This is a genomic window from Vibrio sp. 9-16B-A1, from assembly GCF_056726165.1.
This window is the reverse complement of record NZ_JBSDZD010000009.1, coordinates 173,015-228,198: the sequence shown is the minus strand read 5'-3', so window position 1 is coordinate 228,198 and position 55,184 is coordinate 173,015. Positions and strand designations below refer to the sequence as shown.

At 53.6% G+C, this 55,184-nt stretch carries 56 protein-coding genes, 6 tRNA genes and 1 other RNA gene (2 of these 63 running past the window's edge); 25 read left to right on the top strand and 38 right to left on the bottom strand.

All coding sequences use genetic code 11. The features are described from left to right. The 10 genes from ACVB80_RS15910 to mutY all read right to left on the bottom strand — a co-directional run. A tRNA-Thr gene (locus tag ACVB80_RS15910) sits at position 1 on the bottom strand (it extends 75 nt beyond the left edge of the window). A gap of 51 nt (positions 2 to 52) precedes the next feature. Further along, positions 53 to 128, bottom strand: a tRNA-Phe gene (locus ACVB80_RS15905). Between the two features lie 219 nt (positions 129 to 347). Further along, positions 348 to 1,970 carry a methyl-accepting chemotaxis protein gene (locus tag ACVB80_RS15900; RefSeq protein ID WP_481082258.1) on the bottom strand — a complete coding sequence of 541 codons (1,623 nt, stop codon included), beginning with the start codon at positions 1,968 to 1,970 and terminating at the stop codon, positions 348 to 350. 388 nt (positions 1,971 to 2,358) lie between these two features. Continuing rightward, positions 2,359 to 2,434, bottom strand: a tRNA-Asn gene (locus ACVB80_RS15895). 35 nt (positions 2,435 to 2,469) lie between these two features. Beyond that, positions 2,470 to 2,545, bottom strand: a tRNA-Phe gene (locus tag ACVB80_RS15890). Between the two features lie 7 nt (positions 2,546 to 2,552). Further along, a tRNA-Thr gene (locus ACVB80_RS15885) sits at positions 2,553 to 2,628 on the bottom strand. A gap of 52 nt (positions 2,629 to 2,680) precedes the next feature. Continuing rightward, positions 2,681 to 2,756: transfer RNA gene (locus ACVB80_RS15880), tRNA-Phe, on the bottom strand. A 102-nt stretch (positions 2,757 to 2,858) separates the two neighbouring features. Continuing rightward, positions 2,859 to 3,995, bottom strand: coding sequence for a membrane-bound lytic murein transglycosylase MltC (gene mltC / locus ACVB80_RS15875; RefSeq protein ID WP_481082257.1), 1,137 nt, complete (start codon positions 3,993 to 3,995; stop codon positions 2,859 to 2,861). A gap of 97 nt (positions 3,996 to 4,092) precedes the next feature. Next, positions 4,093 to 4,365, bottom strand: a complete 273-nt coding sequence (locus ACVB80_RS15870; RefSeq protein ID WP_481082256.1) for an oxidative damage protection protein — start codon at positions 4,363 to 4,365, stop codon at positions 4,093 to 4,095. Between the two features lie 9 nt (positions 4,366 to 4,374). After that, the gene (gene mutY / locus ACVB80_RS15865; RefSeq protein WP_481082275.1) at positions 4,375 to 5,418 is read right to left on the bottom strand and encodes an A/G-specific adenine glycosylase; all 1,044 of its coding nucleotides are present in this window, start codon (positions 5,416 to 5,418) and stop codon (positions 4,375 to 4,377) included. A 153-nt stretch (positions 5,419 to 5,571) separates the two neighbouring features. On the opposite strand from mutY, the gene trmB reads away from it, so the two are divergent. The 3 genes from trmB to ACVB80_RS15850 all read left to right on the top strand — a co-directional run bounded on the left by trmB (position 5,572) and on the right by ACVB80_RS15850 (position 7,939). Then, positions 5,572 to 6,291 (top strand): tRNA (guanosine(46)-N7)-methyltransferase TrmB, encoded by a 720-nt coding sequence (gene trmB, locus ACVB80_RS15860; protein ID WP_481082255.1) that lies wholly within the window; start codon positions 5,572 to 5,574, stop codon positions 6,289 to 6,291. A 96-nt stretch (positions 6,292 to 6,387) separates the two neighbouring features. Next, a complete protein-coding gene (gene glsB / locus ACVB80_RS15855) occupies positions 6,388 to 7,308 on the top strand; it encodes a glutaminase B (protein ID WP_481082254.1) in 921 nt (306 codons plus the stop codon). Positions 7,309 to 7,327: 19 nt separating this feature from the next. Beyond that, positions 7,328 to 7,939, top strand: coding sequence for a DNA-3-methyladenine glycosylase family protein (locus ACVB80_RS15850; RefSeq protein WP_481082253.1), 612 nt, complete (start codon positions 7,328 to 7,330; stop codon positions 7,937 to 7,939). 191 nt (positions 7,940 to 8,130) lie between these two features. Here the strand turns inward: ACVB80_RS15850 and hemW are convergent, their stop codons facing one another. The 3 genes from hemW to ACVB80_RS15835 are packed head-to-tail and all read right to left on the bottom strand — an operon-like array spanning position 8,131 to position 10,376. Beyond that, positions 8,131 to 9,297, bottom strand: coding sequence for a radical SAM family heme chaperone HemW (gene hemW, locus ACVB80_RS15845; protein ID WP_481082252.1), 1,167 nt, complete (start codon positions 9,295 to 9,297; stop codon positions 8,131 to 8,133). Further along, positions 9,294 to 9,896: an XTP/dITP diphosphatase gene (locus ACVB80_RS15840; RefSeq protein WP_481082251.1), complete on the bottom strand. Its 603-nt coding sequence runs from the start codon at positions 9,894 to 9,896 to the stop codon at positions 9,294 to 9,296. The genes hemW and ACVB80_RS15840 overlap by 4 nt, the downstream gene beginning before the upstream one ends. Before the next feature lie 48 nt (positions 9,897 to 9,944). Further along, complete coding sequence (locus ACVB80_RS15835; protein ID WP_481082250.1) at positions 9,945 to 10,376, bottom strand: DUF4426 domain-containing protein; 432 nt, start codon at positions 10,374 to 10,376, stop codon at positions 9,945 to 9,947. 201 nt (positions 10,377 to 10,577) lie between these two features. On the opposite strand from ACVB80_RS15835, the gene ACVB80_RS15830 reads away from it, so the two are divergent. Then, positions 10,578 to 11,165 carry a hypothetical protein gene (locus ACVB80_RS15830; RefSeq protein WP_481082249.1) on the top strand — a complete coding sequence of 196 codons (588 nt, stop codon included), beginning with the start codon at positions 10,578 to 10,580 and terminating at the stop codon, positions 11,163 to 11,165. 28 nt (positions 11,166 to 11,193) lie between these two features. Here ACVB80_RS15830 and yggU read toward each other — a convergent pair whose 3' ends face one another. The 4 genes from yggU to ACVB80_RS15810 are packed head-to-tail and all read right to left on the bottom strand — an operon-like array spanning position 11,194 to position 13,604. After that, positions 11,194 to 11,484, bottom strand: coding sequence for a DUF167 family protein YggU (gene yggU / locus ACVB80_RS15825; protein WP_481082248.1), 291 nt, complete (start codon positions 11,482 to 11,484; stop codon positions 11,194 to 11,196). Next, positions 11,481 to 12,041 carry a YggT family protein gene (locus ACVB80_RS15820; protein WP_481082247.1) on the bottom strand — a complete coding sequence of 187 codons (561 nt, stop codon included), beginning with the start codon at positions 12,039 to 12,041 and terminating at the stop codon, positions 11,481 to 11,483. The genes yggU and ACVB80_RS15820 overlap by 4 nt, the downstream gene beginning before the upstream one ends. Before the next feature lie 18 nt (positions 12,042 to 12,059). After that, positions 12,060 to 12,878, bottom strand: coding sequence for a pyrroline-5-carboxylate reductase (gene proC, locus ACVB80_RS15815; protein ID WP_481082246.1), 819 nt, complete (start codon positions 12,876 to 12,878; stop codon positions 12,060 to 12,062). Between the two features lie 24 nt (positions 12,879 to 12,902). After that, positions 12,903 to 13,604, bottom strand: coding sequence for a YggS family pyridoxal phosphate-dependent enzyme (locus tag ACVB80_RS15810; protein ID WP_481082245.1), 702 nt, complete (start codon positions 13,602 to 13,604; stop codon positions 12,903 to 12,905). Positions 13,605 to 13,628: 24 nt separating this feature from the next. Here ACVB80_RS15810 and ACVB80_RS15805 point away from each other — a divergent pair, with 24 nt between their 5' ends. Together ACVB80_RS15805 and ACVB80_RS15800 are read left to right on the top strand one after the other, a co-directional pair. Continuing rightward, positions 13,629 to 14,666, top strand: a complete 1,038-nt coding sequence (locus ACVB80_RS15805; protein WP_481082244.1) for a type IV pilus twitching motility protein PilT — start codon at positions 13,629 to 13,631, stop codon at positions 14,664 to 14,666. A gap of 9 nt (positions 14,667 to 14,675) precedes the next feature. Continuing rightward, entirely contained in the window at positions 14,676 to 15,782 is a 1,107-nt protein-coding gene (locus ACVB80_RS15800; protein WP_481082243.1) for a PilT/PilU family type 4a pilus ATPase, read from the top strand. A 208-nt stretch (positions 15,783 to 15,990) separates the two neighbouring features. On the opposite strand, the gene ruvX is transcribed toward ACVB80_RS15800, so the two are convergent. The 7 genes from ruvX to metK form a co-directional block, all read right to left on the bottom strand. Beyond that, positions 15,991 to 16,416 (bottom strand): Holliday junction resolvase RuvX, encoded by a 426-nt coding sequence (gene ruvX, locus ACVB80_RS15795; RefSeq protein WP_481082242.1) that lies wholly within the window; start codon positions 16,414 to 16,416, stop codon positions 15,991 to 15,993. Between the two features lie 140 nt (positions 16,417 to 16,556). Next, entirely contained in the window at positions 16,557 to 17,120 is a 564-nt protein-coding gene (locus tag ACVB80_RS15790) for a YqgE/AlgH family protein (RefSeq protein WP_481082241.1), read from the bottom strand. Positions 17,121 to 17,142: 22 nt separating this feature from the next. Continuing rightward, positions 17,143 to 18,093: a glutathione synthase gene (gene gshB, locus ACVB80_RS15785; protein ID WP_481082240.1), complete on the bottom strand. Its 951-nt coding sequence runs from the start codon at positions 18,091 to 18,093 to the stop codon at positions 17,143 to 17,145. Between the two features lie 12 nt (positions 18,094 to 18,105). Beyond that, entirely contained in the window at positions 18,106 to 18,837 is a 732-nt protein-coding gene (gene rsmE, locus ACVB80_RS15780; protein ID WP_481082239.1) for a 16S rRNA (uracil(1498)-N(3))-methyltransferase, read from the bottom strand. 76 nt (positions 18,838 to 18,913) lie between these two features. Continuing rightward, positions 18,914 to 19,612, bottom strand: coding sequence for an endonuclease (locus ACVB80_RS15775; RefSeq protein ID WP_481082238.1), 699 nt, complete (start codon positions 19,610 to 19,612; stop codon positions 18,914 to 18,916). Between the two features lie 79 nt (positions 19,613 to 19,691). Next, positions 19,692 to 20,180, bottom strand: coding sequence for a SprT family zinc-dependent metalloprotease (locus tag ACVB80_RS15770; RefSeq protein ID WP_481082274.1), 489 nt, complete (start codon positions 20,178 to 20,180; stop codon positions 19,692 to 19,694). Between the two features lie 87 nt (positions 20,181 to 20,267). Beyond that, positions 20,268 to 21,422 (bottom strand): methionine adenosyltransferase, encoded by a 1,155-nt coding sequence (gene metK / locus ACVB80_RS15765; RefSeq protein ID WP_481082237.1) that lies wholly within the window; start codon positions 21,420 to 21,422, stop codon positions 20,268 to 20,270. Positions 21,423 to 21,752: 330 nt separating this feature from the next. On the opposite strand from metK, the gene tkt reads away from it, so the two are divergent. After that, positions 21,753 to 23,747: a transketolase gene (gene tkt / locus ACVB80_RS15760; protein ID WP_481082236.1), complete on the top strand. Its 1,995-nt coding sequence runs from the start codon at positions 21,753 to 21,755 to the stop codon at positions 23,745 to 23,747. 138 nt (positions 23,748 to 23,885) lie between these two features. Here the strand turns inward: tkt and ACVB80_RS15755 are convergent, their stop codons facing one another. Genes ACVB80_RS15755 through ACVB80_RS15745 form a run of 3 tightly spaced genes read right to left on the bottom strand, consistent with a single transcriptional unit; the run spans position 23,886 to position 28,119 of the window. Then, entirely contained in the window at positions 23,886 to 25,367 is a 1,482-nt protein-coding gene (locus ACVB80_RS15755; protein WP_481082235.1) for a hypothetical protein, read from the bottom strand. Beyond that, positions 25,361 to 26,329: a glycosyltransferase family 2 protein gene (locus tag ACVB80_RS15750; protein ID WP_481082234.1), complete on the bottom strand. Its 969-nt coding sequence runs from the start codon at positions 26,327 to 26,329 to the stop codon at positions 25,361 to 25,363. The genes ACVB80_RS15755 and ACVB80_RS15750 overlap by 7 nt, the downstream gene beginning before the upstream one ends. Next, positions 26,326 to 28,119, bottom strand: coding sequence for a hypothetical protein (locus ACVB80_RS15745; RefSeq protein WP_481082233.1), 1,794 nt, complete (start codon positions 28,117 to 28,119; stop codon positions 26,326 to 26,328). Before ACVB80_RS15745 ends, ACVB80_RS15750 begins: the two co-directional genes overlap by 4 nt. Positions 28,120 to 28,287: 168 nt before the next feature. On the opposite strand from ACVB80_RS15745, the gene epd reads away from it, so the two are divergent. The 5 genes from epd (at position 28,288) to mscS (ending at position 34,680) form a co-directional block, all read left to right on the top strand. Continuing rightward, positions 28,288 to 29,316 (top strand): erythrose-4-phosphate dehydrogenase, encoded by a 1,029-nt coding sequence (gene epd / locus ACVB80_RS15740; protein ID WP_481082232.1) that lies wholly within the window; start codon positions 28,288 to 28,290, stop codon positions 29,314 to 29,316. Positions 29,317 to 29,470: 154 nt separating this feature from the next. Next, complete coding sequence (locus ACVB80_RS15735; protein ID WP_481082231.1) at positions 29,471 to 30,634, top strand: phosphoglycerate kinase; 1,164 nt, start codon at positions 29,471 to 29,473, stop codon at positions 30,632 to 30,634. A 134-nt stretch (positions 30,635 to 30,768) separates the two neighbouring features. Next, positions 30,769 to 31,845, top strand: coding sequence for a class II fructose-bisphosphate aldolase (gene fbaA / locus ACVB80_RS15730; RefSeq protein WP_481082230.1), 1,077 nt, complete (start codon positions 30,769 to 30,771; stop codon positions 31,843 to 31,845). A 200-nt stretch (positions 31,846 to 32,045) separates the two neighbouring features. Continuing rightward, the gene (locus ACVB80_RS15725; RefSeq protein ID WP_481082229.1) at positions 32,046 to 33,677 is read left to right on the top strand and encodes an LTA synthase family protein; all 1,632 of its coding nucleotides are present in this window, start codon (positions 32,046 to 32,048) and stop codon (positions 33,675 to 33,677) included. A gap of 139 nt (positions 33,678 to 33,816) precedes the next feature. Beyond that, complete coding sequence (gene mscS, locus ACVB80_RS15720) at positions 33,817 to 34,680, top strand: small-conductance mechanosensitive channel MscS (protein WP_481082228.1); 864 nt, start codon at positions 33,817 to 33,819, stop codon at positions 34,678 to 34,680. A gap of 68 nt (positions 34,681 to 34,748) precedes the next feature. Here mscS and ACVB80_RS15715 read toward each other — a convergent pair whose 3' ends face one another. Continuing rightward, positions 34,749 to 35,240 (bottom strand): YbaK/EbsC family protein, encoded by a 492-nt coding sequence (locus ACVB80_RS15715; RefSeq protein WP_481082227.1) that lies wholly within the window; start codon positions 35,238 to 35,240, stop codon positions 34,749 to 34,751. After that, positions 35,237 to 35,869 (bottom strand): LysE/ArgO family amino acid transporter, encoded by a 633-nt coding sequence (locus ACVB80_RS15710; RefSeq protein ID WP_481082226.1) that lies wholly within the window; start codon positions 35,867 to 35,869, stop codon positions 35,237 to 35,239. The genes ACVB80_RS15715 and ACVB80_RS15710 overlap by 4 nt, the downstream gene beginning before the upstream one ends. Positions 35,870 to 36,122: 253 nt before the next feature. Here ACVB80_RS15710 and ACVB80_RS15705 point away from each other — a divergent pair, with 253 nt between their 5' ends. From ACVB80_RS15705 to ACVB80_RS15695, 3 genes are all read left to right on the top strand, one after another. Beyond that, positions 36,123 to 37,016, top strand: a complete 894-nt coding sequence (locus tag ACVB80_RS15705) for a LysR family transcriptional regulator ArgP (RefSeq protein WP_481082225.1) — start codon at positions 36,123 to 36,125, stop codon at positions 37,014 to 37,016. A gap of 83 nt (positions 37,017 to 37,099) precedes the next feature. Further along, positions 37,100 to 37,792, top strand: a complete 693-nt coding sequence (locus ACVB80_RS15700) for an oxidative stress defense protein (RefSeq protein WP_481082273.1) — start codon at positions 37,100 to 37,102, stop codon at positions 37,790 to 37,792. A 172-nt stretch (positions 37,793 to 37,964) separates the two neighbouring features. After that, positions 37,965 to 39,836 carry a methyl-accepting chemotaxis protein gene (locus ACVB80_RS15695; RefSeq protein WP_481082224.1) on the top strand — a complete coding sequence of 624 codons (1,872 nt, stop codon included), beginning with the start codon at positions 37,965 to 37,967 and terminating at the stop codon, positions 39,834 to 39,836. Between the two features lie 80 nt (positions 39,837 to 39,916). Here ACVB80_RS15695 and serA read toward each other — a convergent pair whose 3' ends face one another. The 5 genes from serA to zapA form a co-directional block, all read right to left on the bottom strand. After that, positions 39,917 to 41,146 (bottom strand): phosphoglycerate dehydrogenase, encoded by a 1,230-nt coding sequence (gene serA, locus ACVB80_RS15690; protein ID WP_481082223.1) that lies wholly within the window; start codon positions 41,144 to 41,146, stop codon positions 39,917 to 39,919. A gap of 305 nt (positions 41,147 to 41,451) precedes the next feature. After that, entirely contained in the window at positions 41,452 to 42,108 is a 657-nt protein-coding gene (gene rpiA / locus ACVB80_RS15685; RefSeq protein ID WP_481082222.1) for a ribose-5-phosphate isomerase RpiA, read from the bottom strand. A 41-nt stretch (positions 42,109 to 42,149) separates the two neighbouring features. Further along, the gene (locus ACVB80_RS15680; protein ID WP_481082272.1) at positions 42,150 to 42,743 is read right to left on the bottom strand and encodes a 5-formyltetrahydrofolate cyclo-ligase; all 594 of its coding nucleotides are present in this window, start codon (positions 42,741 to 42,743) and stop codon (positions 42,150 to 42,152) included. A gap of 17 nt (positions 42,744 to 42,760) precedes the next feature. Next, positions 42,761 to 42,944: non-coding RNA, 6S RNA (gene ssrS, locus ACVB80_RS15675), on the bottom strand. A 7-nt stretch (positions 42,945 to 42,951) separates the two neighbouring features. Beyond that, positions 42,952 to 43,251, bottom strand: a complete 300-nt coding sequence (gene zapA / locus ACVB80_RS15670; protein ID WP_481082221.1) for a cell division protein ZapA — start codon at positions 43,249 to 43,251, stop codon at positions 42,952 to 42,954. Between the two features lie 231 nt (positions 43,252 to 43,482). On the opposite strand from zapA, the gene ACVB80_RS15665 reads away from it, so the two are divergent. Genes ACVB80_RS15665 through ACVB80_RS15655 form a run of 3 tightly spaced genes read left to right on the top strand, consistent with a single transcriptional unit; the run spans position 43,483 to position 46,486 of the window. Then, positions 43,483 to 44,052: a YecA/YgfB family protein gene (locus ACVB80_RS15665; RefSeq protein WP_481082220.1), complete on the top strand. Its 570-nt coding sequence runs from the start codon at positions 43,483 to 43,485 to the stop codon at positions 44,050 to 44,052. Positions 44,053 to 44,088: 36 nt separating this feature from the next. Further along, the gene (gene ubiH, locus ACVB80_RS15660) at positions 44,089 to 45,261 is read left to right on the top strand and encodes a 2-octaprenyl-6-methoxyphenyl hydroxylase (protein ID WP_481082219.1); all 1,173 of its coding nucleotides are present in this window, start codon (positions 44,089 to 44,091) and stop codon (positions 45,259 to 45,261) included. Between the two features lies 1 nt (position 45,262). After that, a complete protein-coding gene (locus ACVB80_RS15655; RefSeq protein ID WP_481082218.1) occupies positions 45,263 to 46,486 on the top strand; it encodes an FAD-dependent 2-octaprenylphenol hydroxylase in 1,224 nt (407 codons plus the stop codon). A 79-nt stretch (positions 46,487 to 46,565) separates the two neighbouring features. Here ACVB80_RS15655 and ACVB80_RS15650 read toward each other — a convergent pair whose 3' ends face one another. The 3 genes from ACVB80_RS15650 to ygfZ all read right to left on the bottom strand — a co-directional run bounded on the left by ACVB80_RS15650 (position 46,566) and on the right by ygfZ (position 48,844). After that, the gene (locus ACVB80_RS15650; protein ID WP_481082217.1) at positions 46,566 to 46,775 is read right to left on the bottom strand and encodes a DUF1107 domain-containing protein; all 210 of its coding nucleotides are present in this window, start codon (positions 46,773 to 46,775) and stop codon (positions 46,566 to 46,568) included. A gap of 640 nt (positions 46,776 to 47,415) precedes the next feature. Next, complete coding sequence (locus tag ACVB80_RS15645) at positions 47,416 to 47,889, bottom strand: aminoacyl-tRNA deacylase (RefSeq protein WP_481082216.1); 474 nt, start codon at positions 47,887 to 47,889, stop codon at positions 47,416 to 47,418. Next, positions 47,882 to 48,844, bottom strand: coding sequence for a tRNA-modifying protein YgfZ (gene ygfZ, locus ACVB80_RS15640; protein ID WP_481082215.1), 963 nt, complete (start codon positions 48,842 to 48,844; stop codon positions 47,882 to 47,884). The genes ACVB80_RS15645 and ygfZ overlap by 8 nt, the downstream gene beginning before the upstream one ends. 231 nt (positions 48,845 to 49,075) lie before the next feature. Between ygfZ and ACVB80_RS15635 the strand changes: the two genes are divergently transcribed. Together ACVB80_RS15635 and ACVB80_RS15630 are read left to right on the top strand one after the other, a co-directional pair. Next, on the top strand, positions 49,076 to 49,336 hold the full coding sequence (locus ACVB80_RS15635) for an FAD assembly factor SdhE (protein ID WP_481082214.1): 261 nt from the start codon (positions 49,076 to 49,078) through the stop codon (positions 49,334 to 49,336). Positions 49,337 to 49,457: 121 nt separating this feature from the next. Further along, a complete protein-coding gene (locus ACVB80_RS15630; protein ID WP_481082213.1) occupies positions 49,458 to 49,718 on the top strand; it encodes a hypothetical protein in 261 nt (86 codons plus the stop codon). 17 nt (positions 49,719 to 49,735) lie between these two features. Here ACVB80_RS15630 and nadB read toward each other — a convergent pair whose 3' ends face one another. After that, positions 49,736 to 51,346, bottom strand: a complete 1,611-nt coding sequence (nadB, locus tag ACVB80_RS15625) for an L-aspartate oxidase (RefSeq protein WP_481082212.1) — start codon at positions 51,344 to 51,346, stop codon at positions 49,736 to 49,738. A 389-nt stretch (positions 51,347 to 51,735) separates the two neighbouring features. On the opposite strand from nadB, the gene rpoE reads away from it, so the two are divergent. The 5 genes from rpoE to lepA form a co-directional block, all read left to right on the top strand. Next, positions 51,736 to 52,314: an RNA polymerase sigma factor RpoE gene (gene rpoE / locus ACVB80_RS15620; protein ID WP_481082211.1), complete on the top strand. Its 579-nt coding sequence runs from the start codon at positions 51,736 to 51,738 to the stop codon at positions 52,312 to 52,314. A 26-nt stretch (positions 52,315 to 52,340) separates the two neighbouring features. Then, positions 52,341 to 52,940 (top strand): RseA family anti-sigma factor, encoded by a 600-nt coding sequence (locus ACVB80_RS15615; RefSeq protein WP_481082210.1) that lies wholly within the window; start codon positions 52,341 to 52,343, stop codon positions 52,938 to 52,940. Next, complete coding sequence (gene rseB / locus ACVB80_RS15610; RefSeq protein WP_481082209.1) at positions 52,937 to 53,893, top strand: sigma-E factor regulatory protein RseB; 957 nt, start codon at positions 52,937 to 52,939, stop codon at positions 53,891 to 53,893. Before ACVB80_RS15615 ends, rseB begins: the two co-directional genes overlap by 4 nt. After that, positions 53,890 to 54,393, top strand: a complete 504-nt coding sequence (locus ACVB80_RS15605) for a SoxR reducing system RseC family protein (RefSeq protein ID WP_481082208.1) — start codon at positions 53,890 to 53,892, stop codon at positions 54,391 to 54,393. The genes rseB and ACVB80_RS15605 overlap by 4 nt, the downstream gene beginning before the upstream one ends. A gap of 92 nt (positions 54,394 to 54,485) precedes the next feature. Beyond that, positions 54,486 to 55,184 carry the start of a translation elongation factor 4 gene (gene lepA / locus ACVB80_RS15600; RefSeq protein WP_481082207.1) on the top strand. The gene runs 1,095 nt beyond the window's last position, so the window shows 699 of its 1,794 coding nt (coding positions 1–699); the start codon lies at positions 54,486 to 54,488; its stop codon lies off the right edge, out of view.

Sequence of the window (55,184 nt, the reverse complement as noted above, 5' to 3'; positions counted from 1 at the left end):
CACATCTATTCTTATTGCTCGTACTTTCATTAAGCACCAACAATCTAAATTGTGGTGCCCGGAGGCGGAATCGAACCACCGACACGAGGATTTTCAATCCTCTGCTCTACCGACTGAGCTATCCGGGCGACGGGGTGTATTAAACGGTTTTTCCGGTTTTAGGTCAACAGAAAAATGCAAAAAAACTCTCGTTTGATGCTTTTCTGTACTTAGTGGGCTGTTTTTGCGCGTTGGTGATTAAAACGCATGCGAAATGCGGGGGTAAGGGGAGAGTTTTTTTATTTTAAGTTGGCGGAATCTTGCTGCGGGAGACAAAAAAAGCGCACCCGAAGGTGCGCTGAGAGTGATTACTTAACCGTAAATTTGTTTACCCAGAGCTCAAGCTCATTGGCCAGCTGGGCAAGGTGGCGGGTACTGCTGTGACTTTCTGTCACAACCTGGCTCAGCTGACTGCCGCTCTCTTCAATCATATTGATACGCTGGGAGATGTCATCGCTCACCTGGGTCTGCTCAGCAGCGGCTGTCGCAATCTGGTGGCTCATGCTGGTGATGGTCTCCAGGGCATCGACAATATGCTGCAGCGCTTCTGATGCGTTACGTGACTCTTCAACTGTGGTCTGGCTGGTATCTGCACACACTTCCATGGTCTGGATTGCGTTACGTGAGCCATCCTGAAGGTTGCCGATCATCTGTTGGATCTCTTTGGTGCTGTTCTGGGTACGGCCGGCAAGGTTGCGAACCTCATCAGCCACCACCGCAAAGCCACGGCCCTGTTCACCGGCACGGGCTGCTTCAATCGCAGCATTCAGCGCAAGCAGGTTGGTTTGCTCGGCAATATCACCAATCACATCGAGGACTTTGGCGATGTTGTTTACATCGTTATCCAGCGCGGCAACGGCATCGCTGGCAGTGCCCAGCTGCTCTGCAAGGCCTTCGATATTGCTCACTGCGCTCAGGATCAGTTGCTGGGTCACCTGGCTCTGTTTGTCGGCTTCATCTGTGTTAGAAGCGGTCTCGCTGGCCGAATCTGCAACATTGTTGGCAGAAGAGGCCATCTCGGTCATCGCGGTGGCAATCATCTCGGTAGACTGCTGCTGGGTATCGGTCAGCTGACTGATGCTGGCAGAGCGTGACTCTACGTTGCCAAGTTCTCCGCGCAGGGCGTGCATGGACTGCTCCATGTTATTAACCAGCTCTGCCAGGGAGAGGCTCATCTGCTGAACTGCCTGGAAGATGCTGCCAGGCTCTGCGTCGTATTCGAATGTTGTCTGAATCCTGCCTGCTGCTACAGCCTGCACTGCTGAGCGTACTTCCTGAGGCTCACCGCCGAGCAGGGTCAGCATGCGGCGGATAGCGACGATCAGCACTGCCAGAATCGCGCCTGCGATGAGCAGACACAGGGTCAGCTGCCAGCTTGCCGTTGACCAGAATCGCTCGTTCACTTCGTTAAAGCCGATACCGGTGCCGACATACCAGCCCCAGTGGTCGCTTTTCTCTGCGATAGACAGTTTTTCTTCCACTGTGCCATCCGGCAGTTTCAGGCTCCAGGTGTACTGGGCGATCCTGCCCGGATTCGCGGCTACAGCTTTTTGTAAAATGGCGCCGACGCTGTTGCCTTCAGAGTCGCGGAAATCGTGGAAGCTGGTGCCGTGCAACTGAGGGTCAAGCGGAGCTGCGATGAAGTTCAGGTTTTCATCTGCTACATAGACGTACTCGTTGTCTTTGTAGATGTTGTTGCGCAGTACCCTGGTCGCAATAGCTTTTGCCTGCTCTTCACTCAGGGTGCCGTCCATTGCCATTTTTTCCAGCTCACTCAGGATGCTGTAGGTGCTTTTGAACAGCTCGCCTACGCGTGCCTGGTTGTCCTGATCACTGGCAACGCGCAGGGTCCACAGGCCGGTTGCGGTCAGAGCCAGCAGCGCCACCAGGATCACCGCAGACAGCAGGTAAGATTGGGTTTTTAGTTTCATATTTACCTCGGAGTATCACTTCCGTTGTGATGGGGAGTTGTTGGTATACCTTCATGATATCGTCAGCTGTACGTTAATGATGAGCGCTTAAAGCTAACAGATGACAAAAGTATGATGCGGATTAAATTTTTAGCAAAAAATAAGTCGGAATGTGATCGGCAGGGTTGTTTGTGGGGCTGGTTGGCATGGGCGTAAGAGACGAGAGACGAGAGACGAGAGACGAGAGACGAGAGACGAGAGACGAGAGACGAGAGACGAGAGATGATATACGAAAAAAGCACGTCTTACGGCGGGGACATCTTGTCGGGGACGCCCAGTCATGGCTTTCGCGAAGTATTATCGTAGCAGATAAGAAAAAACCCCAGCCTTTCGGCTAGGGTTTCTAATGTGGCTCCCCCTGCGGGACTCGAACCTGCGACATACGGATTAACAGTCCGCCGTTCTACCAACTGAACTAAGGGGGAATTTCGTGTAACCTTTTCAGGTTAAGCACCGAAAATGGTGCCTCGAGGCGGAGTCGAACCACCGACACGCGGATTTTCAATCCGCTGCTCTACCAACTGAGCTATCGAGGCAAATAAATGGTGCCGACTACCGGAATCGAACTGGTGACCTACTGATTACAAGTCAGTTGCTCTACCTACTGAGCTAAGTCGGCACATTTTATTCTTATTGCTCGTACTTTCATTAAGCACCAACAATCTAAATTGTGGTGCCCGGAGGCGGAATCGAACCACCGACACGAGGATTTTCAATCCTCTGCTCTACCGACTGAGCTATCCGGGCGACGGAGCGCTATTAAACGGATTTTCGGCCCCGGCGTCAACAGGTATTTTTAAAAAAACTAAAAAAATGGTGTGTTTGCCGGGTTTTTGAACAAAATGGTTACTATCCGCGCCCGGAATTGAAATCTTTCTTAAATTTGGTCACTTTTTCCAGGTAGCGGCGTGACTCCGAATTCGGGTGTTTTTTGGTTAACGCCCAGTAAACCTGATTTGGCTGCAGTGAATTCAGGTCGCGCATTGCCCGTTTTCTGTCATTGCGGTTAAAAGTGTTCAGTACACCGCCGGTGCCACCGTTGTAGGCTGAGATCATGCTGTACTCCAGTGAAACGGGGTGGCGCACATCTTTCAGGTAGCGGTTTTTCAGGATATAGAAGTACGCGGTACCGGTATCTATGTTCTTCTCCGGGTCAAACAGGTACTCAGGGCTCGGCTCACCAGGTTTCTTTTTCACCAGCTTAAATACATCCCGGCCGGCAGTCTTGGGAACCACCTGCATCAGGCCATAAGCATTGGCCCAGCTGACCGCATAGGGGTTGAAACTGCTCTCGGTTTTGATGATGGCGTAGATCAGATCTTCCGGGATGTCATACTTGCGTGAAGCACGGCGGACGATATCGGCGTACTGGTAACTGCGCAGTTCGAAGTGATCCTTAACCATAGGGATCTCGACGTAATACGCTTTTTTATAGTCCACGCTGCGGGTTTTGAGCTTATTGGCGATCAGGTAGTCGGCAAAGCGGTTGGCGCGCCATGACCACTGAATGGCTTTCTGGTCCTGGTCGAGCACCTGACGGTAGAGGAACGGCCGCCCCTCCAGCTTGATGCTGGAAGAGGAGTAAAGGTCGACATGCGCCGGGTCATCCGGTGTCAGCAGAGTAGTAACGATGGCATTTTTCAGGTGCTTCTGGGGCTCGGTTGGTGCCACGGTGCCTATGGTGATCACCCCTTTTGAGAAATCGACTTCGGCGCGGCTCATGTAATTATCTATGTATTTCACATAGTTACTTTTGCCTGCCATTTTAACTTCTGACTTGCCCCAGCGTTTTTCGATGTTGCCGCTGAAGCTGTTGATCAGAGCATCCAGTGCAGCAATGTCTTTTTGAAACTGGCCCGGAAGCTCGGCGAGGTTCTTGGCAAAACGGTTGGTAGGTTCATAATCGATTTCGTAAAGTGATTCGATAAACTCCCGGCTGCAGCCAACCAGCAGTAAAGACACCAAAAAATAGACCAGTTTTTTCATTCTGCTTCCATAAAAAAATGACACCATCAGCGGACTAATGATGTCATTTTTTAAGCGAAAAGGTAATAGCTGACTTTTGTGTTATCAGCTCAGTGGATTACTCTGCTGGTGGCGTGTAGCCTTCAATGACTACATCTTTGCCTTCAAACAGGAAGCTTTCCATCTCGGTTTCCAGCAGCTTACGGTGCTCCGGATCCATCATGTTGAGCTTTTTCTCATTGATCAGCATGGTCTGCTTTGACTGCCACATCGCCCAGGCTTCTTTGGAGATATTGTCGAAAATGCGTTTACCCAGCTCACCCGGGTACAGCTGAAAATCCAGCCCTTCGGCTTCTTTTTGCAGACGTGCGCAAAATACTGTGCGGCTCATAACGGCTCCTTAATTGATTTCGAACGGCAGGCTTTCCAGCAGCTGCTTAACCGGTGCTGCCAGTCCAACCGTTTCCGGATTGTGTAAGTTATACCAGAGAGCCTGTCCGGCTTCCATGGTGATATTGGGGGCGCTCTCCGGCTCTATCAGCACCGGGGTAATATCCAGGTGATAGTGGCTGAATGTATGGCGGAAGCTTATCAGGGTTTTCTGGCTGGCCCGGGTGATGCCCATTTTATCCAGCAGAGGTTCAAGATCATCGCTGTCAGACTGAGGGAAACAGTACAGTCCGCCCCAGATCCCGCTTTGTGGCCTCTGCTCCAGCCAGACTTCATCCTGATGACAGATGATGGCAAACCAGGTCTCTTTGACCGGTTTTTCTTTTTTGGGCTTTTTATGCGGGAAGTCCAGCTGGCGGCCCTGTTTATTGGCTTCACAGAAGCTTTCAACCGGGCAGAGCTGGCATTTCGGCTTTGAGCGGGTGCAGACCATGGCGCCCATATCCATCATTGCCTGGTTATAGTGGTCAACATCGCTTTGCGGGGTATGCTGTTCGGCCAGCTCCCACAGCCGGTTTTCAACCTTCTTCTGACCCGGCCAGCCTTCTACCGCAAAGCAGCGCGACAGGGTGCGCTTGACGTTACCGTCCAGAATCGCGTGTGGCAGCTGGTGGACTGATGACAGTACAGCAGCAGCTGTCGAGCGGCCTACGCCCGGCAGAGCGTTCATCTGTTCAAGATTGCGGGGAAACTCACCGCTGTGTTCAGACATTACAACTTGTGCAGCTTTATGCAGGTTGCGTGCACGCGCGTAGTAACCAAGGCCGGTCCACAGGTGCAGCACTTCATCCTGAGAAGCCTCAGCCAGCGCCTGTACGGTCGGGAAGCGTTCTACAAAGCGCTGGTAATAGGGGATCACGGTTGCCACCTGGGTTTGCTGCAGCATGATCTCTGAGAGCCATACCGTATAAGCGGTTTTATCCTGCTGCCAGGGAAGGGACTTGCGGCCATACTGGTGATACCAGTCCAAAATGGCCTCGGCAAATGGGGTCACTGTCTGTACTCTTACAATCGAAAAACTGATGCCGATTGCACCATACTTACCCTGCGGTGTAAAACCGATAAAGTGTGGGGTTATAATTAACACTTGCACCAGAGACGATTCTTTGGATAATCCCCGCTTTGACCAATTATCAGGCAGAAATCAATGAGTGAAGTGACCACCAACGAATACACTGAAGATGGCAAACTGATCCGCAAAGTACGCAGCTTTGTGCGTCGCGAAGGCCGTCTGACCAAAGGCCAGGAAGCCGCCATGAACGAATGCTGGCCAACCATGGGCATCGACTACAAAGAAGAGTTGCTCAACTGGCAGGAAGTATTTGGTAACGACAACCCGGTAGTACTGGAGATCGGCTTTGGTATGGGCGCGTCACTGGTTGAAATGGCGAAGAACGCACCGGAGAAAAACTACATCGGTATCGAAGTTCACAGCCCGGGTGTGGGTGCCTGTCTGGCTTCTGCCCGTGAAGCGGGTGTCACTAACCTGCGTGTAATGTGTCACGATGCGGTAGAAGTGTTTGCCAACATGATCCCTGATGGCAGCCTGAGCACGCTGCAGCTGTTCTTCCCTGACCCGTGGCACAAGAAGCGTCACCATAAGCGCCGTATTGTACAGCTGGACTTCGCTGAGATGGTGCGCCAGAAGCTTATCCCTGATGCGGGTATCTTCCACATGGCGACAGACTGGGAAAACTACGCAGAGCACATGATTGAAATCATGGAGCAGGCACCAGGTTACCAGAACATTGCTGAAGAGGGTCACTATGTTCCGCGTCCGGAAGAGCGTCCTCTGACCAAGTTTGAAGCGCGCGGTCACCGTTTGGGACACGGCGTTTGGGACATTAAGTACAAGCGTGTAAAGTAAGCACCAAAGCTTAACCGCCCCAAGATATTAAAAAGCCAGCATTTCGTTGGCTTTTTTGCCCTAAGAGCATAACTAAACCATTAAACAGGGTGCGCAATGAAACCGACCAACCAGATTTTGCAGGACATTTTGCACGAGGTTCGCCCTCTGCTCGGCCAGGGAAAAGTGGCTGACTATATCCCCGCATTGGCAAAGGTACCCAGCTATAAGCTGGCTATTGCTGTGTATACCAATGAAGGTGAGGTGTTTAAAGCCGGTGATGCTGATGAAGGATTCTCTGTTCAGTCGATTTCAAAGGCGCTCAGCCTGACCCTGGCGATGGTGCTCTATGAGCCGGAAGAGATCTGGCAACGGGTGGGCAAGGAGCCTTCCGGTCAGGCATTTAACTCCATGATCCAGCTTGAGGTCGAAAAAGGCATTCCGCGAAACCCCTTTATCAATGCTGGTGCCATTGTTGTAGCCGATATGCTCCACAGCCGGTTGTCTGCCCCAAGGCAGCGCCTGCTGGAGTTTGTCCGTCAGCTTTCCGGTGATACTCATATCACTTATGACAAGGTTGTGGCGGCGTCTGAGATGATGCACAGCGATCGTAACGCGGCGATTGCTTACCTGATGCGCTCGTTTGGCAACTTTGACAACGAGGTCATTCCGGTGCTGAACAACTATTTTCATGCGTGCGCGCTGAAGATGAGCTGCGTGGACCTGGCGAAGACTTTCAGCTACCTGGCAAATAAGGGCGTATCGGTTCAGACTGGTAAACAGGTGATCACCCCAACCCAGACCAAGCAGCTGAACGCGCTGCTGGCGACCTGTGGCCTGTATGACGGCGCCGGGGAGTTCGCGTACCGGGTTGGTATGCCGGGTAAATCCGGTGTCGGCGGCGGTATTGTCGCTGTGGTTCCGGGAGAAATGAGTATCGCGGTCTGGTCACCGGAACTGGATCCGTCCGGCAACTCGCTGGCGGGTACCCGGGCGCTGGAGCTGCTCTCTGAGCGGATAGGACGCTCTATCTTTTAAACCCATAAGGCGGACAAGGATGTCGAAACAAGCCCACAACTATCTTCTCAACGCCACCACAGCGCTGCCAGGCCTGAATCAGGCTATTGCCGCCAACGGTGAGCTCTCGTTGAAACCTCAGCCTGAGCAGCAGTTCTTCCCCTATCTGGCCCGCTCCATCGCTGGTCAGCAGCTCTCAAATGCTGCCGCTTCGACAATCTGGAAGCGGGTAGAGCAGGCAGCAGGCCCTGACCTGACCGGCTTTTGCTGTCAGGATAACTATCAGCGGCTCAGGGACTGCGGTCTGTCCAACTCCAAAGTTAAAACCCTTATCGGCCTGCGTGATGCGGTAGTTAACCAGACGCTCGACCCGGCGCTTTATCATTCCCGCGACCGGGTGTTCATCACCCATGAACTGACCAAACTGTGGGGAATAGGCCAGTGGACGGCAGATATGGCGGCGATCTTCTTTTTTGCCCTGCCTGATGTGTGGGCGTATGGCGACGTTGCGCTGATGCGTGGCCTGGAACACTTTGCGGCTCTTGAGGGCACTGAGCCTGGCATGATCCTGGAGCTGACAGAGCCGTATCACTCTTATCTGGCGCTGCATATCTGGGAGTGCTGGGATACGGATTTGCTTACCAGGCTTTAGGTGCTAGGTACTAGGTACTAGGTACTGGGACTGGGACTGGTGGCGGTGGCGGGTGCGCGGGGGAGCTTTGGGTTACCCATGATCCTGAAGCCTGGTTAACTGAACAATGGCCTGATTTTGCTGGTGGCGGGCAGAAAAAAGGGCTTTTGGATCATCATGATCCAAAAGCCCTGAGTGCTGTACAAACGCGGTTATTCTTCTTCGTCCGGCATAAAGGCGGCCAGCAGATCGTTTAAGAACAGTTTGCCCTTTTCGGTGATCTGCCAGTGAGTCTCTGTCTCACTCAGGTAACCCTGATCCAGTGCCCATGTCAGGGTTGGCCGGATGGTTTCCGGATCAAGACCGGTGGTTTCACTGAAGTCCTGTTTAGGGCAGGGTTCGAGCAGGCGGAAGCGGTTCATAAAGAACTCGAAAGGGCGGTCTTCGGCCGGTACTTCCTGTTCACTGTCGAGATACGGCTTTAACAGGTTCAGGTAGCCGCGCGGGTGTTTGACCTTGGTGGTACGCACGATGCGGCCGTCAGCAAAGCTCAGCTTTCCGTGTGCCCCGCAGCCAATGCCCAGGTAATCCCCGAAGCGCCAGTAGTTAAGATTGTGACGGCACTGGAAGCCCGGTTTGCTGTAGCCGGAGGTTTCGTACTGCACGTAGCCGGCCTCCGTCAGCTTCTGATGGCCAAGCTCAAAAATATCCCACAGCTCATCGTCATCCGGCAGGGTTGGCGGACGCGAGTAAAACAGCGTATTGGGCTCGATGGTGAGCTGATACCAGGAGAGATGCGGCGGATCGAGTTCGATCGCCTGGTCAAGATCTGCCAGCGCCTGTGCCTGGCTCTGATCCGGCAGGCCGTGCATCAGATCCAGGTTGAAACTGTTAAGGCCGATCTGATGAGCCAGCCTGGCCGCGTTTATCGCTTCTGCTTTGCCATGGATCCGGCCAAGCCTCTCCAGCTTTTGCTGCTCAAAGCTCTGCACCCCGATGGAGATCCGGGTAACACCGGCTTCCCGGTATGCGGCAAAGCGCTCTGCTTCTATCGTGCCCGGGTTGGCTTCCATGGTGATCTCAATATTGCCGGTAAACGCCAGCCTTGCGTGGATCCCGTCAAGCAGGTGTTTGATCAGCTCAGGCTCGATAAGGCTCGGCGTACCCCCACCGATAAAGATCGAATGCAGCGGACGCGGCGCATCGCTCAGCCGGTAGCGTTCGATATCCTGATCAAGGTCTTCGAGCAGGGCATCGATATATTCGCGCTGAGGGATCTCACCTTTTTGGGCGTGAGAGTTAAAATCGCAGTAAGGGCATTTTTGCACGCACCACGGGATATGGACGTACAGGCTCAGCGCCGGGGGCGTTATCTTCATGCCAGCTTCTGCTGTTTCAGGGTTTCAAACAGCTGCTTAAGCGCTTTGCCACGGTGTGACAGCTGCTTTTTCTGTGCTGGCTCCAGCTCTGCTGACGCGCAGTCCATTTCCGGTACGTAGAATACAGGGTCGTAACCAAAGCCATTGCTGCCGCTGGCCTGCTCCAGAATCCGGCCTTCCCAGCTGCCGTGACAGATGACTGGGGTAGGGTCGTCTGCGTGACGCATCAGTACCAGTACACAGTGGAAGCGGGCTGTACGCTGCTCAGCAGGAACGCCCTGCATGGCTTCCAGCAGCTTGTTCAGGTTTTGCTGGTCACTGGCGCCTTCACCGGCGTAGCGGGCAGAGTAGATGCCAGGCGCACCTTTGAGAAAATCCACTTCCAGTCCTGAATCATCAGCGATGGCCGCAAGGCCGGTCTCTTTGGCGGCGTGGCGCGCTTTGATGATCGCGTTCTCAATGAAAGTGGTGCCGGTTTCAGCGACGTCAGAGACGTTAAACTCGCTCTGGGCCAGCACTTCAAAACCAAACTCAGCCAGCAGATCAGCCATCTCTTTGACTTTACCCTGATTGCCGGTGGCAAGAACTAATTTGGACATAGTGAACTCTTTTCTTTTGCTGCGGTTAATGGCAGCAAGAATAGCAGATCACTGCCCGACATAGAATTTCTGATTAAAGCGCAGTTTGCCTTTGCCGCTCAGCCCGGCATCCACGTCCAGTTCAAAGGTCAGGGTCTCTTCATCGCTGACCGGGAACTCGGCCAGATAGTAGATGGCACTGGCTTCTTTCACTTCGCGGAACTCCAGTGTACGGGTCTGGCCCAGCAGGTTCTGGCTCTTGCCGGTAATGCTGGCCTGGGTGGCCGGTTTGCCTGCTTTGGAAGTATCGAGCACCGAAATGTTGAGTACCGCGTTGTAATCGTTACGTTTGATTTTGTACTGGCGGGCGATCTCAGCGGTCAGAAAAGTGGAGTTAAACGCCGAGTAGTGGACCTCGACGTCTTTAATGGTTTTGAACTGGCCTGCGAATATGGCCGGGGATAGCAGAAAAAAAACAGTCGTAAGCAGTATCCTTTTCATCGTTCATTTCCTTATGTTTGGTGGTCTGCGTAAGGTTTGATTGTTGTTCCGGTCTGAAGTCAGCCTGGCACAAGTGCCTTAGTTGGTCTGATTAGTCTGCTGATTAATTGAGTTCACTCACACTTACAGTTTGCATCTATTTGTTTGATTTATGTTTTCTGGATAATTAAAGCTGATGTTTAATTGTTAGTTGAGCCAGAAATGAAAATAGAACAAAAAAAAGGGAAAAATCATCACACGTTTACCCTTGAAGATGATTACTTTAACTATGAGTACAAGGACTCTTCCAACAGGGGAGATGTTGACCTGTACTATGCTGACTTGCCTGTGAAAACAATGGAAAACACCGAGCTGAACGAATGGTTGAGGAATGTTGGTTTTCTCTGGGTATTTATTAGTGTCGCTCAAAGTGTGTATTCCAGCTACTCAACAGGAAAGTTGCATCTTGATTTGATGTGGATGGTACTTGGCGTTGCCTGCGTTGCCTGGGCATATCTCACTAAAGTCACATACACGGTGTATCAATCTGAGAAAGCAAATGTTTTTATAATCAAGGATAAACATCATGACTCTTTGATCGCTGAGCTTATGAAGCGCAGGAAGGCTCAGTTGTATGCCTGGTATGCGGACATTAACCTGGAAAATGATTTGGAAAATGAACTAAACAAGTTTGACTGGCTTCAGAAACAAGAAGTGCTGAGCCCGGAAGAGGTGAGGCAAAAAAAGGAAGAACTGAAGTATTACCACGAAAACAGTGCTGAACTAACAGAAGCCCGGGTTCTGAATTAACTTTTTGGAAATTGATTGATTAAAGCTCTCAGATGAGAGCTTTAACTATATCGGGGATTTGAGCCGGGTCCTGGATTCGCAGCTGTTTATGCCGCCCGAGTTCACCTTTTTCAATTTTGACCAGACCTTTGGCGACTTTGAACTGTTTGGCCAGAAATTTGGTCAGGTGGGCGTTGGCTTTGCCATCGACCGGCGGAGCTGTGATGGCGACTTTCAGCTCTTCACCGTGCAGGCCGACGATTTGATCCCGGCTGGCTTTGGGCTGGATATACAGTTTAAGCACCAGGTCGTCGCCCTGCTTCTGTACCGCATTGCTCATTTTATACTGAGCCACAACACGCCGAATATCTCGCCCATCAGGGAGTCAGCAAACTGAAGGCCGATAAGCAGTACCAGTACACTCAGGTCAAAACCGCCCATCGGAGGCAGGAAGCGGCGTACCGGTGCCAGCATTGGCTCGGTCAGCTGGTGGAACACGTATTCTACCGGGCTGCGGCCCTGGCTTACCCAGCTCAGGATAGCGCGCAGCAGCAGTACCCAGAACACCAGTCCGCCTGCGGCTTTAACCAGTGCCAGCAGACCCAGGATGAAGTGCACGCTGCTGACAGAGAAGGCAACCTGTGGATTCAGTGCAGTAATAACCAGCAGTTTGGCCACACACAGCACGTAGGCAAACAGAACGGTGGCAAGGTCAATGCTGCCGATAGATGGAATAAAGCGGCGCAGTGGGCCAACTACCGGCTGAGTTGCCTTGACCACAAACTGAGAAAACGGATTGTAAAAATCGGCTCTGGCCATCTGCAGCCAGACTCTCAGGATCACTACCATGATGTAGAGGTTAAACAGGGTAGTTACCAGAAAATACATCGAGTTCATTATAGACCCTTAATCTGTTTAAAATTGTTTTTCCATTTCCTGCGCGCGGGCAACTGCCGCCTGCATGGCTTTCGACACAATATCAGACAGCTGATACTGGTTAAAGGTTCGCAGCGCTTCTGCTGTTGTGCCGCCTTTTGAGGTTACCTGTTCGCGCAGGGTGCTTAGCTCCAGATCCGGATTGGCGACCACCATTTCGGCTGCGCCCAGTGCAGACTGCTCAACCAGCAGGCGTGCGGTTTTTTCATCAAACCCCTGGGCAATGGCTTCCTGCTGCATAGCTTCCATAAACAGGAAGAAGTAGGCAGGTGCACTGCCGGCAGCGGCGATCACATTGTTGATCCCGGACTCTTTTTCTACCCAGCAGGTTTTACCAACTGCGCCAAGCAGTTGCTCGGCAAACGTCTTTTGCTCTGAAGAAACCTCAGGGCTGGCAAACAGGCCGCTCATGCCTTTGCCGACCAGGGCCGGGGTGTTAGGCATGACCCGCACCAGCTGAAGCTCAGAGGCCAGCATCTCTTCAAGTCTTGCAGCGCTGATCCCGGCGGCAATGGAAATCACCAGTTTGTGCTGGTAGTCCACACTTTGCAGGTCCCGACAAACCACCTCCATCAGTTGGGGTTTGACTGCCAGCACAATGACATCTGCCTGCTCCGTCGCGCTCAGGTTGTTCGGGCTGGTCTTAACTCCGTACTGAGTGGTCAGCAGGCTGCGGGCTTCTTCGCTTGGGTCGGTCGCCGTGATCAGTGCTGCCGGATAGCCGCTGGCAACCAGTCCCGCGATAATGGAGCGCGCCATGTTCCCTGCGCCGATAAAGGTGATTTTCTTCTGTTCCATGAGTGTTCCCTGAAGGCGTAATGTTTAGTTGTAGTTACGGGCACCAAAAATGGCGGTACCAATACGCACCATTGTGCTTCCTGCCTCTACTGCTGCCTGCATATCACCGCTCATTCCCATCGACAGGGTATCGAGCTGCGGATATTTCGCTTTAAGCTTGTTTTGCAGAGCGGCCAGCTGGTTGAAAGCGTTCAGCTGAGAGGCGTAGTCATCCACGTTAGCCGGGATTGACATCAGTCCTCTTAAAGTGAGGTTTGGCAGCGAGTTTATCAACTCTGCCAGTTCAAATACTTCCTGTTCGCCGGTGCCGGACTTGCTCTCTTCACCACTTGTGTTGACCTGGATAAGTACCTGAAGTGGCGCCATGTCATCCGGGCGCTGATCATTGAGACGCTGCGCAACTTTTGCCCTGTCGACTGAATGCACCCAGTCAAAATTTTCTGCTATTGGTCGGGTTTTATTCGACTGGATGGGACCAATAAAGTGCCATTGCAGATCGTCATGGTTATAGTGAGCGCGGAAGTGAGCGATTTTCTCCACCCCTTCCTGAACATAGTTTTCTCCGAAGGCGCGCTGACCGGCGGCAATCGCATCGGCAACGGCTTCAGCTGGTTTGGTTTTACTCACCGCCAAAAGTTGCACGGAGCCACAATCCCGGCCAAACTTTTCTTCAGCAGCGCGGATTTGTGCGGTGATTTGTTCAATGTTTTGTTGAATACTACACATAGTTGACGTTATTAAGGATTTTTAATGGATATCGCAGAGTTACTGGAGTTTAGTGTAAAGCATAATGCGTCAGATCTACATCTTTCTGCAGGAGTGCCTCCGATGGTCCGGGTGGACGGTGATGTGCGCAAGCTCGGCGTACCGCCACTGCAGCACGGTGAAGTCCACCAGCTGGTGTTCGATATTATGAATGACGCCCAGCGGGCAGAGTTTGAAGAAAAGCTGGAAGTGGACTTCTCTTTTGAGCTGCCAGGCGTGGGCCGTTTTCGTGTTAATGCCTTCAACCAGTCCCGCGGATGCTCTGCGGTGTTCCGGACCATTCCGACCGAGGTGCCGACTCTTGATCAGATCTCTGCGCCGGATATCTTCACCCAGATCTCCAATTACGAAAAAGGCCTGGTGCTGGTGACCGGCCCGACCGGTTCGGGTAAATCGACCACCCTGGCAGCGATGGTGGATCACGTAAACCGCAATCACAACAAGCACATCCTTACCATTGAAGACCCGATCGAGTTTGTTCATCAGACCAATAAGTCGCTGATCAACCAGCGTGAAGTACACCGCGATACCCACAGCTTTAACGCTGCGCTGCGCTCAGCCCTGCGTGAAGACCCGGACGTGATCCTGGTGGGAGAGCTGCGTGACCAGGAGACCATTCGTTTGGCCCTGACCGCGGCAGAAACCGGTCACCTGGTGTTTGGCACCCTGCATACCAGCAGCGCGGCCAAGACCATTGACCGTATCATCGACGTGTTCCCGGGTAATGAGAAATCCATGGTGCGTTCCATGCTGTCTGAGTCGCTGCGTGCGGTGATTTCGCAGAAATTGCTTAAGCGTATCGGCGGTGGCCGGGTAGCCTGCCACGAGATCATGATAGCCACCCCGGCGATCCGTAACCTGATCCGTGAAGACAAGGTGGCGCAGATGTTCTCGGTTATTCAGACCGGTGCTGCGATGGGAATGCAGACCACAGAGCAGAACGTACGCCAGCTGATCTCTCAGGGGCTGGTGGATCCGCAGGAAGTGGCCAGCAAACTGGAAATTGAGCAGCCGGGTTACTAAGGAGCGGTTATGGAGCTGAATGAGATCCTTCGCCAGATGGTGGAGCGAAAAGCATCGGATATTTATATCACCGTGGGCGCGCCCTGCCTGCTCAGGGTACACGGCGAACTGGTTCCGGTCGGTGAAGAGCTTACAGAGCACCAGGTGCACACACTGCTCGACAGTGCCATGGATGAAGTGCGTCGTGGTGAGTTTCGCCGTGATAAAGAAGCCAACTTTGCCATCGTGCGAGACAGCGGCCGTTTCCGGGTCAGCGCTTTCTTTCAGCGTGAACTGCCTGGGGCGGTGATCCGCCGGATTGAAACTGAGATCCCCACCTTTGCTGATTTGAATCTGCCGGATGTGCTGCAGGATCTGTCGATTGCCAAGCGCGGCCTGGTGCTGGTGGTCGGTGCCACCGGCTCGGGTAAATCCACTACCCTGGCGGCGATGACCGGTTACCGCAATCAGCAGCGCAGTGGTCATATTCTGACGGTAGAAGACCCGATAGAGTTTGTCCACGAGCATAACAAATGCATCGTCACCCAGCGTGAAGTGGGGCTGGATACCGAAAGCTATGAAGTGGCGCTCAAGAACTCACTGCGTCAGGCGCCGGATATGATCCTGATCGGTGAGATCCGGTCCCGTGAAACCATGCAGTACGCCATGACTTTTGCTGAAACCGGTCACCTGTGTATGGCAACCCTGCACGCCAATAACGCCAACCAGGCGATAGAGCGGATCCTGCACCTGGTACCCAAAGAGCAGAAAGAGCAGTTTCTGTTTGATCTCTCGATGAACCTGCGTGGTGTGGTTGCCCAGCAGCTGATCCGGGATAAAAACGGTGATGGCCGTCATGCCGCCTTTGAGATCCTGCTGAACACCCCACGGGTGGCGGATCTGATCCGCCGCGGCGATCTGCATGAGCTGAAAACCACCATGGCCAAATCCACTCAGGCCGGCATGATCACGTTCGATCAGAGCCTGTACCAGCTGGTTTGTGATGACAAGATCACCGAGCAGGACGCCCTGCATTCGGCTGACTCAGCCAACGACCTGCGCCTGATGCTGAAATCCCAGCAGGGCGGCAGTTATGGCCGGGGTAAGCTGGATGGGGTTCAGATTGATATGGATTAAAAACGCCTGTGGCGTTTTTAATCCATGGCCCTGGGCGCTGGGTCCTGGGCTCTGGGGGAGCGTGCGGCAGGTTTAGCGGTAAACCTGAGATTTGTTCTTGATGGGAGCGAAGAGAGGTGAAAACATCTTGCAGCACCCAGCACCCAGCACCCAGCACCCAGCACCCAGCACCCAGCACCCAGCACCCAGCACCCAGCACCCAGCGCCTTTACCCCCACTGCGCCTCAAACCAGCTCTCCAGTATCACTACCGCAGACTGACAATCCACATTGCCTTTGGTCAGGGCTTTGTAGCCACCCATTTCAAACAGCTCTGAGCGTGCTTCGGCGGTGGAGAGGCGTTCGTCGTGCAGTTCTACCGGCAGGCCGAAGCGGCCGTGGAGGCGGTTGGCGAACTTTTTCGCTCTTGGGGTGATGGTTTCCAGCGCTTTGCCGTGCAGGTCGGTCGGCAGGCCTACCACCAGCAGATCCGGCTGCCACTCTTTGATCTGCGCTTCAATCAGATCCCAGTTCGGCGTTCCGTCCTGCGCTTTAAATGCTTTCAGCGGTCTCGCTGTGCCGGTAATTTCCTGACCGATGGCACTGCCAATACTCTTGGTGCCAAAGTCAAAGGCCATGATGGTTCTTGAGGACATAGTCGATTTAACCTGAGAAAAGTGGTTGATTTTGAGTTGTGGGGTGGAGGAATGGTCCTGGGTCCTGGGTCCTGGGTCCTGGGTCCTGTAATATGATACCTAGTACCTAGTACCTAGTACCTGGCACCCAGCACCGTTAACTACCCATGCCCCGCATCTGCCGAGAGCTGATCCGCATCGATCCCCAGTTTGGCGATGGCGCTGCGCCAGCGTTCACCGGCAGGGGTGTTGAAGATGATCTCCGGATCCGCTTCTATGGTCAGCCAGGAGTTTTCGGCCAGCTCGCTTTCCAGTTGCCCGGCTTCCCAGCCGGAGTAACCCAGCGCTACCAGAAACTGCTGTGGCTCGGCTTCGGTGCCAAGTACGGTCAGAATATCCCGGGAGGTGGTCATGGCCAGCTCCGGGGTCATCTGAATGCTGGACTGGTAGCGGTCTTTGGGCTTGTGCAGCACAAAACCACGGTCTTCTGCGACCGGGCCGCCGCTCAGTACCGGCTGGGCGAGGCTGGTATGGTTCACTCTTGGCTGGACGGACTCTATGTCCACCTGCTTAAGCATGTTCTCCACCGAAATATCGATCGGAGCATTGATGATCAGTCCCATGGCACCTTCGTCATTGTGCTCGCACAGGTAGATCACCGACTGATGAAAGAAAGGATCTCTCATACCTGGCATGGCGATCAGAAAGTGATTGGTCAGATTCATACTTACTCCGCTCGGTTCGGTATTACGCTTTGCCAGTCCTGGCTGCGATGGCATCCATCAGTTTGCCTGTGATGGAGATGTCATGCGCCGCTTCAATTTCACGGATGCAGGTCGGGCTGGTGACATTGATTTCTGTCAGCTTATCACCAATCACGTCCAGTCCGACAAAAATCAGTCCTTTTTCTTTCAGTACCGGCGCGACCGCTTCTGCGATCTTACGGTCGGTCTCACTCAGCGGGCGCACTTCACCGCTGCCACCGGCGGCCAGGTTGCCGCGGGTCTCGCCTTTGGCCGGGATACGGGCCAGGCAGTAAGGCATAGGCTCACCATCGACCACCAGGATACGTTTGTCACCATTGCTGATGTCCGGTACAAAAGTCTGTGCCATGGCATAAGTCTGGCCGTGGTTGGTCAGGGTTTCGATGATAACGGACACGTTAGGATCGCCGGCCTTAACGCGGAAGATCGATGCGCCACCCATACCGTCAAGAGGTTTGAGGATCACATCGCCATGCTTCTCGCGAAACGCTTTGATGTTCTCTGCTTTGCGGGTCACGATGGTCGTCGGGGTCAGGTCCGGGAACCAGGCGGTAAACAGTTTTTCGTTGCAGTCACGCAGGCTCTGAGGCTTGTTGACGATCAGGCAGCCTTCATCTTCAGCGCGCTCAAGAATGTAAGTCGCGTAGATGTATTCTGTATCGAATGGTGGATCTTTACGCATCAGTACTGCATCGAGCTCAGACAGGCGAATGGTCTGCTCAGAGTGGAACTGATACCAGCCGTTCGGGTCTTCCTGTACGGTGACCACTTTGGTATCAGCAAAGGCAATACCCTGATCCAGGTGCAGGTCCTGCATTTCGATGTAGTGCAGTTCCCAGCCGCGGCGCTGGGCTTCGAGCATCATGGCAAAGCTTGAATCTTTTTTTATGTTGATGGACGAAATCGGGTCCATCACTATGCCGATTTTAATCATTACTTTCTCCGGTTATCCCAGGTCACCAAAACGGACCTGAAGTGCGGTGATCGCAGTCAGGGCTGCGGTCTCCGTGCGCAGTACACGCGGGCCAAGCAGGGTTTCTTCGAACTGATACTGCTCGGTCATGGCTATTTCTTCAGCGGACAGCCCGCCTTCCGGGCCAATAAGCAGACGCACTTTTTCGATCGGGCCCGGCAGGGTGTTGATCGAATATTTGGCGCGGGGATGCAGGTTGAGCTTAAGCGCATCGCTCTGCTCGGCACACCACTCTTCCAGTTGCATGATCGGGCGGATCTCCGGGACCACGTTACGGCCACACTGCTCACAGGCAGCGATGGCGATTTTCTGCCATTGAGCCAGTTTCTTTTCGAAGCGCTTAGTATCGAGCTTAACGCCACAGCGTTCAGACAGCAGGGGAGTGATAGTGTTGACGCCCAGTTCTACGGACTTTTGAATGGTAAATTCCATTTTGTCGCCGCGGGAGATCACCTGACCCAGATGAAGATCCAGCGGGGACTCAATGCTGCGGTGACGTTTTTCGGTCACTTCAACGCTGACGTGCTTTTTGCTGACTTCGCTGATCTGCGCCGGGTACTCGTGGTCACTACCGTCAAACAGCACTACTTCCTGACCCGGCTGCATGCGCAGTACCCGGCCGATATGTCCGGCGGCATCATCGCTCAGGTTCAGTTGCCCCAGCTGGCTGATTGGCTCGGGGTGGTAAATACGTGGCACTCTCATAGGTTTGTCCGCTAAATACTGATAATGGTTAGATTGATGCCTTTGATTAAAAAAACAAGGCCCGGATAGTGAAATTCTAATTCGCGCACTGCTGTGACACAAAAGGATTTCGGTTGCCCTGCAGCTTATAAATTCTTTTCTCCCGCTCACACTCCCATTTATCCGCAGGATACTGCTTATTCCACGCCAGCATCATCTGTTGCTGGGATTTGGAGAGCTTAAAGCCGTACTCTTTGCTCATATACAGGTAAGTGCGGGCGATAGAGCCACGGGCGCGGTCTGGCGGCATGACTTTGCGTTGTTTAAAGTTTACCTGCATCTCACACTGGCCGTAGCTGACGCCGTCCAGGCCATTCCACTGGCTGAAGTTGTAGTTAGAGCGGTCACCGTTGACTTCGCCGATCGCCGGAGTCAGGTTGTGCAGGTCGGCTTCCATACGGCGGAAGGCTTTGTCATTTCTGCTGCAGTTTTTTCGTCCGCCTTCCTGCCAGCACTGAAGCTGGTGGCCAAACTGCCAGGCGGGCACCACGTGTTCCCACTCGATCCGTGACGCACGTTTTTGCTGTTTGCGTACCTGATAGCCGCACCCGTTAAGATCGGGAATGCCTTTCTTTCCCTGCCACTGGATATCACAGCCGCAGTAGAAGCTGACCGGGTGATCATCGTAGATCTGTCGGGCTATTTTTTTGGCCTGACTGAATGAGGTGGGGTGAGCGGCAAGTGCGCTCTGGCTGATAAACGCCGCCAGCAAAGCGGCGCAGACTGAGATTCGCATGAGACTGATGAGGTTATTGTCAAAAGCTCAGTGTAACGCCGGGGCCAGGGGCTGCCAAGTTCAGTGGAGGACGGATAACTCAGGCTGGCTCGGCGCAGAGCTGCTGCTGGCAGTCACGGCAATGGTAACGGGCCTGACCGCGGACAATTTTATTGTGGCGGCGGACACTGAGCAGGTGCTTCTGGCAGCCACAGCGATAAGCAAACTGTTTGCCCTGTACTGAGCTGACATCCAGGCTGTGGGTAGTGTTTGGTGTTACCCCAAGAACCTGCAGCATCACGCTCTGCCACTCTTTGCCATGCGGGCGTACCCGCCCAAACAGCTGGTAAACAATAAGATGAGCGACTTCATGGGGGATCACTTCACTGAGAAATGTCTGGCGGTTTTCGCTCAGCAGTACCGGATTCAGCTTGATTTGCCAGGCCTGGAGATATGCCTTACCGGCCGCGCGGCCGCGCAGCTTAAAGCTCAGCTCCGGCAGGGGAAAGCGGGTATTGAAGTAGCGGGAGGCTTTGTCCACGCACTCTTCGATAATGCGCTGACAGTCGCTGATAAGCTGCGGGGTGATTTCGGGTGACGGCACGGTATTCCTCAGATAAAAAAAAGCCCTGACCGGCAGGTCAGGGCTCAGTATGCCAGATTTTCAGCCTGGAGCTTACTTCAGGTTAGCGAAGTCGCGCAGTGCTTCTGCTTTGTCGGTCGCTTCCCAAGGGAACTCTTCGCGGCCGAAGTGACCGTATGCAGCGGTCTTCTTGTAGATAGGCTGCAGCAGGTTCAGCATTTCCTGCAGGCCGTATGGGCGCAGGTCGAAGAACTGACGTACCGCTTCGATGATGATGTCGTGAGACACTTTCTCAGTACCGAAAGTTTCCACCATGATAGAAGTAGGATCAGCAACACCGATAGCGTAAGACAGCTGGATCTCACAGCGGTCAGCCATACCGGCAGCCACGATGTTTTTAGCCACGTAACGCGCTGCATAAGCTGCAGAGCGGTCAACTTTTGATGGATCTTTACCAGAGAACGCACCACCACCGTGACGCGCTGCACCGCCGTAGGTGTCTACGATGATCTTACGGCCGGTCAGGCCACAGTCACCCATAGGACCACCGATTACAAAACGGCCGGTTGGGTTGATGAAGTACTTGGTCTCTTTGCTCAGCCACTCTGAAGGCAGAACCGGCTTGATGATCTCTTCCATTACCGCTTCACGCAGATCCGGAGTAGAGATGCTGTCACAGTGCTGGGTAGACAGAACAACCGCGTCGATACCAACGATCTTGCCCTGGTCGTACTGGAAAGTTACCTGAGATTTCGCATCCGGGCGCAGCCACGGCAGGGTGCCGTTCTTGCGTACTTTTGCCTGACGCTCCATCAGCAGGTGAGAGTAAGTGATCGGTGCCGGCATCAGCACGTCGGTTTCGTTGGTTGCGTAACCGAACATGATGCCCTGGTCACCTGCGCCCTGCTCTTTAGGGTCCGCTTTATCAACGCCCTGGTTGATGTCCGGAGACTGCTTACCGATGGTGTTCAGAACAGCACATGAGTTGGCATCAAAGCCCATGTCTGAGTGTACGTAGCCGATTTCGCGAACGGTTTCACGGGTCAGCTCTTCAATATCAACCCATGCAGAAGTGGTGATCTCACCACCAACCATGACCATGCCGGTTTTCACGTAAGTTTCACATGCAACGCGTGCTTTAGGGTCCTGCTCCAGAATTGCGTCCAGTACTGCGTCTGAGATCTGATCTGCGATTTTATCTGGATGACCTTCTGATACCGATTCAGAAGTAAACAGGTGCTTAGCCATAAGAGCTCCGAATAGTTTATGTGATTAAAGCCACCGAGACTCATAAATGCTCACCGGCTTATGGAATGTGTTTTGTAGGTGTTTCTACATCTAGACGTCTATTCTAGTTCACACTGCGTGAATTACAAGCGCAAATTTATTAAGTCACAAAACCAAACGATTGCGTAAAAAGCCAAACAGAGTAGGGGATTTATGAAAAAAACGCTTTAAAGTCCGGCAAAATGGCCAGTAAAACGTTTGCAGAGGGCGGGGGGCTTTGAGACAATACGCGCCGCCGGAATCCGGCCCCAATTGAAATCTTACTAATCGCTTATGCACTCAGGAGCAGACATGTCTTCTCGTAAATATCTGGCAAACGCGATCCGCGCTCTAAGCATGGATGGTGTTCAACAAGCAAACTCTGGTCACCCAGGTGCCCCAATGGGCATGGCTGACATCGCTGAAGTTCTTTGGCGCAGCCACCTGAAGCACAACCCACAGAACCCAGAGTGGGCAGACCGCGACCGTTTCGTACTTTCTAACGGCCACGGCTCTATGCTGATTTACTCTCTGCTTCACCTGACTGGCTACGATCTGTCTATCGACGATCTGAAGAACTTCCGTCAGCTGCATTCGAAAACGCCTGGCCATCCTGAATACGGTTACGCGCCTGGCGTTGAAACCACCACAGGTCCTCTGGGTCAGGGCATCACCAACGCGGTTGGTATGGCACTGGCTGAAAAATCTCTGGCTGCTCAGTTCAACAAAGAAGGCCACGACATCGTTGACCACTTCACCTACGTGTTCATGGGTGACGGTTGTCTGATGGAAGGTATCTCTCACGAGGCGTGTTCTCTGGCAGGTACCCTGGGTCTTGGCAAACTGATCGCGTTCTGGGATGACAACGGCATCTCTATCGACGGTGAAGTTGAAGGCTGGTTCTCTGACGATACGCCTAAGCGTTTCGAATCTTACGGCTGGCACGTAATCCCTGCTGTTGACGGCCACGACGCGGAAGCGATCAATGCGGCTATCGAAGCGGCTAAAGCTGACCCTCGTCCTACCCTGATTTGTACCAAAACCATCATCGGTTTCGGTTCACCAAACAAAGCGGGTTCACACGACTGTCACGGTGCTCCTCTGGGCGCTGATGAAATCAAAGCAGCGCGTGAGTTCCTGGGCTGGGAGCACGCTCCTTTTGAAATCCCTGCTGACGTTTACTCTGAGTGGGATGCGAAAGAAGCGGGTGCAGCGGGCGAAAGCGCGTGGAACGAGAAGCTGGCAGCGTACGAAGCGGCTTACCCTGAGCTGGCGGCAGAATTTAAGCGTCGTATGAACGGCGACCTGCCTGCACAGTGGGAAGAAGAAGCTGGCAGGATCATCGCTGATCTGCAGGCAAATCCTGCGAACATCGCATCACGTAAAGCGTCTCAGAACGCACTGGAAGCATTCGGTAAGATGCTGCCAGAGTTCATGGGCGGCTCTGCTGACCTGGCACCTTCTAACCTGACCATGTGGTCTGGCTCTAAGTCTCTGACTGCTGAAGATGCGTCTGGTAACTACGTTCACTACGGTGTACGTGAGTTCGGTATGACTGCGATCATCAACGGTATCGCACTGCACGGTGGTTTCGTACCTTACGGTGCAACCTTCCTGATGTTCATGGAATACGCGCGTAACGCAATGCGTATGGCTGCGCTGATGAAAGTGCAGAACATCCAGGTTTACACTCACGATTCTATCGGTCTGGGTGAAGATGGTCCGACTCACCAGCCGGTTGAGCAGATCGCTTCCCTGCGTGTAACACCAAACATGAGCACCTGGCGTCCGTGTGACCAGGTTGAATCTGCGGTTGCGTGGAAGCTGGCTATCGAGCGTAAAGACGGCCCGACTTCACTGATCTTCTCACGTCAGAACCTGGCGCAGCAGGAGCGTGATGCACAGCAGGTTGCTGACATCGCTAAGGGTGCATACATCCTGAAAGACAGCGAAGGCAAACCAGAGCTGATCATCATCGCGACCGGTTCTGAAGTTGAACTGGCGGTTGAAGCAGCAGCCCAGCTGACAGCAGAAGGTAAGAAAGTACGTGTAGTTTCTATGCCATCTACCGATGCATTCGACAAGCAGGATGCAGCATACCGTGAAGCGGTACTGCCATCAGACGTAACTGCACGTATCGCAGTTGAAGCGGGCATCGCTGACTACTGGTACAAGTACGTGGGCTTTGGCGGCCGCATCATCGGTATGACCACCTTCGGTGAGTCTGCACCGGCGGGTGAGCTGTTCAAAATGTTCGGCTTCACCACTGAAAACGTGGTAAACACAGCGAAAGAACTGCTGGCATAAAGCTGCATTGATTATGCTGTAACACCGGGGAGCATTTGCTCCCTGGTGTTGTTTTAAAGCTTAATTTCCCTGCCGGAAGGTTTCCCCTTTCCGTTATAAATTCTTTTCTTCTTTCTCCCTGAACTTTCAGAACCTGATTTACAGCTCCCTTTCATCCACAGAGTTGTGCCTGAACAGCGCCCAGCAGTTTTGTTGTCCGGTGAACAGGTAGCCGGTTGCTGCAGCGATAACTTCCGGATCCGCTAAAGAGCAGTCCCTGACCAGAATAAAGTCGTGGTAGCTGATGAGACTCCAGTCCATGGCCAGATACTGTTTGTTGGTGCGGCTGTTTATATTTCGCTTTTTGAGATGGCGTACAGGCTGGTTGAAGTAATAAGCAAAACTGAAATCGATAAGGACTTCTTTTTCCGCTCTCAGCCAGTGGCCGTAATGAAGGTAATAAGGGACCAGCATCAGCCCGAATTTGTAGTAACCAAAGTCATCCGGGTCAGAGATATAAAACACATGCGTATTGGCCGGTATGTTGTGAGTGACAGACTCAAAGTCCTGCCTTTCTCTCTCCAGTATCCACTGCTGATTTAGCCGGGAAGTGACGGCAAGAAGAAGACAAAGAGTGGCAAGCAGCGTATAGGCCGTCTTCTTTTTTATGCTGTCGAATAACAGGGGAAGAAAGACCGGCAGCAGTATCGCCAGGCGGTCAGAAAAAAAAGAGGTCGAAAACAGCAGCGATGGCAGCAGATAGAAAAGGGCAAGGGTAGCTATGATCAGCTGGTGGGGCGGAGTGAATGATCGGGTTATACCAAGCAGTCTTACCGACAGATAGCCATACAGCAGGAGCCTGATACCGCCAAACAGGAGGTCATTACCCATCAGGTGGCCGGTTATCAGTATTGCTGTTTTTTCAAATAGTGACTGATAGATAAGGTCAACCAGGTTAGCGGAAGCTTCGTTGCCGGAGACGTAGAAAGACCAGCAAAGCAGCCAGACCGCCGGGCTGAGGAGCAGAAAGAGGGAGCCGGCATTATGGCGGGAGATTTTTCTGTTAAATATCAGCCAGGTGAGTATATAGGCGATGTTAAGTCCCCAGGCCATGGCATGACCAAATGCGAGGGCATAAGAGATGGCGATATGAGGGAGACTGAAATGCGAAATGTCCCGCTCCAGCAGAGAGACCAGCCACAGGCAGCCCAGGGCGGCGGTCACCATAAATGGAATAAATCCCCAGTTGAATGGCAGGTTATACAACAGCGGGAAACAGAGCAGACACAAAAGCTCAGGTTTTTTATACAGCCGCAGTAACCTCAGGCAGCACCAGGGCAGGACTAACAGATAAAATGACGTTGCAGCCTTTAAGGCCACCGCCGGAGAGCTGAGCAGAGTGAGCAGTGTCAGGAGCAGGTTTGTTGTCAGGTAAGGGGTAAAGAGGTTGAGATACACCTCAGAAGAGATGAAATGGCTGCCATAAAGCAGCGACTTAATGTCAGCAAGCTGTGACAGGTGCTGCGGCGCATCGACCATGGCCAGGTTTTCAAAGCTCCAGACCGGCATAATAACCAGGACAGAGAACAGCAGATACCAGAACCTGAAACCCTCACCAGAGCCGGGCTTTACGCTCAGCATTCCGGCTTATCCCAGCCCCGCTTTCCGGGAACATCATCAGAACCCTGCAGTGCGGGCTGCGCCAGATAGGCCAGCATTTTTGTCTCCAGCCTGGCCCTTGAAACATTATCCAGAATAAAGCCGCTGAACAGACACAGCCCGGAGAGCACCCCTGTGGCACTGGAGAGAATGGCAGTAGGAAAGCGGGCCACCAGGCCTGTTTCCCAGAACTCCAGGATCACCGGGATCCCAAGACCCAGGGAGAGGATTGCCAGCAGCGCAGAAAGGGTTGAGAAGAACTGCAGCGGTTTGACGTCACGCAGCAGGAACAGAATAAAATTGAGGATCTTAAACCCGTCTTTAAAGGTGTGCAGTTTGCTTACCGTGCCTTCCGGGCGGGCGCGGTACATGGTAGCGATCTCTCTGGCCGGCAGGCGGTGCATCAGGGCGAAGACGCTCAGCTCCGTTTCTATCTCGAAGCCGTGGCTCAGTACCGGCAGGCTTTTGACAAAACGGCGGCTCATTACCCGGTAGCCGGAAAAGACATCTTTGAGCTCGGCCCCGAAAAAGGTGCTGATCAGCTGGCTGAATGCCCGGTTACCCAGAACATGTCCGGACGGATAGGCGCAGGCTTCTGTTGAGCGGGTGCCGGTGATCATATCGAGCCGTTCATCAACCAGGGTACGGATCATCTCCGGCGCGGCTTCTGCCTCGTAGGTATCATCGGCGTCGGCGAGTACATACACATCGGCTTCGATATCGGCAAACATGCGCCTGACTACTTCGCCTTTGCCCTGTCTGGGTTCATGCCGCACTATGGCGCCGGCTTCTTCTGCCTCCCGGACCGAGCCATCAACAGAGTTATTGTCATACACATACACACAGGCACCGGGCAGGGCCCGGGAGAAATCAGCGACCGTCTTTCCTATCGCTCCCTGTTCGTTATAGCAGGGCAGGAGCACGGCGATGCGTAACTGGTTCATGGTGTCTCCCCCTTTTCATCTTTGATCACGGCATACAGCAATACGCCGTATTGCGATTCTCCGGCGGGTTTAAGCCAGGCCGGTGGCTGCCTTGCCAGCAGGCGTTTAACCAGTGCATCCGGCGCCGCATGGTCAGCAATCACCCGGGTGGCGATATCCGGCCCGAGCAGTACATAGTCGAATCCCTGCTGAGACACCTGTTCCTGCGCGCTTTGCATATCAGTTTGCTGCAGCAGGCTGATGACCATTTGGTTGCCGCGTACATTTCTGTGATAGGGCGCAGCGGACACGGCGTTATCCGTCAGGGCCAGCATTGGCGCGCCGTAACTGAGCGGCGCGAGGATGTTTTTCCGGCTCAGCCCCTTGTTCAGTACCGGCTCCAGGCGCTGGACAGGGGAGATCTCTGCTGCGGCCTGTCGCTGTTGTTGCTGGCCGCCCAGCCGGGCCTGGAGCGAAAGGATACACAGTGGACTGAGCGCAAGGATGCAGATCCAGAATCCGGTTGGGGTGCGGGTCAGGCGTGACAGCAGGGTGATGCAGGCAATGGTCAGCAGGGGCAGGGCGATCAGCAACACGATGGAGATGGTGCGGACCTGCCAGAAAAACGGAATGGCAAATCCGGCGGTGGTGATCAGCCATATTGAGCGCAGCAGCGGGGTCAGTGGCAAAAACAGTGGCAGCAGCGCGACGGCAGCCCAGAGTACCAGATAGTTGTAGCTGTTCATAAAGCCAAGCAGTCGCCAGTAATCGAGCGATGACATGGCCTCGGTCACGTAGTCGAGCCAGTAGGTATGCAGCATGGCCGGGAACTCATGGTAAGGACCGAGCAGGAAAGTGGGGAACAGCGCTGCAAACGGGAGAAAACAGATAATGGCAGGCATAATAAAGCCTGCCGTCACGCTGCTGTCAAAGCGCGGGGAAAGCTTTTTCAGGGTAAAGAAAAACAGCGCTGCGCACAGGCTCATCACCAGCAGTGGCAGGCCTATTTTGTCATGAAAAGGTTGCATAAACTCATTCACCGGCCGGTCGAGCAGCATAAACAGCGCCAGCAGGACGCACAGCCGCCAGCTCATACGGTTCAGCCAGTTCAGCCAGGCGTGATCATGACGAAATCCGGTCCAGCTCAGAATGATCAGCCCGGCAATAAAAGCGGGCATGTTTTCCAGTCCCACCCAGGCGGAAAGCGCCATCATCAGGGCCACTGCTTTTGCCCGCCACTTATCGTCACACTCTTCTGTGGTCAGCGGGGTAATGGCAATGCAGGCAGAAAGCAGCACCAGCTGCAGGTTATGGTGATCGATGGAGCCGGGCAGAAACGGAGACAGCAGCGGAGAAAGGGGAACAAACAGCGCGGTGACTTTGGCAGCCAGGGTGCTGCCGGTCAGGCGCTGGGCAAACAGCCCGGCTGCCAGCATGGTCGCCAGCAGGTAGAGCAGCGGAACAAGCAGCAGGGTCAGGGTCATCGCCAGTGAGGCGGGGAGGATCCAGTTCAGAACCGCCCAGGTGGCGGCCAGGGGGATATCTGCCAGTCTGGACCAGTGAATAATCTGCCCGTCTTCGGGATTAAAGCGGGGAATGGGCTCCAGGTACCAGTTGCCGTTTTCCAGCCACGAAGTGAACTGAAGCAGCCGCATATAGTCGTCATTATCACTGAAATTGAGTGCCGCCAGGTCTTCCCAGCCATACTGGGTCATCAGGGTGGCCAGTACCAGCCACACACAGCCTACCAGCCAGGGCCAGTCCTGGTGCGATTTTCTGGTGACATGCAGTGGCTGAAGCTGGCTTTGCATACGATTCCATATCCCTGTGGCTGTATGTTAAGCATAGACCGGGAACGTTATTCGGGAACAAAAATGCCGGGCAAAAGCCTGATATGCACAAACATTTGTATCACTAATGATAAAAAAGCCACCATCGGGTAAACTCGGGCGGTCTAATCTAATGAAATCAGAATAACTATGACCCTGAAAATAGCGATAAACGGCTTCGGACGTATTGGCCGCAACGTGTTGCGGGCTGTCTATGAAAGCGGAAAAAGTAATGACATTCAGGTGGTTGCTGTAAATGACCTGGCCTCTCCGGAAGGCATGGCTCACCTGCTGCAATATGACTCATCGCACGGACGCTTCTTCAAGCGCGTCTCACACGATCAGGAGCATCTCTACATCCACCACCCAAACGGTGAGCAGGATGCGGTGCGGATTTTACATCTTGCTGAAATTGAACTGCTGCCCTGGGCGGATCTCGGGGTAGATATCGTGCTCGACTGCACCGGGGTATACGGCTGCCAGGAAGACGGACAGAAACATATCCGGGCCGGGGCGAAAAAAGTGATCTTTTCTCATCCGGGCGCGGCGGATCTCGACAACACCATCATCTACGGTGTTAACCATCAGACCCTGACCGCAGAGCACAAAGTGGTCTCCAACGGATCCTGCACCACTAACTGTATTGTGCCAATAATCAAGACGTTAGATGATGCATTCAATATTGAGTCCGGCACCATCACGACTATCCACTCTTCGATGAACGACCAGCAGGTGATCGATGCTTATCACCCGGATCTGCGCCGTACCCGCGCTGCCAGCCAGTCGATCATCCCGGTAGATACCAAACTGCACCTTGGTATTGGCCGAATCTTTCCGAAATTTTCTGACAAGTTTGAAGCGATTTCAGTGCGTGTTCCTACTGTAAACGTGACTGCGATGGATTTGAGTGTAACTCTGGCTACAAACGTGAAAGTTAATGACGTAAATCAAACCATAATTGAGGCTTCTAGGTGTACATTACACAACATTGTTGACTATACTGAAGCGCCTCTTGTTTCCATCGATTTTAACCATGATCAACATAGTGCGATTGTTGACGGGACTCAGACCCGGGTCAGCAACGGCAAACTGGTAAAATTGTTAGTATGGTGTGATAACGAGTGGGGTTTTGCCAACCGCATGCTGGATACGGCGCTGGTAATGCACTCACTTGACTAACAAGAGCTAAGAAGGAACTTGGAAAGATTTATTTCTTCACTTGAATTAAATCGTAACAGCCCCAAGTTAAAGCATTAGTTGAAAGAATCTACAGGCCTGGCATGAAGCCGGGCCTTCGAAAAAACTTTGTATTTTAACATTGAGAGGACAAACCATGTCTGTAATCAAGATGACTGACCTGGAACTGGCAGGTAAACGCGTATTTATCCGTGCCGATCTAAACGTACCGGTAAAAGACGGTAAAGTAACTTCAGATGCACGTATTCTGGCGTCTCTGCCGACTATCAAGCACTGTCTGGAAGCTGGTGCGAAAGTGATGGTTACATCACACCTGGGTCGTCCAACTGAAGGTGAATACGCAGAAGAGTTCTCTCTACAGCCTGTTGTTAACTACCTGAACGACGCGCTGGACTGTGAAGTTAAGCTGGCAAAAGAGTACCTGGAAGGCCTTGAGCTGAACGCAGGTGAGCTGGTTGTTCTTGAAAACGTTCGCTTCAACAAAGGCGAGAAGAAAAACGAAGAAGAACTGTCTAAGAAATACGCTGCTCTGTGTGACGTATTCGTAATGGATGCGTTCGGTACTGCGCACCGTGCACAGGCTTCTACTCACGGAGTTGGCATGCACGCTCCTGTTGCTTGTGCTGGTCCTCTGCTGGCTAACGAGCTTGACGCTCTGGGTAAAGCAATGGACAAGCCTGCTCGTCCAATGGTTGCTATCGTTGGTGGTTCTAAAGTTTCTACCAAACTGACTGTTCTTGAGTCTCTGTCTAAAGTTGCTGACCAGCTGGTAGTGGGTGGCGGTATCGCAAACACCTTTATCGCAGCAGATGGCCACAACGTTGGTAAGTCTCTGTACGAAGCAGACCTGGTTGACACTGCCAAGAAACTGATGGAAGAGTGTGCAATCCCTGTAGCAACTGACGTTGCATGTGCGAAAGCATTCGACGAGAACGCAGAAGCTGAAATCAAGCACGTTTCTGAAGTTCAGGATGACGACATGATCTTCGACCTGGGTCCTGAGTCTACTGAAGCTCTGGCGAAAATCCTGAAAGATGCGAAAACCATCCTGTGGAACGGCCCTGTAGGCGTATTCGAGTTCAAGAACTTCGAAGCAGGTACCAAAGGCATCTCTGAAGCGATCGCTTCTTCTGAAGGTTTCTCTGTTGCAGGTGGTGGTGACACTCTGGCAGCTATCGACAAGTTCGGTATCAAGGCAGACGTATCTTACATCTCTACCGGCGGCGGTGCTTTCCTTGAGTTTGTTGAAGGTAAAGTACTTCCTGCAGTTGCTATGCTGGAAGAGCGCGCTAAAGCGTAATGAGTTTACAAAGCGGGACAGGAGTTCCCGCTTTCTTGTTTGCTGAGGCACGCGGTTTGCTGATAGAATGCGCCGTGTTGTAAGCAAACGATTGCAAAATTTTATTTAATACGACAGAAAATAGGACTAATTCCATGTCTAAGATCTTCGATTTCGTAAAACCAGGTGTTATCTCTGGTGACGACGTACAGAAAGTATTTGAAGTAGCTAAAGAGCACAAGTTCGCTCTGCCAGCAGTTAACGTTGTTAACACTGACTCTATCAACGCTGTACTGGAAGCTGCTGCTAAAGTTAAAGCTCCGGTTGTTGTTCAGTTCTCTAACGGCGGTGCTGCTTTCTTCGCTGGTAAAGGTCTGAAACTGGAAGGTCAGGAAGCACAAATCAAAGGTGCTGTTGCTGGTGCTAAATACGTTCACGCTATCGCTGAGTCTTACGGCGTTCCTGTGATCCTGCACACTGACCACGCAGCTAAGAAACTGCTGCCATGGATCGACGGTCTGCTGGACGCGGGTGAAGAGTTCTTCGCTCAAACTGGTAAGCCTCTGTTCTCTTCTCACATGATCGACCTGTCTGAAGAGTCTCTGGAAGAAAACATCGAAATCTGTGCCAAGTACCTTGAGCGCATGGCTAAGATGAACATGACTCTGGAATTCGAACTGGGTTGTACTGGTGGTGAAGAAGACGGCGTAGACAACACTGATATGGATCAGTCTGAGCTGTACACTTCTCCAGAAGACGTTGCATACTCTTACGAGAAACTGATCGCAATCAGCCACCGTTTCACTATCGCAGCATCTTTCGGTAACGTACACGGCGTTTACAAGCCAGGTAACGTTGTACTGACTCCAACTATCCTGCGTGACTCTCAGGCACACTGTGCAGAGAAATTCGGTATCGCTTCTAACGCTCTGAACTTCGTATTCCACGGTGGTTCTGGTTCTACTGAAGCTGAAATCCAGGAGTCTATCTCTTACGGTGTTATCAAAATGAACATCGATACTGATACTCAGTGGGCTACATGGGATGGTATCCGTCAGTTCGAAGCTGAAAACCACGACTACCTGCAGGGCCAGATCGGTAACCCAACTGGTGAAGATGCACCTAACAAGAAGTACTACGACCCACGCGTATGGCTGCGTGCTGGCCAGGCTTCTATGGTTGCTCGTCTGGAAAAAGCATTCGCTGACCTGAACGCGATCGACGTACTGTAAGACTGATTCTTTGCTCATCTGATGAGCACTGAATAGAGTTTCCAAAGCCCCGGATTTTATCCGGGGCTTTTTTTATCGTGCTCATTCCACAAAGTTTTTGTATGAGTTTGGTATCCCTTTCAGGCTGTGACTAAGCTGGATATACCTGCTTAGTTTTGAGAGCCTTTCTGCCATTTATGATTATCGCCCTGGTTGTTGTGATGTGTTTTCTGACCAAAGTCTGGCTGATTGGCCAGTCGTTTCGTCATGATGACAGCCTGAGCTACCTTTCTGTATTTGTCGCCGACCTGCCATATATCCTGCTGTGTACCTTTCTGCTGCTGATTTCCGGTATGGTGCGCTCAGCACCGTTGCGGGCAGTAATGCGGCTGGTCAGTTTTCTGATGTTTGCGCTCTTTCTGACTGACATGGCGTTGATCTTCACCCTTCAGTCCAGACTCTATTTCACGGATATTCCCCGCTTTGCGGCTGAACTGGGTACTGTTTTTTCCGGTCAGCCTGTGTGGCTGATGGGTTTGATGGTGGTGGGCGTACTGTTTTTGCTCGCTTTTCTGCGTTCCCGCCAGGCTTCGAAGACAAGTGTCAGGGTTGCTGGTGCCATGCTGGTGGTCAGCATTCTGCTGGGCGCTGCCTATACCGGTAATGAGACGGTGAAGGTGGTGTTTTACCGCAATTTTGTGGCCGTTAATCTGGCTGATACCCATCGTCATCCTTACAGCCCGGCGTTTGTTCAGCGGTTTGATTTCCAGCCTCAGCAGCAGTGCCGTCCTCAGACGCCTGACAGACCTGATTCGGTGTACATTCTGATGGTGGAATCCTGGTCTGATTATCACAGTGCGCTGTTTGGTGGTGGCGATAATGACTGGACCCCGGAGCTGGATGCGCTGGCCAGGCAAAACATACGCCTCAGTCAGTTTTATGCCAATGGTTTTACCACGGAGATGGGACTGTATGCTCTGGTGACCGGGTTGCCCCCGGTTCTCTACCAGCAGGAGATGCAACTGGATGGGGGAGTCAGATTGTCCGGACTCCGGGCGCCGGTCAGCGAGGTCGCTAGGCTGGAAGCGCTTGGTTATCACTCTGTATTTGTTACTTCTGGTGACCTGGGCTTTTTGGGGAAAGGTGAATGGCTCAGGGCGATGGGATTCTCTGAACTCATTGGTGCAGATTCCTTTTCCGGAGAGCATCCCCGTTATCTGTTTAATTCTGTTGATGACAGGGTGTTGTTTGAGCACGCAGCTCAGATGGTCAGGGAGGCTCCCCGGCCGAGGCTGATGGTGGTGGAAAACGTTACGACCCATCCTCCGTTTTATGTACCGGGTAAAGGGGGGGCGGTGCTCTCTGAGGAAGCGGTGTTTCGCTATACCGACAGGGAGATTGCCCGCTTTATCCGCGAGGTTACCACCCCGGATGATCTGGTGATTGTATTCAGCGATCACCGGGCTATGACGGCAGTGAGCCCTGCAGAGCGCCGGCGTGCAGGGGAGTGGGCTGTTGCGCGTATTCCTGCTTTTATGATCTGGAAAGGCAGACAGAGGGTGACAGACCTGCCGTTACAGCAGTCCGATATCCTCCATTCGATCGCAGGTTTGATAGAGGGGGAGCAGTGTGTGGATGAGCTTTCCGGAAACCTGTTCCCGACGGACTCGGCCCGGGCATCTCAGTGTGTGGTTCACAGCAGGGGCGATGACCGTTCACTGGTGAATGTGCGTTGTAACGGACAAAATTACCAGGTGAGGCTGGATGGGGACCAGACCCGGGTAACAAAAGGGCCTGATGATCCGCTGGCCACCGATGTGGTCAATTTCTTACGTTTGATACAGGCTGATTAATTTGAGAGGCAATATAGTGTCTGCTTATAAAAATGCACTGAACTATTGTTGTGGCTGGTTTTTTCTGCAGCGCAGTGGTGTAATTTTTGGTATTGTCGCCTGCATAATGACATAACTTAAAAAACAGAGGGTAAAGTCTATGGCAAATGAAAATCCGCTTGCGGATATCGAACTGGGAGAAAATGTCAGCAAGCTGAGTAACTGGGTAGCCGATAACTCGGACCTGCTGATTCAGTACGGGGTGAACATCATCTCCGCGCTGCTGATCCTGTTCTTTGGTAACCTGGTGGTCAAAATGGTGGCCGGCAGTGTGGCTAAGGTGCTTAAAAAGCGCCAGATGGATAAAGCCGTCGTCGAATTTATTCATGGCATCGTCCGTTACACCCTGTTTGTGATCGTTCTGATCGCGGCTCTGAGCCGGGTTGGTGTACAGACTGCTTCAGTGGTCGCTGTAATCGGTGCCGCCGGCCTGGCTATCGGCCTGGCCCTGCAGGGATCGCTGTCTAACTTTGCCGCTGGTGTACTGATCGTGGCGTTCCGTCCGTTTAAGTCTGGTGACTATGTAGAGATCGGCGGTGTGGCCGGTTCGGTTGAGTCAATCCAGATCTTCCAGACTATCCTGACGACCCCGGATAACAAGATGGTGGTGGTACCCAACTCATCGGTGATCGGCAGCCCTATCACTAACTATTCCCGCCATGAAACCCGCCGTATCGACCACGTTATCGGTGTCTCTTACAACGCAGACCTGAAAAAGACCAAACAGGTTATCTCTGAAGTACTGGCAGCAGATGAGCGCATTCTGAAATCACCTGAGCCAACCATCGGTGTTGTGGCACTGGCGGACTCCTCCGTGAACTTTGTGGTACGCCCATGGGTGAAAACTTCAGACTACTGGAACGTATACTTTGACTCGCTGCAGGCGATCAAAGAGCGTCTGGATGCGGAAGGTATTGAAATCCCGTTCCCGCAAATGGATGTGCACCTGAACAAGGTCGATTAAGCTCTCCGGAGTTCTGAATCAAAAAAGCGCCGTTTCAGACGGCGCTTTTTTATACCTGGAGGATGCTGTTACAGCCAGATAACCGGGTTTGGCAGGCTGTCGAGAATGTCGGCCAGGCGGGCAGACTCAAAACCAAACGTGCTTTCCGGGTGACCCGGGGTATAGAGCAGCTGTGTATGCTCCTCATCCAGCAGCTTTTTATCTGCCAGCAGGATGACGGACTCATCCAGACCAAACGGACACAGGGCACCAGGGATGCAGCCGGTGGCGGCGGTCATCTCTTCATCGCTGCAGATGGAGACCCGTTTACCAAGCGTGGTTTTAATTGCTTTGCTGTCGAGCCGGCTGTCTTTGTCGGTCAGGTAGAGGGCAAAGCCGCCCCCTTTGATTTTCAGAAACAGGCTCTTGCTGTGGGTACCCGTCCAGCCAAGTTGCGCCGCCACCCTGATGTCGGTTTCGAAGTCGAGAATAGGTTCATGCTGCCAATGCTGATACGGCACATTGAGCCGCTCCAGCAGGGACTGGTTAAAACGAAACAGGCTTTCCAGAACATCACTCATAGCATGTATTGCACCCACAGCTCTTTGGCAAGGAAGAAGGCAATGGCGAACATCATTGTCGCGACTGCGATATCAATACCACGTTTAACGTTTGGCTTCGACAGGGTCGGTCCCAGTTTGGCCGCGCCAAGAGACAGACTGTAGAACCAGGCAAAAGAAGCCAGAATGGTGCCGATGGCAAACGCAATCCGGTCGTGGCCTTCAAACTGGCCGCCGATAGAGCCCAGGATCACCACCGTATCCAGATACAGGTGCGGGTTGAGTACCGTTACTGCCAGTGCACCCAGAATCACCGCACGTTTACCACGGGCGGTTACCTGGTTTTCAGATTCCGCTTCCCGGGCCGGTTTAAATGCGCTGCGCAGTGACAGCAGGCCATAGCCGGTCAGAAAGGCGATACCGCCCAGGGTTACCGCGGTCAGCAGTACTTCGTTTTGAGACAGCACCGCGCCGCCGCCAAATATACCCAGCGAGATAAAAAACATGTCCAGCAGGCTGCAGATGGTTGCCGTCGTCAGGTGATGATTACGCTTAATTCCCTGATTTAACACATACGCATTCTGGGCGCCGATTGGAATAATCATCGTCGCACCCAAACCAAAACCTTGTAACAGAACCCAGAAGTTCACGGCAATACCCTTACTAAAAAATGTGAGCAAAAAGAACAGGTCGCAAGGTTAACCGGGATAACGAAATAAATTAATCTAATAATTTTAATGTATCATAAGTTAAGCTTATGATGGTTCGTGGTTCGTGGTTCGTGGTTCGTGGTTCGTGGTTCGTGGTTCGTGGTTCGTGGTTCGTGGTTCGTGGTTCGTGGTTCGTGGTTCGTGGTTCGTGGTTCACGGGGAAAAACGGAAAATAAGCCGAAAGGAGAGGGGAATGAGAGGACTGGATTACCGCTGGATAGAGGCGCTGGATTGCGTGATTGATCTGAGAGGGTTTGAGCGGGCAGCAGAGCGGCTGTGCATCTCCCAGTCGGCGGTTTCGCAGCGGATAAAGCAGCTGGAGAAATGGCTGGCGCAGCCGGTGCTGGTGCGTGAGCAACCGCCGAGAGCGACCCTTGCCGGGCAGAAGCTGCTGGCCCTCTACCGCCGGGTCTGCCTGCTGGAGCAGGAGTTGCTGCCAGAGCTCAACCCGGATGATGAGCGGCCGCTGTCAGTGAGCCTGGCGACCAACGCCGACAGCCTGGCGACCTGGCTGCTGCCGAGCCTGAGTGAGCTGCTCAAACAGAAGCGGGTCGCGCTGAATCTGATGGTCGATGATGAAGGCCGGACGATTGAGAAGCTGCGCAGCGGAGAAGTAGTGGGCGCAATCAGCCTTGAATCCCAGCCCATGTCTGGCTGTGATGCCGATTATCTAGGCAGGGTGGATTACCTGTGTGTCGCCAGCCCTTCGTTCCGCGATCACTACTTTCCTGAGGGGGTAGACAGGGACTCTCTGCAAAAAGCCCCGGCGGTGGCATTTGACCAGTATGACAATATGCATGAGCGATTTGTCCACCAGCATTTTAACCTGCCTTATGGCAGCGTGCTGAAACACACGGTGCGCAGCTCGGAGGCGTTCGTTAAACTGGCGCTGGATGGTGTGGCTTACTGTCTGATCCCGCGTCAGCAAATCGAAGCTGAACTGGATCAGGGACTGCTGATCGATGTTACCCCGGGATTCTTTCTGTCACACCGAATGTACTGGCACCACTGGCAGCTTGAGAGCGGGGTGCTGAAAGAGATCTCTCAGTCGATCATCAGCCATGCCCGTGCTCATTTGCCTCAGTAAAAGTTCTGTCAATTATCAGCCCCGGTGCCGCACAATTATTCGGCAGGGTCTAAGATAGGGGAAATTGGCTAAGGAGCTGAATGATGAAATTACCAGGTTTGGCTGCGCTTTTGCTCAGCGCAGTTTGCGTTTTTCCCGCCGGTGCTGCCGTACCGGAGTTTCCCCACCTGTCGACCACGGGCTACGGAGAAGTCACCGCGGTTCCCGATATCGCGGTGATCAACGTTGAAGTTGAAGAGACCATGCTGACCGCTGAGCAGGCCAAGCAGGCCGTGGATAAAGCGGTCGCAGCATTTGTTACCCGTCTGGGCTCTGAAGGTGTCAGCCGTGAAAGCATTGTCAGCACTAACCTTTACCTGTCTCCCCAGTACCACTATCCGAAAAGCGGCCAGGCGGAGCTGGTGGGTTACCGGGCGTCGCGCAGTGTCACGGTCACCATTGAAGACCTTGCCAACCTCAACAAGTATCTGGAAGGGGCTCTGGGTGACGGGATCAACATCATCAGCAATATCGAGCTGAAAGTGAAGAATCCGGAAGAGTATGTTCAGAAAGCCCGTCTGGCGGCGGTACAGGATGCAAGGCAGAAAGCAGAATCGCTGGCAAAAGGTTTCGATATGGAGCTCAACGGGGTATGGCAGATCGAATATCGCAACCGTACCCCGGGCCCGGTACTCAAGCGTGCTTCGCTGCAGGCTGAAGCCGTAGCAGACAGTTATCAGGATTCTCAGATCACTATTCGTGACCAGGTCAGCGTGACGTACAAGCTCAAAGACTGACCAGGCAGGGCAAGAAATAGCCAGGTCAGAATGTAAAGTCTGACCGGGATCTCATCTTTTGATAAATGACTTGTTATTTTATGTACTTATGTAAAGGCGCTTTTGATAATAAAGCGCCTTTTCTTTTGGGCTCATCCCCTGACTTTTCCATTTTCAGTTAAGACGTAAAATAATGAAAAACTTATCCTTAAAACTTAAGATCCTGCTGTCTGCCGCCCTGGCACTGACAGTGGTGATTACGCTGCTGTCCTGGCGCAGTTACAGTGCTCAGGAAGACATGCTGCTTGAAGAGAGTACCGAGCAGGTTCACCGCTTGGGTATGCAGAAAACCACCGCCATCAGTGACTGGCTGAAAGCCCGTAAATCGGTGATCCGCGGCCTGGCAGATAAAGCGGATTCAGAGCCGCTTGATGCGCTGCAGCAGGCGCAGGTATCCGGTGACTACCAGCTGACCTACTTCGGCGAAAGCAACGGTCAGATGCACGACTCTGATCCTTCCATCGACCGTACCGGCTATGATCCGCGTCAGCGCCCATGGTATAAGCAGGCGATGCAGCAGGGTTCACAGATCCTGACCAAGCCATACTTTGATGTGGCGTACAACGTGATGGTAGTGACCCTGGCCCAGCCAACACCAGGCGGTGTGGTGGGTGGTGACCTGTCGATTGCTTCGCTGGTAAAAGACGTGACTGAAATGACCCTGCCAGCGGATGGTTTTGCCCTGCTGGTGGACAAAGACGGTACTGTGATCGCTTATAAAGACACTGATAAAGCGATGAAACCGGCCCACGAGATTGATAACGATCTGACACCGGCGATGATCCAGAGCATGCTGGGCCGTCAGGAGCTGACTCCTATTCATTTTGAAGCAGCAAAGCGTGACAAGCTGACCTGGGCCGGCGCGATCCCGGATACCGACTGGCAACTGGTGCTTCTGCTGGATAAGCAGACCCTTGAAGCGCCCCTGACCTCCCTGCTGACCAGTCAGCTGATCATGGCACTGGTGGTGCTGGTGGTGAGCCTGGCAGCCATTTCCTGGCTGATCACCATGCTGCTTGGTCCGCTTGGCCGTGTATCGCAGGCACTGGCTAAGATCGCTGACGGCAGTGGTGACCTGACTCAGCGCATCGAAGTGACGGCTAAGGATGAAGTTGGCGAGCTGGCAGACAGCTTTAACCGCTTTGTCAGCAGCCAGCATCAGCTTATCTCGCATATCCGTAAACTGGCGGTTGAGCTGGATGGCGATGCTGAGCGCAGTCTGGTGACCAACGAGAGCGCGGTGAGTGAACTGCAGCGTCAGCAGCAGGAAGTAACCATGGTTGCGACTGCGGTGACTGAGATGGCGAGCGCCACTCAGGAGATCGCCAACAACGCTGAAAATACTGCGACCGCTGCCCAGCAGTCGGCGCAAAGCAGTGAAGACGGTAAAGCGCTGGTGAACCAGACCCGCAGTTCGATCAACAACCTGGCCAACGAAGTCGGTGAAGCGACCGTCGTGATTGAAGAGCTGAGCCAGCACGCTCAGTCCATCTCAGGGATCCTGTCTACCATTCAGGGCATCGCTGAGCAGACCAACCTGCTGGCGCTGAACGCCGCGATTGAAGCTGCCCGTGCCGGTGAGCAGGGCCGTGGCTTTGCGGTGGTAGCAGACGAAGTACGGGTGCTGAGCCACCGTACCCATGAGTCTACCCTTGAGATCCAGTCTACGATTGAGACCCTGCAGCAGACCACCACCAGCGCGGTGCAGCTGATGGAATCGAGTCAGGGGCTGGCAACCAACAGTGTTGAAGACGCCGATGCGGCGGTACGCGCACTGGAGGAGATCACCAATGCGATCGCTATGATCTCAGACATGGCAGGTCAGATCGCCACCGCAGCTGAAGAGCAGACCCAGGTGACCGATGAGATCACCCGTAATACCACAGAGATCAAGAGCGTCACCGATGACATCACCTCTGCAGCTGAGCGGGATCTTCAGCAGGCGCATGGCCTGAAGGGCCGGGCGAACGACCTGAATCAGCAGGTATCGACTTTTATCCTGTAACTGCATTTTCAGGGTTAAAGATATAAAAAGGGCAGCCTGTGTGGCTGCCCTTTGTTGTATTGTCCCGAATGAAGCTGCGTTTAGTGAAGGATACGGGCGCGGATGGTGCCTTCGATCTGCTTGAGTTTTTCCAGCGCTTCTTCAGAGCGGTCAGATTCCACGTCGATCACCACGTAACCCATTTCAGCGGTAGTCTGCAGATACTGACCGGCGATGTTGATCCCTTCATTGGCGAAGATGGTGTTGATCTGAGTCAGGATACCCGGGCGGTTGTGGTGAATGTGCAGCAGGCGCGAAGTATCGCGGTGCTCAGGCAGCGCCACCTCAGGGAAGTTAACGCTCGACAGGGTAGAGCCGTTGTCAGAGTACTTGATCAGCTTGCCGGCAACTTCCACACCGATGTTTTCCTGTGCTTCCTGGGTCGAGCCACCGATGTGTGGCGTCAGGATCACGTTGTCGTACTTCATCAGCGGAGACTCAAACGCATCCGCGTTGGTTTTCGGCTCAACCGGGAATACGTCCACCGCAGCACCAGCAATATGGCCCGACTCCAGCGCGTGACAGAGGGATGGGATGTCGACTACCGTACCGCGGGCGGCGTTGATAAATACCGCGCCAGGTTTCATGCGGGCAAATTCCGCTTCACCCATCATGTTTTTGGTTTCCGGGGTTTCCGGTACGTGCAGGGTGATCACATCACACTTGTTCAGCAGTTCGCTCATGGTGTGAACCTGGGTAGCGTTACCCAGCGACAGTTTGTTCTCTATGTCGTAGTAGTACACCCGCATACCGAGGTTTTCAGCGATGATACCCAGCTGGGTGCCGATATGGCCGTAGCCGATGATACCAAGGCGCTTACCACGCGCCTCGTAAGAGTTGTCTGCGCTCTTCTTCCAGATACCGCGGTGCGCCAGGGCGTTCTTTTCCGGAATACCGCGCAGCAGCAGCAGGATCTGACCCAGTACCAGCTCAGCCACACTGCGGGTGTTTGAGAACGGAGCGTTGAACACCGGGATACCGCGTTTGGCCGCCGCGCCGAGTTCCACCTGGTTGGTACCGATACAGAAACAGCCTACCGCCGCCAGCTTTTCTGCCGCCGCGAAGACCTCTTCGGTCAGGTTGGTGCGTGAACGGATACCGATAAAGTGACAGTCCCTGACCGCTTCGATCAGCTCATCACCGGACAGGGAGCCTTTGTGGTACTCGATATTGGTGTACCCGGCCGCCTGCAGAACTTCTACTGTTGAAGGGTGCAGCCCTTCCAGCAGCAGGATTTTAATTTTTTCTTTGTCCAGTGATACTTTGCTCATCGCTTATCATCCTTAACATAAAACAAGAGAAGCAATCTGCCGGTCCGGACGGTTAGCACGACGACTATCTGATTGTTCTTACTGGATAAGTTCCCTGAACTAATCGTCGCCCGGAGCGGAAGATAAGGTCAACGCTGAAGAGAGGTTTCCATGTGCGTTGTTCAATAAAGTATCAAAAAAAAACTGGGATGGGTAAGAAAATTACGGAATATTGAATAATTTTTCGTCTTAACCAATAAAAAACGGCGCCATCAGGCGCCGTTTGAAAGCAAATAACAGTTTCGTGAGCGAAACTTACCGGTGGATCACTCTTCGATCTTAGCGCCTTCCGGTGTACCTGTGATCACCACGTCAGCACCACGGTGAGCGAACAGACCAACGGTTACCACACCAGCGATGCCGTTGATTTTGTCTTCCAGTGCTTTTGCGTCGGTGATCTGCAGGCCGTGTACGTCCAGGATCACGTTACCGTTGTCTGTGATCACGCCTTCACGGTAGGCCGGGTCACCGCCCAGTTTCACCAGTTCACGGGCAACGTATGAGCGTGCCATCGGGATCACTTCTACCGGAAGCGGGAACTGGCCCAGTACGTCAACTGCTTTGGTGCCGTCAACGATACAGATAAATTTGTCTGCGATAGCTGCAACGATTTTCTCGCGGGTCAGTGCCGCGCCGCCGCCTTTGATCATGTCGCGGGTCGCGTTGATCTCGTCTGCGCCATCAACGTATACGTCCAGCTTAGCGACTTCGTTTGCATCAAAGACTTCAATGCCCAGGCCTTTCAGCTTCTCAGTTGAAGCTTCAGAGCTTGATACTGCACCTTTGATGTCGTCTTTGACTGAACCCAGCGCGTCGATGAAGTGATTAACGGTAGAACCGGTGCCCACGCCTACGATGCTGCCTTCTTCTACATATTTAAGCGCTGCCCAACCAGCGGCTTTTTTCATTTCATCTTGCGTCATGTCTGTCTCCTGAGGGTAAGTTGCGGCGCGATTATAGCCTGTTAATCAGGAGATTCCCATTGCCAGACTTTGCCCGGCGTCAAAATTTTATGCAAGGGTACGTCCCAGCTTTCACAAGGCAGGGCGGCCACTTGCTGGCAATCATGGGCGAGGCCAATGGCTTGTCCGTCCGGGCGTATTTGGCTCCAGCCCGCCAGGGTGCGGTCGTAATATCCGCCGCCCATTCCAAGGCGGTTTCCGGACGGGTCGAAGGCGACCAGCGGAGTCAGGATAAGGTCGATTTCCGCCAGTGGGATAACCTGATGAGATGCCAGTTTTGGCTCTGATATACCATAGCGGTTCTGCTGCATCGGGGAGTCCGGGGTATAGCGCAGAAACAGCAGATGGCCTTTGGAGAAAGGGTGCAAAACCGGCAGGACCACCCGGTGGCCAAGCTGCCACAGCTTTTCAATCAGTGGAGTGGTGCTGAGTTCGCCGTCATTGCTGAGATAGAGGGCGATGGTCAGCCGCTTTTGTGGCAGCAGCGCCTCTGCGTGGCGGACAATGTCAGTGGCGGCCTGCGCCTGCTGTTCATCGCTCAGTGCCCGCCGGGCATGACGCATCTGGCTGCGGATTTGCTGTCTTGATGTATGCAGGTCTGATTGCATGAAGAGGGTACCCCAGGGTGCCGTTGAGGATTGTGGCCCTTGAACCAGCTGGTTCAAGGCGGATCAGCAGTGATAACCGCAGGCTTCCCGGTACATGCCGGGCATGCTCAATAGTTATCAACAACTAACCCTTTGGTATTGCTTATCGGCTCAGGGACTTAAATCCGCTGACGCACACCCCAGGGTAAAACTGTTTCTACCGGCCCAGCTTGTCTAACGCACTTTCCAGCGCGCTGGTGAGCTTATCCATTCGCTCGCTGATCTGATGATTCTGGCCATCGGTTTGTCTTTTTGAAAGCTGCAGTTCATAACAGACGTTAAGCGCGGCGATCGTCAGAAGTTTCTCTGTATGAGTAACTTTAGTTTTTTCTGACATCTCCTTCAAGCGCGAATCCAGGTCTTTGGCCGCTGAGATCAGGGCCTGCTCTTCGCCTGCCGGGCAGTTAACCCGCGTCAGTTTTCCTAAGATTTCGACTTCGACCGCTTGAGTGCTCATGGAATAAACTCTTGTATCCTCGTAACGTCGGTAAGTAACAGCATTCACTACCGAGAGTGAGACTATAGAAAATGCCGTTTTAAGATTCAAGCTTTTCACTCACGCTTTGCTCAATTGTCAGGCAAGCCCGGCGGAAAAACGGCACTTTGCCCAATTGCTGAGCAGATTTGATTCCAGCTATACCGGCTAAGTGGTAGCATGAGAGCATCATTTTCAGAACAACGACTTATCATGAGCAAACTTACCCTGCCTGATTTTCAGGCGCTTGCCGGTCAGCTGCAACAGGCTCAGCTGGCAGTGACTCCGGCCGAACTGCACGGCCTTCTTACCGGAATGCTGAGCGGTGGCCTGGCGGCAGACGATACCCGCTGGCAGCTTCTGCTGGCCGATTACACCAACGATGGTATGTCATGGCCGGTGGCTGTGACGGAAACCGCAGGTCAGATGCTGAAAGTCACCGCAGACGAGCTGGGTAAACAGCATTTTGAACTGACCCTGCTGCTGGCCGATGAGCAGGCGGACCTGTTTGGTCTGGCTGATGGCGTATCTGAGTGGGTCAATCACTTTATCTCCGGCCTTGGTCTGGTGGATGCACAGCTGGATAAAGCGCCGGAAGACGTAAAAGAAGTTCTGGCCGATCTGGAAGAGATCGCCCGACTTGGCATCGATGAAGATGATGATCTGGAAGAGCAGGCGCAGCTGATGGAGCAGGTGATTGAGCACATTAAAGTGTGCGTGATGACGGTGCATCTGGAGCTGGGCGCGAAAGCCAGACCTCAGGATAAGCCGACCATTCATTAAGCGGTTAAGATTTATCAGGCACTCATCAGGAAGAGCATGAAGTCATACGATCTTGTCATTGCCGGCGGCGCGATGGCGGGGGCGACGCTGGCGCTGACCCTGGCGCAGGTTCGTCCCGGTTTATCACTCGCCGTTGTCGAAAGTTTTCAGCCGGAGAACAAGTCTCACCCGGGCTTTGATTCGCGCGCGATCGCGCTCAGCTACGGCAGTGTCCGGCTGCTTAAAAAGGCCGGCTTGTGGGAAGATATTGCCCCCGGCGCTACGGCAATAGAGCATATTCACGTTTCTGACCGTGGCCACGCCGGTATGGCGGAGCTGACGCCGGAGTCTGTGGGCGCGGATGCGCTGGGTTATGTGGTGGAACTGGCAGATATAGGCCGGGGATATCACCGCCGGCTGCAGCAGGCCGGAATTGATTACTACTGCCCGGACAGCGTAACGCAGCTGGTGCAGGAGCCGGAACGCGTCTGCCTGACCCTTGGCAGCGGTGAAGTCCTGAACGCCAGGCTGGTTGTAGCGGCAGATGGTGCGGACTCCCTCTGTTGTCGTGAGGCAGGGCTGACCCTGGCGGAGCACGATTTTGGTCAGGTGGCGGTGATTGCTAACGTGCGCTGCGAATCTCCTCATCATAACCGGGCTTTTGAACGCTTCACCCCTTCCGGGCCGGTGGCGCTGCTGCCGATGTCGGATCAGCGTATGTCGCTGGTATGGTGCGTCTCTCCTGACCGGGCCGGGCAGCTGCTGGCTATGGAAGATGGTGCATTTATCAATGAGCTGCAACAGGCTTTTGGCTGGCGACTCGGGCGCATTACCCAGAGTGGCAGCCGGGCCAGCTATCCGCTGCTGCTCAGATACCGCCCGGATGTAGCCGGGCACCGTATTGTGGCGGTGGGCAATGCCGCTCAGACCCTGCACCCGATCGCGGGGCAGGGCTTTAACCTGGGCATCCGTGATGTGATGAGCCTGTGCGATACCCTGGCAGAGTGCCAGGACGACTGCGGCAGCTATGCAGTGACCGCTGCATACCGTGACCGGCGTGAGCAGGACCGTAACCTGACCATGGGCATGACGTCCGGTCTGGTGACCCTGTTTTCCAGCCAGGATTTGTCGCTGGCCCTGCCGCGCAACCTTGGCCTGATGGCACTCGACAGCTGCCAGGGCCTGAAACTGCCTCTGATGCAACGCACGATGGGAATGGTAGAGCGATAAGATGATACAGAGCTTTGATGTAGTGATTATTGGCGGCGGTATGGTGGGGCTTGCCACCGCCGTTGCGCTGGGCCGCCAGGATCTGCGGGTAGCCGTGGTGGAACGTCAGCGTCCGGAGCCGGAGCTGGGTGAGCTGCCGGATATCCGGGTATCGGCGCTGAGCCGGGCCAGTGAGCAGATCCTGCGTAATCTGGACGCCTGGCACGGAATTGAACAGCGGCGCATGGCGCCATACCAGGCGATGGAAGTCTGGGAACAGGACAGTTTTGGCGGGATTGATTTCAGCGCAGAGCAGCTGTGTCAGCCTGACCTCGGCCATATCGTGGAAAACCGGGTGATCCAGCTGGCGCTGTGGGAGCAGGCTGAAAAGCTCGACAGCGTGACCCTGTTTGAGTCGCAACGCTGTCAGTCGCTCAATATCGGTGAGAGCGAAGCCTGGCTGATGCTGGAATCGGGAGCCGGTCTGACTGCCAAACTGGTGGTGGGAGCAGACGGAGCCAATTCATGGCTGCGTCAACAGGCCGATATTCCACTCACTCACCGCGACTACGGCCACAGCGCGATTGTGGCAAATGTTCGCTGTGAGCGGTCGCATCAGCAGACAGCAAGGCAGATCTTTACCCCACAGGGGCCGCTGGCCTTTTTGCCGCTGGGTGATCCTCACCTGTGTTCGATTGTCTGGTCGACAGACCCGCTCCGTGCGCAGCAGCTGGTCGATGCAGATGAAGAGGCCTTCAATAAGGCGCTGATGGTGGCCTTTGACGCCCGTCTTGGACGGGTGGAAGTGAAAGGTGAGCGTCAGGCGTTTCCGCTCAGAATGCGTTACGCGCGGGATTTTGCCGCTGAGCGTATTGCTCTGGCGGGGGATGCGGCCCATACCATTCACCCGCTGGCCGGGCAGGGGGTAAATCTTGGCCTGCTTGACGCCGCCTCACTGGCGCAGTGTGTGCTGGAGAAGTGGCACGCCGGGGAAGATATCGGCAGCCGGCGCAATCTGCGTGAATACGAGCGCTGGCGTAAGGCGGAAGCAGCGAAGATGATCGCTGCCATGCAGGCTTTCCGTGATCTGTTTGACGGGGATAACCCGCTTAAGAAACTGGTTCGTGGCGTGGGGCTGTCGCTGGCAGATAAACTGCCGGGCGCAAAACAACAGGTCATGCGCCGGGCGCTGGGCCTGGCCGGTGAGTTGCCTGAGCTGGCAAAACCGGAACCAGGAGCGCTCTGATAACGGGATAAAAAGAGGGCGGATGCATTGCATCCGCCCTCTTTTTTGAAATTTATTCCAGGTTGTCATTCCTGGTTGTTTAAGCTGCGTAGGCGAGCTTCAAACGGGTGATCTCTTTATTAATCTCTTTTACTGCTTTGAAATGACGCTGCTCTGCCTTGGCCGGCAACTTCAGTTTCCCGTTATCGAACTCGAATCCTCCGACTCCGTGAATGTAAATTCTTCCCTTAAAAAGCCTGCTGACGTGCTTGGCAATCATGTTAGGTGTGTAGCGCTTAAACAGTCTCATACCTTAAATCCTTTTTTCTTTTTGCGGGACAGATTATAGGTAATCTGCCGTGACATTAGTGTGACTGGATTGGGGTAATGTGTAGTATTTTGTCTTGTATTTAGATATTTGTGCTGGGCACAACAAGTATGCGAAATAATCCCCTAAATCGTGTGACCAACTCCTCATTTAGCAGCTGCTAAAGTTCATTTCGTAACCAGCGCATAGTTATGGCCGATTGACGGTATGTATAAGCCTGGCACAAACGATTGCGTCTGTAACTGTTCTGCAATTAAAAAGTAAAAAAATGCCCGTTCAGAGACGGGCCAATAGTCACAGATGTATTACACAAAAAGTGGATTCAAAAGTCCTTCTTTGCCACCGGCCGCAAAGCAGCTGGCAAAGCCGGACTTTCGCCGCCAGACGGTACCCTGTCCGGCAGCTCCGTATTCAACTTACCCTAAAAACATACCAGTGACTATTTATTCATAGATATTACATATAAATTTATCTGGACGGGCCGGGTAATTTGACCGGGATCGAATTTATAAGATGGTCTGTGATGAAAGCTGGAAATAAAGTGTGACCGGAGTCACGTTGAGGGCGCGAACTACGGGAGTGGTTGTTCCGCTTTTCCCGTCTCCCGCCTGTGTCTGGTGCGTTATTCTCTGACGATATCGGCGATGACCGGCTGGCACAACCTGATCAGATCGTCGCAGCTCAGGGCGATGCCCGCCATATTGTGGCCGCTGCTGATGGTGATTTCGGGCTCGCTGAGCAACCGGGTGTCAAAGTAGACCGGCATCGGGGTAGCCAGCAGCAAGGGCGTGACGCAGCCCGGCTGATAACCGGTGATATCGGTCAGCTCGGTCTGGGTCAGGCAGGTCATGCGCCTGCTCTGGCGCAGGGCGCGGACTTTTTTCGGGTCAGCCTGAAGGTGTCCGGGTACGCAGGCCAGCGCGTAGTTGCCATCCATATCCCGCAGACCGATGGATTTAACCATTTGGGCCGGGCGAATACCGCGCTGCTGCGCGGCATCTTCGATACTGGTGGCCGGAGTGGTATGGGGCAGGAGGCGGTGTGCGATGCCCTGTTCACTCAGGTACGCGGCGACACGCGAGTCCGGGTTACTCATCATCCAGACCGTATGGCAGTGGCTCAATGTGCCAGATATGCTCCGGCTGGTCTGCCAGGCGAAGCTGAGTCCCCTCTTCCAGATCGTTTGGCAGGATGATAAGGCCACAACCCTGGTTATCACTGAAGGTAAACCGGGCCAGCAGGCTGCCTGCACTGCGCCAGTTATCGCCCACGGCACGCTCAATGGCGGTGTCTTCGCTCAGCGGTGCGTCCAGCGGACCGGAGACTTTAAACAGGGCACGCTTGTTCATACCACGGTATTTGGCACGGGCGACAGTCTCCTGGCCGGTGTAACAGCCTTTGCTGAAGCTGACCCCGCCAATGGCCTGCAGGTTGAACGCCTGCGGGATATGCTGCGCCTGGCTGGCAGCGTCCGCCCGCGGCAGGGCATCCCGGATATCGAGCAGGTCCCACAGTGACTCATCCGTCAGCGCAGTGTTGCCGGCGTCGAGCGCCTGTGCAAATGCGTCGTCTTCGGTCAGCAGCAGCCAGCGCTGGTCTGCGACTTTTACCGCGGTGCCGAACTCACTGCTTGCCACATCAGCAGAGGTATCAAACCACTGTGACAGCCATTCCTGCGCCTGTTCACCGGCCACGCCGTACAGCGCCGCTTCTGCCTGTTCAATATCGACTTTGGAAAATACCGCGTATTTCTTCAGCTCGCGCAGGGCGACTTCAGTAGCGCTGGCATGCTGCACCATGGCATAGCGGTCACCGTGGTGAAACAGGCGGAACACGTTCCAGACTTTGCCTTTGGCGTCACAGTGTGCGCCCAGGGTGGACTGGTGTGGCTCAAGGGATACCACGTCACAGGTCACCTGACCCTGCAGGTAAGATTTACGGTCATCACCGCTTAGAGTGATCGCTGACCAGCTCTTGAGCGGACAGACCGCAAGAGACGGAAGGCGGGCGTCTGACGCCAGTGAAAATGTTGGAGTGGCCTGTGAAGACATAGTCATAAACCTGAATTGTTTGGAATGGCTGGTATGTTAAACCCTGGTGAACAGTTTGTCAGCCCTGATGGCGGGCTGTTCCGGAGGTCCGGATGACCCGGCAAACACCCGATACCGGCGTGTGCCACAGAGTGTGACAGATCTGATAGCTGAGGGGAAAGTTGCCTGCTACACTGCCGCCATAATCATACCAGTCAGGATTGGTATAAAAATAAAACAAGAGGAAAAGAGATGTACTCAGCTGAAGAAAAAGCCCGCATCAAATGGGCCTGCCGCCGCGGTATGCTGGAGCTTGATGTGGTGATCATGCCGTTTTTTGAAGAGTGTTTTGACGGCCTGGCAGAGCAGGAGCAGCAGGACTTTGTTTCCCTGCTTCAGTGCGATGACCCGGACCTGTTTACCTGGGTGATGGGCCACGGCCGCAGTGAAAACCTGGGTCACGCCAAAATGGTGGACAAGATCGTTGCCCACAACCTCAGTAAGGTGCGCTAACCTCAGCCTTTCTGTTCATTTCTGTGCCCATCTCCTCAGCTTGTCCGGCTTTACACTGACGATTTGGGCGCTAGCCTGTTCATGGCTTCCGCTGGTTATCTCTTTATCAGCAGCTGCTACTTTGTTACCTGTGATATATCGTTCCCCGGACTGCCCGGATCCCCGTTTTCCGCTGCTGGTGTTCAGTGATGGAGTGCTTGAGTACCGCCACAGGCGTTTTGCGCTGTCCGGTGCGGTTACCCTGTTGGCCCCGGTTGTGGTACTGATCCGCTGCCACTGCGGGCGGGTGTTTGTGGTCTGGCGACGCAGCTGCAGTGAAAGCAGCTATCGTCTGCTGCTGTATATGCTGAGTAATAAAAAAGAGCGCCGCAGCGCTCTTTAAAGAGGTAATCACAGGGTTTACCAGTCACCCGGGGTCAGAATGGTCGGACCGCTGTCTTCGGCCATTTCCGGATAATCAAGAGTGTAGTGCAGGCCGCGGCTCTCTTTGCGCTGCATGGCACAGCGAACCATCAGCTCCGCCACCTGAAGCAGGTTACGCAGTTCCAGCAGGTTGTTGGATACCCGGAAGTGACTGTAGTACTCGTGGGTTTCCTGCTGCAGCAGCTGAATGCGGCGCAGTGCGCGTTCCAGGCGCTTGTCGGTACGTACTATGCCCATGTAGTCCCACATAAACAGGCGCAGTTCGTGCCAGTTGTGCTGGATAACCACCTCTTCATCTGAGCAGTTTACCTGGCTCTCATCCCAGGCAGGAAGAGCTGGTGGCATAGGTGCGTCATCGAGTTTTTTGATGATGTCTTTGGCGGCAGACCAGGCGTAGACCACGCACTCCAGCAGTGAGTTGGAAGCCATGCGGTTAGCGCCGTGCAGGCCGGTATAACTCACCTCACCAATTGCATACAGCTGATCAAGGTCGGTCTGGCCCTGCTGGCTGACCATGACACCACCACAGGTGTAGTGGGCCGCCGGTACCACAGGGATCGGCTCTTTGGTCATATCGATGCCAAGATCCAGCAGACGGGTCTGAATGGTCGGGAAGTGCTTGGCAATAAAGTCAGCCGGTTTGTGGCTGATATCGAGATACATGCAGTCCGCACCCAGACGCTTCATCTCAAAGTCGATGGCGCGGGCAACTACATCACGTGGGGCCAGTTCTTCGCGCTCGTCAAAGTCCGGCATAAAGCGGGTACCGTCCGGGCGCTTAAGGTGTGCGCCTTCGCCGCGCAGGGCTTCGGTCAGCAGGAAGTTACGTGCTTCCGGGTGGTAGAGACAGGTCGGGTGGAACTGGTTGAACTCCAGGTTCGCTACCCGGGCGCCTGCACGCCAGGCCATGGCGATGCCGTCACCGGAAGAAACATCCGGGTTCGAGGTGTACTGATACACTTTGGAAGCGCCACCGGTCGCCAGTACCACAAATTTGGCACGAACGGTTTCCACGTGCTCCTGGTTACGGCTCCAGACGTACGCACCGACCACACGTTTTTTATCGCCGCCAATGCGGTCTTCGGTGATCAGATCCAGCGCGTTGTAGCGTTCAAGAACTTTAATGTTCGGGTGGTTGTGAACGTTATCCTGCAGGGAGGTTTGCATCGCCATACCGGTGGCATCTGCTGCGTGCAGAATGCGGCGGTGGCTGTGGCCGCCTTCGCGGGTCAGGTGATAGCGGGGGTTGTCGTCATTGTCGTCGTCTTCGCGGTCGAAAGGCACCCCACCGTCGATCAGCCACTGCACACATTTGCGGGCGTTTTTGGCGATGAACTCTACCGTGTCCTGTTCACACAGCCCTGCACCGGCAATCTGAGTGTCTTCCACGTGGGATTCGATGCTGTCGGATTCATCGAAGACCGCGGCGATACCGCCCTGAGCGTAATAGGTCGCGCCTTCGTTGCGCGGGCCTTTACTCAGTACAATTACTTTTCCATAAGGAGCAACTCGCAGTGCCAGCGACAGACCGGCCGCGCCACTCCCAACCACTAATACATCACATTGATGTTCACGGTTTGCGTTCATATTAATTCAACATCCTGAATTGTTTTCGGGCGATTCCGATACCAATCCCGGAAACTCTCTGCATCAGAGTGAGTTTCTGACATGGGTATCGTTCGCACTGCCCAAGGTTAATAGCTCACCTGCTATTGGCGACCTTATTTTACATGGCAGACAAGAGGTTCGTCTTCCCTGGCGTATTAATTTATTGCGCCGCGGTGAGTTGTTACACTGCAGGGTGTGTCACATTGCTGGACAAATTTGGCAAAAAAAAGACAATGGACTGAACTTTCTTCGCCACACTGGGTCACAATAGTGCTCATGTAAGCGGTGGTGGTCAATACTACATTTAGTAAAATTAGTTTCATCCCTGTGACAGGCGAAGGCAAATAACTATAGGAGTAAACGCTCGAATGGGCGAGCAGTTAACTGATCAGGTATTGATAGAGCGTGTACAACGAGGGGATAAGCAGGCATTTAATTTACTGGTGATCAAATATCAGAATAAAGTTTGCAACCTTATTTCCCGTTATGTGAGCAATTCAGGTGATGTGCCGGATGTGGCCCAGGAAGCATTTATTAAAGCGTACCGGGCAATTCCGAACTTTCGTGGTGAAAGCGCATTTTATACCTGGCTGTATCGCATCGCGGTCAATACAGCAAAAAACCATTTAGTCGCACAGGGTCGTCGCCCGCCGGCAACGGATCTTGATGCGGAAGAAGCAGAATATTACGAATCTGGCAGTGCATTAAAAGAAATATCGAACCCTGAGAATTTAACGTTGTCCAAAGAACTGAAACACGTTGTATTCGAAGCGATAGAAGCCCTGCCCGATGATTTAAAAACGGCAATGACATTGCGAGAACTCGATGGCCTCAGCTACGAGGAGATCGCAGAGGTCATGGATTGCCCTGTTGGTACGGTACGTTCACGAATTTTCCGTGCCCGGGAAGCGGTTGAGAAGAAAATCAAACCGCTTATCGAGCGCTAAAACCAAATATGACAATGGTGAAAATAATGGCTGACAAAGAGCAACTTTCAGCACTCATGGATGGAGAAAGCATTGATCAGGCACTGATCAGTGATCTGGAATGCGATGCAGAAGGTCAGAAGTCTTGGCAGAATTATCATTTGATTGGCGATGTGATGCGCGGCGAAGCGCCTGCAAAACCGGAATGGGATATTGCCTCCGGTGTGATGGCGGCGCTGGAAAGCGAGCCTGCGCATAAACCTGTGGTGACTCCGGCAACGGAAACACAGCCAACACCGGCACAGGCCCGGCGCACTATGCCAGCCTGGCTGTCGCAGATTGGTCAGGTCGCTATGGCTGCGTGTGTGTCACTGGCGGTGATTGTTGGTGTGCAGCAGTATGGTGCGGTAGACGAAACCGGCCAGCCGCAGGGTGATATTCCTGTTCTGCAGACCATGCCTATTGCCGGCAGCGCAGAGCCTGTAAGCCTGACAGCGGACAAAATCTCTTCGTCAGAAGCGCAACTGATGGAGCAGCGCCGTCGCGTGAACGCCCTGCTTCAGGATTACAATCTGCAGCTGCGTCTTAACAGTAACCAGGCCGCACCAGAGCAATCAGGCCTGCAGGAAGAACCGGTAACCGAATGAAGAAAACTCTGATCAGTGCACTGGCACTGTTCAGTTTGATCAGTAACCCAGCCTCGGCAGAGTCCGTCTCTGCCGAGGCTTTGTTGCATCAAATGAACCAGGCCAGTGAACAACTTAACTACGAACTCTCTTATATCCTGATCAAAAAGAACAGCATTGAGCCGCTGGTGTATCGCCATGCCAGTAAAGAAGATCAGCAGTACGCCCATCTGGTGTACCTGAGCGGCCCGAGCCGCGAAGTGATCCGTCGCGGTGATGAAGTCAGCTATATCGAGCCGGGTGTGGATCCGTTCACCATCGAGTCGGGTGAAATGGTTGCGCCGCTGATCCCTATGTTGCGCAGCGATGTGGAGCAGCTTAAAGACTACTATGACTTTGTTCTGCTGGGTCGCGCCCGTGAAGCGGGCACGCCGTGTCAGGTGATCCGGGTGGTGCCGAAAGATGGCCAGCGTTACTCCTACGTGGTGTGGATTGATGAGCGCAGCAGCCTGCCGATGCGTGCCGATCTGGTGGATCGTGACGGCGAAGTACTGGAGCAGTACCGTACTATCTCTTACGCGGTGAATGAAAAGATCTTTGATCTTCTCTCCGGCCTGAAAGAGATCACCCTGCCGGAAGTGCTGTCATTGCCGGAAAGCGAAAAGCAGTCCACAGACTGGAAAGTCAGCTGGAAGCCGGAAGGTTTTACTGCCAATCACGTTAACCGCTACCGTATGGCGGTAACTAACAAGGTAGTAGAGAGTCAGCTGTTCAGCGATGGTCTGTTCAGTTACTCGGTGTATGTCAGCGATAAAGACGATCTGTCACTGAAAGGTCAGCTGGTCCGTCAGGGGCGCCGTACCCTGCATTCGTATATTCAGGGCAACAAAGAGATCTCTGTGGTGGGTGACATTCCACCGGCTACTGCCAAGCGCATTGCCCAGTCGGTGGTGTTTGAGGCGCCTTCACAATGATGACCGCTCTGGCTGTTGTGCAGGAAGTTCAGCAGGGCCAAAACGGAAACCGCGTATTACTCAGTTGTGAGCAGCAGACCAGCTGCTCACACTGCTCGTCCCAGAAAAGCTGTGGTACCGGTGTGGTATCCAAAGCTATTGGTAACAAACAGCACAACTGGTGGCTCTCCACTGACAAGGCTCTGGAGCCAGGTCATGTAGTGGAGATCGGCCTGCCGGAAAAACAGCTGCTGACCTCGGCGGCGGTGGTCTATCTTATTCCGCTTTTCGGCCTGTTTGCCGGTGCGGCGCTGAGCCACCTGTGGCTGGGGCCGTTAATCGGGGGAGGAGAGGGATTTACAATTGTTTGCTCTTTTCTTTTTGCCCTTGCCGGCTTTGGCCTGGCGCGCTTTTGGGCACGCCGGATGGAGCACCAGTCACCCTCTCAGGTGAGCCTTATCCGGGTGCTGGGTGAACCTTTAGTGGTAAATGCCGCATTTGATGATAGCGACAAGGCGTGAAATTCGGTAGAATCGGCCAACTTGAACGAAATGTCGGCAAATTTCGGCGTTTCACCTGTCTACTATTTGCAAGAGTTTAGTCACACCAAGCTATGAAGCACATTCGTAATTTTTCGATTATCGCCCACATCGACCATGGTAAGTCGACCCTATCTGACCGTTTAATCCAAGTTTGTGGTGGATTGAGTGATCGTGAAATGGAAGCTCAGGTTCTTGATTCAATGGATCTGGAACGCGAGCGTGGCATCACCATTAAATCTCAGAGCGTGACTCTTGACTACACAGCCAAAGATGGTGAAACGTACCAGCTGAACTTCATCGACACCCCGGGACACGTTGACTTCGCGTACGAAGTATCGCGCTCTCTGGCTGCCTGTGAAGGTGCACTGCTGGTGGTTGACGCCGGTCAGGGTGTAGAAGCCCAGACTCTGGCGAACTGTTACACCGCGATTGAAATGGATCTGGAAGTTGTGCCGATCCTGAACAAGATCGACCTGCCGGCAGCAGATCCTGAGCGCGTTTCAGAAGAGATCGAAGAGATCGTCGGTATCGACGCGATGGAAGCGACCCGCTGTTCAGCCAAGACTGGCCTGGGCGTGGAAGACGTGCTGGAAAACATCGTTTCTGCGATCCCGGCACCGGAAGGTGACCCGGATGCACCGCTGCAGGCACTGATCATCGATTCCTGGTTCGATAACTACCTTGGCGTTGTTTCCCTGGTGCGTATCAAAAATGGCGTACTGAAGAAGAACGACAAGATCAAAGTCATGAGCACCGGCCAGGTGTGGGGC

Coding starts and splice junctions, on each gene's coding strand:
- ACVB80_RS15725 (WP_481082229.1), top strand. CDS start 32,046: ATGTGTTTTCTGACCAAAGTCTGGCTGATTGGCCAGTCGTTTCGTCAT.
- gshB (WP_481082240.1), bottom strand. CDS start 18,093: ATGATTAAAATCGGCATAGTGATGGACCCGATTTCGTCCATCAACATA.
- ACVB80_RS15715 (WP_481082227.1), bottom strand. CDS start 35,240: ATGAGTGATGTTCTGGAAAGCCTGTTTCGTTTTAACCAGTCCCTGCTG.
- ACVB80_RS15635 (WP_481082214.1), top strand. CDS start 49,076: ATGTACTCAGCTGAAGAAAAAGCCCGCATCAAATGGGCCTGCCGCCGC.
- yggU (WP_481082248.1), bottom strand. CDS start 11,484: ATGAGCAATGCGGTACAGAAGCAGGGCGACGACCTGGTGCTTAAACTG.
- ACVB80_RS15650 (WP_481082217.1), bottom strand. CDS start 46,775: ATGAGACTGTTTAAGCGCTACACACCTAACATGATTGCCAAGCACGTC.
- ACVB80_RS15750 (WP_481082234.1), bottom strand. CDS start 26,329: ATGAACCAGTTACGCATCGCCGTGCTCCTGCCCTGCTATAACGAACAG.
- tkt (WP_481082236.1), top strand. CDS start 21,753: ATGTCTTCTCGTAAATATCTGGCAAACGCGATCCGCGCTCTAAGCATG.
- ACVB80_RS15830 (WP_481082249.1), top strand. CDS start 10,578: ATGAAAATAGAACAAAAAAAAGGGAAAAATCATCACACGTTTACCCTT.
- fbaA (WP_481082230.1), top strand. CDS start 30,769: ATGTCTAAGATCTTCGATTTCGTAAAACCAGGTGTTATCTCTGGTGAC.
- ACVB80_RS15835 (WP_481082250.1), bottom strand. CDS start 10,376: ATGAAAAGGATACTGCTTACGACTGTTTTTTTTCTGCTATCCCCGGCC.
- ACVB80_RS15790 (WP_481082241.1), bottom strand. CDS start 17,120: ATGAATCTGACCAATCACTTTCTGATCGCCATGCCAGGTATGAGAGAT.
- ACVB80_RS15775 (WP_481082238.1), bottom strand. CDS start 19,612: ATGCGAATCTCAGTCTGCGCCGCTTTGCTGGCGGCGTTTATCAGCCAG.
- ACVB80_RS15700 (WP_481082273.1), top strand. CDS start 37,100: ATGAAATTACCAGGTTTGGCTGCGCTTTTGCTCAGCGCAGTTTGCGTT.
- epd (WP_481082232.1), top strand. CDS start 28,288: ATGACCCTGAAAATAGCGATAAACGGCTTCGGACGTATTGGCCGCAAC.
- trmB (WP_481082255.1), top strand. CDS start 5,572: ATGAGTGAAGTGACCACCAACGAATACACTGAAGATGGCAAACTGATC.
- ACVB80_RS15735 (WP_481082231.1), top strand. CDS start 29,471: ATGTCTGTAATCAAGATGACTGACCTGGAACTGGCAGGTAAACGCGTA.
- serA (WP_481082223.1), bottom strand. CDS start 41,146: ATGAGCAAAGTATCACTGGACAAAGAAAAAATTAAAATCCTGCTGCTG.
- ACVB80_RS15605 (WP_481082208.1), top strand. CDS start 53,890: ATGATGACCGCTCTGGCTGTTGTGCAGGAAGTTCAGCAGGGCCAAAAC.
- ACVB80_RS15820 (WP_481082247.1), bottom strand. CDS start 12,041: ATGAACTCGATGTATTTTCTGGTAACTACCCTGTTTAACCTCTACATC.
- ACVB80_RS15755 (WP_481082235.1), bottom strand. CDS start 25,367: ATGCTGAGCGTAAAGCCCGGCTCTGGTGAGGGTTTCAGGTTCTGGTAT.
- ruvX (WP_481082242.1), bottom strand. CDS start 16,416: ATGTCCTCAAGAACCATCATGGCCTTTGACTTTGGCACCAAGAGTATT.
- ygfZ (WP_481082215.1), bottom strand. CDS start 48,844: ATGTCTTCACAGGCCACTCCAACATTTTCACTGGCGTCAGACGCCCGC.
- ACVB80_RS15665 (WP_481082220.1), top strand. CDS start 43,483: ATGAGCAAACTTACCCTGCCTGATTTTCAGGCGCTTGCCGGTCAGCTG.
- ACVB80_RS15810 (WP_481082245.1), bottom strand. CDS start 13,604: ATGTGTAGTATTCAACAAAACATTGAACAAATCACCGCACAAATCCGC.
- ACVB80_RS15705 (WP_481082225.1), top strand. CDS start 36,123: ATGAGAGGACTGGATTACCGCTGGATAGAGGCGCTGGATTGCGTGATT.
- ACVB80_RS15745 (WP_481082233.1), bottom strand. CDS start 28,119: ATGCAAAGCCAGCTTCAGCCACTGCATGTCACCAGAAAATCGCACCAG.
- nadB (WP_481082212.1), bottom strand. CDS start 51,346: ATGAACGCAAACCGTGAACATCAATGTGATGTATTAGTGGTTGGGAGT.
- rpoE (WP_481082211.1), top strand. CDS start 51,736: ATGGGCGAGCAGTTAACTGATCAGGTATTGATAGAGCGTGTACAACGA.
- ACVB80_RS15850 (WP_481082253.1), top strand. CDS start 7,328: ATGTCGAAACAAGCCCACAACTATCTTCTCAACGCCACCACAGCGCTG.
- ubiH (WP_481082219.1), top strand. CDS start 44,089: ATGAAGTCATACGATCTTGTCATTGCCGGCGGCGCGATGGCGGGGGCG.
- ACVB80_RS15615 (WP_481082210.1), top strand. CDS start 52,341: ATGGCTGACAAAGAGCAACTTTCAGCACTCATGGATGGAGAAAGCATT.
- mscS (WP_481082228.1), top strand. CDS start 33,817: ATGGCAAATGAAAATCCGCTTGCGGATATCGAACTGGGAGAAAATGTC.
- hemW (WP_481082252.1), bottom strand. CDS start 9,297: ATGAAGATAACGCCCCCGGCGCTGAGCCTGTACGTCCATATCCCGTGG.
- ACVB80_RS15805 (WP_481082244.1), top strand. CDS start 13,629: ATGGATATCGCAGAGTTACTGGAGTTTAGTGTAAAGCATAATGCGTCA.
- rseB (WP_481082209.1), top strand. CDS start 52,937: ATGAAGAAAACTCTGATCAGTGCACTGGCACTGTTCAGTTTGATCAGT.
- metK (WP_481082237.1), bottom strand. CDS start 21,422: ATGGCTAAGCACCTGTTTACTTCTGAATCGGTATCAGAAGGTCATCCA.
- zapA (WP_481082221.1), bottom strand. CDS start 43,251: ATGAGCACTCAAGCGGTCGAAGTCGAAATCTTAGGAAAACTGACGCGG.
- rsmE (WP_481082239.1), bottom strand. CDS start 18,837: ATGAGAGTGCCACGTATTTACCACCCCGAGCCAATCAGCCAGCTGGGG.
- ACVB80_RS15655 (WP_481082218.1), top strand. CDS start 45,263: ATGATACAGAGCTTTGATGTAGTGATTATTGGCGGCGGTATGGTGGGG.
- glsB (WP_481082254.1), top strand. CDS start 6,388: ATGAAACCGACCAACCAGATTTTGCAGGACATTTTGCACGAGGTTCGC.
- mltC (WP_481082257.1), bottom strand. CDS start 3,995: ATGAAAAAACTGGTCTATTTTTTGGTGTCTTTACTGCTGGTTGGCTGC.
- ACVB80_RS15695 (WP_481082224.1), top strand. CDS start 37,965: ATGAAAAACTTATCCTTAAAACTTAAGATCCTGCTGTCTGCCGCCCTG.
- ACVB80_RS15800 (WP_481082243.1), top strand. CDS start 14,676: ATGGAGCTGAATGAGATCCTTCGCCAGATGGTGGAGCGAAAAGCATCG.
- ACVB80_RS15900 (WP_481082258.1), bottom strand. CDS start 1,970: ATGAAACTAAAAACCCAATCTTACCTGCTGTCTGCGGTGATCCTGGTG.
- ACVB80_RS15870 (WP_481082256.1), bottom strand. CDS start 4,365: ATGAGCCGCACAGTATTTTGCGCACGTCTGCAAAAAGAAGCCGAAGGG.
- rpiA (WP_481082222.1), bottom strand. CDS start 42,108: ATGACGCAAGATGAAATGAAAAAAGCCGCTGGTTGGGCAGCGCTTAAA.
- proC (WP_481082246.1), bottom strand. CDS start 12,878: ATGGAACAGAAGAAAATCACCTTTATCGGCGCAGGGAACATGGCGCGC.
- ACVB80_RS15645 (WP_481082216.1), bottom strand. CDS start 47,889: ATGAGTAACCCGGACTCGCGTGTCGCCGCGTACCTGAGTGAACAGGGC.
- ACVB80_RS15840 (WP_481082251.1), bottom strand. CDS start 9,896: ATGTCCAAATTAGTTCTTGCCACCGGCAATCAGGGTAAAGTCAAAGAG.